The organism is Paenibacillus sp. Root52 (genome assembly GCF_001426865.1).
Taxonomy (GTDB): Bacteria; Bacillota; Bacilli; order Paenibacillales; family Paenibacillaceae; genus Paenibacillus.
Window position 1 is genome coordinate 1 of record NZ_LMFO01000005.1, and the last position, 57,671, is coordinate 57,671.

The window sequence follows — 57,671 nt, forward strand, 5'->3', positions numbered from 1 at the left end:
AATATAAATAAAATTTTTCTATATTATTAAATTATTTACATAATAACTTAACCGCATTATTTTGAGATTTTGATGTGCTATTTTCTAGAGACAAGGAATTGATGATTACTGAAGGGTACTATGAAACACGATGTTATTAAAAACCGATTTTGCATGGATTCGTTCGTGTGAAAATCGGTTTTTTTGCGTAGTATTATCCCCCGTAAGTAGACACTAAAAACTTCAAGTTATCATGAAAATTCAAATGGCACTCTGAGGGGACATATTTTTATAGCGGGAAAAAGAACGAACATTTCAGGTGTATACCGAAGAAGTCTAATATAACGTAGTTAGATCATATTTAATGGAACATTTCAGAACGTTTTGGCATAAGAGATGAGTGCAGTAATGGTAATAATGTTGAGCAAGGTTGAGATGAGTACCGTTTGAGCAGCGAAGTCAGGCTCATTGTCATACTCCTCGGCTAGAATCGACGCATTCACCCCAGTCGGCATACCAGAAGCAATGATAAGTGCCTGAGCGGCAATACCTTGCATACCTAATAGCAATACGATGGAGATGCCAATGGCAGGGCCAATCAACAACCGTAGAAATGTGCTAATATACACATCAAGGCGATATAAACGAATCGGGTATTTCACAATTTGAGCACCCAGTGTCAACAAAGCCACAGCGACCATACTTTGCTGCGCATAGGTTAGCGGCATAGATAAGAAGGTTGGTAGCGGCACATTCCACATATGAAGCAAGATGCCGAGCAATAGCGCGTAAGGCACAGGCATTTTTAAAAATCCAATAATCACTGCACGGTAATTCCCCTTAAGCTTGGCGCCTTGAATGGAGAGTACCCCATAAGTAAAGGTCAGCAAAGCCTGCAACGACATAACGAGCGCTTGAATGGATGAGGCAAGTGGATCGCCACGGAACACGAGCGCATTAATCGGTAATCCGTAATTGCCTGCATTGTCGAGCATGATACTGTTATTAAAAGCAGCCTTCATACCTTTGCTCATCCGAAGCGTACGTGCCGTAACAGAACCAATAATATAGAGAATAATGACATAGATCGCATAGAATAGCGTGACCGTACCGAGTAATTCACCCGACATATCGGAATGATACATGCTCATAAAGACAGCAGCCGGGGTAATACAATAGAAATTAATTTTGGCGAGGGTGTACAAGTCCAGCTTAAACACCTTTTGCATCCAAGACCCGACGGCAATTAAGAGAAAGACGGGCAGGACGACTTCAAGTATGATGTCTGCAATCATCTGTTCAACTTCCTTTTTCATGAAAATTTCAGCCTGTTTCGAAAAACCTTCAATCATTATAGCACTAAAAGGAGCGTGTACGTCCTATGATTCCAGATCATTTAGAACCAGGTTTATCCATTCTGTTTATCGGATTTAATCCAAGTATCACGTCCGGCGAGACAGGTCATCATTATGCATACAAAGGCAATCGTTTCTGGCGCATTCTCGAACGTTCCGGGTTGACGCCGCGTTTATACCAAACTGAAGAGGACGGGGAGCTGCTGAAGTTAGGATATGGGTTTACAAATATTGTAGCGCGACCGACAAAAGGTATAGAGGATATTACAAGTGAAGAGTATGCCGAAGGACGGGAGATTTTAAAGCAAAAGTTAGAGCAATACCGCCCAGACATCGCTTGTTTTGTCGGCAAAGGGGTCTATACCCAATATAGCAAACGTACCAAAGTAGAGTGGGGATTCCAAGACGATCCAATTGTTCCGGAGATTCATGAATTTGTAGCTCCTTCGTCCAGTGGTCTGGTACGAATGTCGATGGATGAGATTGTGGGAATCTACACGCAGCTCAGTGATTTTATATCCGAGAAGAAGTAAATACACCTTATGCAGGATTCGCTTATCCGGCTTCTACCGGAACCATGCGAATTCTTTTTTTTGGATGAAGTGAGAAGTTTCGGGAAGTCACACCGTCTATATAGTACAGAACCATGCATGGAAGCTGTAGAGAAGGGGGATTACATGGCACAGCAGCTACAGGAGGAGGAACTCATTGAACGCATTATTGGGGGAGAGAAACAACTGTTTGCCGTCCTTGTGGATCGATATAAAAATAAAGTCTTCGGCATTATGCGTGGAATGGGTGCAAGTCATCAGGATGCACAAGATCTAGCTCAGGATACGTTTATTCGCATCTATCGATATTTGCCAACAAGGCGAGCGGGGAGTAGCTTCTCTTCGTGGGTGTACACCATCGCAGTGAATCGAATGCGGGATTTTCTACGGGAAAAGAAACCGGTGATGACGGCTGTAGACAACGGTCTAGAGCGCAGTCATGACAATACACCAGAACAACAAGTGCTGCACAAGGAGATGCAGCGTGAGATATACCGTCAAATGGACGAGCTACCTGAGGCATATCGGCTTGTCCTATTGTTGAAATATACAAATGAGCTGAGCTACGAAGAGATTGCAGAAATTACTGGCATGAGCCCAGGGCAAGTGCGTAATGCCCTCCACCGGGGCAAAAAATCACTTAAGAAAAAGCTGGAACGTAGAGGAGGGTTAGCGACATATGAAGCCTATTCCAAATGAGGAAGAACGGTTGCTGGAGCAGCATTTGTTCCGGGAAGAACCAGATGCTGATTTTACGCTGGAAGTGATGCAGAAGCTGGAAGATGTATCAATGGTGAGTGGAGAAGATGAGCTACAACCGACGAAAGCCAGCCAAAAGAAATGGTTCCGTCGAACCGGGATGGCTGCCGCTGTAATTCTTCTGCTTGGGGGAGCATGGTTCGCTTGGGAGCAGAACGTGATGCCTACAAAGCCAGGCGTGAGCGCAGTGAATCCGCCACTTCCGAATATCCCTGTTCCAGAAAGCTTGAGGTATTTCAATCTAACTGATGATTACAAACGTCTACAGCCACTAGGTCTATACGTTAATCCGCAGATTGAGATTGAGAATGAGGGCTACACGCTCAAGATCCATCATGTGCTGGTGGATCGTTCGCAGATTGTGATGACGATAGAACAAATAGCCCCGGACGGGACAAATGCGTATCTTATTTCTCCATACGATTATAAGGTTCATATTACCGATGAAAAGGGACGTCAAGCCGCCACTTTTGTAAAAGAAACAAACCTTTACCAATCCGGTTATCAGAGATGGGTATTTCAACTGAATGATGACATCCCCGATCAAGTGGTTGTACGAGGGGAACTGGAGAGTTTAATCGCAGAAAAAGCCTATCACGAGCCGGATGATTTATCTAAAAATACACTTGTCGACTGGAGCTTTCAATTTAATTTGGATATGACCAAGGCCAAAGCGTTATCTATCCAAACACCACTGAAGGACACGTATACAACGCCAGAAGGTTTACAGATCGGATTAACTCAAATGATTCGAACGCCAAATGGAATTCGTCTGGATCTCGATGTGAGCCTGAGTGATGAGTTGCAAGCCAAAGTCGAGGCAGGATGGGACGAGGAGCTGGAAATTTTGTATCATCTGGAGATTCCTGATACGAAGGAATATCGTATTTTTAACGGCAGTAGGTCAGGTGCGCGACAAGCTAAATTTCGATTGAAAGACCTCAGCCAGCTAAGTGGTACGGAGGGGCATATCCAATTATCCGAGGTGTGGGATCCTGCATATGTAACGCTGGATGCGAAGCATATTCGCTTTGTACTTGATGGATATACGATACCTGTGAAACAAGAGACATTAATGGAGATTGATTTGAATCATATTGATAGCAAACCAGTCAAGATTCAGAAGAGTAATGCTGAAATCAAAATCGATAGTTATAGTTTCATTCCTGCTCAGAATTCATCTAATTTGAATAAGAATGGGAGGCACGAAGCTTCATCACTACTCGTGCTTGAAGGGAGCGCTATCCTGAATTACGACGCAGAATATTACGAAGAAGAACACTGGATTCTTACTGATGCTGAAGGGGATATATATCCATTCGAGCCTTCCGGCAGTGAGATAAGAATGAATGAGAAGGGGCAGGCCGTTATGGACGAACTGAAAATTTCTGTCCAAGGTTTTGACCTAACCAAAGGAACAAAACTTACCATAAAGCGGATGATTAACAAACAAGACTTTGACGATGTTGATTGGACAGTGGATTTACCGTCTTACAGAAGTTTGCCTTGGCAGCAATGAGGTGGGATCTGTAGAACTCAATGTTCTCGTGTTCTGGAACATCTCAAATTCATGAGCAATTGGAATGAAATCTCTTGTTGGCGAAGCGGTCGACTGAAAGCTTTCTGAAAGAAAGCTGCATCGGAAGCATATGCTATCCCCGGATTTTACCTTTGGAATAGGAAATCAAAAAAATCTGGGGATAACAGCGAGCGGAAAGTTATTCTGTCATCGAAGTGCCAAGTGTAAACTATTCTTTAGTTCAATTTATATAGATTAGAGCTATCTCTATAAATACACCCAGGGGATGTCCCATAGTCAACAATATGACGAGGGACATCCCCTTTAGCGTTATTTTGATGTAATGAACCTGACACATGCTATTCGCTTCGTTTTTCCCGAATCTGATATCTAACGAATCACAAAGGCGTTATTTCATCGATTCAGTCGATATTTCAGGTTTTGACACCATCGTATGACGGAATAGCGTTACTGTGGTTCGTTAAATCTTGCATACGTACATGATCCGCTTATTAAGATGCGGTAGGTTCGTTAGCGTATGGAGCGAAGAGGAATTCCTTTTTGAGCAACCCTTCTTCATGTCTATCTTAGTCTATCCATCCACATTTAGCGTGAGATTCCATGCGTTTAGCCTACGAACAATCACTACACTAACTTCAGATGATCTCCAATCAGCACTTTCTGACCTGTGCGGGCACTTTCGAGAGAAGCAAGCACCATTGCCATACTGTACTGATTATCGCTACAGTGCGTTTCGGGAAGACGGCCAGTCTCTAGCGCAGAGAACATATCTTCTAGACAGCCATGATGCCCGGTTTTCTCCATCACAGGCCGTGTTCCTTCGATTCGTTCATGGGGCTGCAAGAACGAAAGTTTGCCATCAGCCTCCCGCTGTTCCGCCGCAACGACCTCCGCATAGATTGCGTCATGACCATCCCAGATGGCAGTGCCTTTCTCCCCGGTAACACGCCACGACGCTTCCCATGAAGTAGGTGAACCTTCAGCGCACCAAGAACCGCGATAGTTGAATATCGAACCGTCAGACATTTCAAATATACAGATTGCCATCGCATTGCCCGTATACCAAGAGCCTGGAGGATTGAATTCATGACAATAAACGGATACGGGGTTCGCCCCCATAATTAATCTCGCTTGATCGAAGGTATGTATGGACATATCCAGTAACAGCGGACTATCCATTACGTCACGAAATCCACCGAAGTGAGGCCCAAGGAAAAAATCAGCCCCGGCAAATCCAACTTTACCAATATGCCCATCCTCTATCAGTTGCCGATAGGCACGAATACGTGGATCGAAGCGGCGATTCTGCATGACAGCTTGAATACGACCCGTGCTTCGTGAAGTTTGCACGATGTCCTCGCATTCAGCGAATGATTCAGCCAGTGGTTTCTCGCCAAACACATGGCAGCCCTCTTGTAGCGCAGCCATAGATATACCGTAGTGGCTAGCTGGAATCGTTACATCGAATACAATGGTTGCATCGGTCGCCCGGATGGCATCACGAATATCGGTGAACGTTGGACAGGTGAGACCATGTCTAGCCGCAAGTGCTGCTGCCACAGGCTCGTATAGATCGACAAGCCCTACAATCTCTGTGTTCGGTCTAGCCAGTGCGTAATCCACCCAAGTGTTGGACATGGCACCACAGCCGGCGATAACGACCCGATGTTGTTGAGTCACCTTATCATCTCCTCTTGCTTCTCATGTGCTTCATTGATGTTTGATCTGTGTATCGGCTATCTTCTCAGACACGTCAGACACGATACTCCTGCTGCCTAGACTGGATTCGGTACAAAATCCCCGCCACGACATTGCTTCAGATAACGAAGGGCATGCACCTGTCCTGTCATCTCTAATTCGTCCTTGTAGACCGGATCATGCCAGCCTTCAATATCAATCGTGCCTTGGTATCCATGCTGCCGCAGAATCGTGATAATATCCGACCAATTGCTATCCCCGAAGCCTGGTGTACGATGCCATACAAATTCATGCGGTCCATGCACGCCATGCTCCTTCACAATATCCCAAGCGATGGTGGCGTCTTTACCATGGACATGGAACACTTTAGGTGCCCACTTGCGCAGTTGAGGAATCGGATCAATCAAGCTGACCATCTGGTGGCATGGTTCCCATTCTAGTCCGATATTGTCCTCTGGCACAGCATCGAACATCATCTCCCATGCGGTTGGATTGTGGGCAATATTCCAGTCACCTGTCTGCCAGTTTCCACCCATATCACAGTTCTCAAATGCGATGCGCACACCGCGATCCGTTGCTCGGCGTGTTAGTTCTCCAAATACCTCTTTGAATTTTGGAATCGATTGATCGATAGGTTGATCGGTCAACCGTCCTGTGAATCCAGAGACGATATCTGCGCCGAACAGATGGGCATGATCGATAGCTCGCTCCCAGCTTGCCAGGGTATCCGCGTTATTGCCAGCTCCGGTAAGTGGATTACCGAACACGCTAAGCGCAGAAATGACAACATTATGTTCGTCTACAATCTCGCGAACACGTTTGGCTGTTTCCGTTAGATCCAAGTCTCCTGTCGTCTGCCAGAAGGTCAGATTGAATGATTCGAAACCGTGCTGCATAATCTGTGGGATGACGCGAACGGCGTCTCCTCCACCGACCAGTGTACCTATACGTAATGGATTATTCATCGTTGTAATTCACTCCAATATTGGCTTATAGTAACTTCAATGACACACTCATTATAGCCGGGCATCTGCCAGATAGCTCTATACAATCTTGTGCAATAATAGTCCGATCTTGTGGGGAAGGAGCCATTGGCGATGTTAGATCTGAAAGCGCTTCACGAAAATACCCGGATTGATCATAAATCACACCCATTTCAATTGTTTGAGAATCGTTTCAAGCAGATGAAAGCTGGCGAATGTATTTTATATTTGCATTGGCATGAGCACTTTGAACTCATTATGATGCGCAGGGGCAGTGTCCTTTTTCATATCGATAGTAAACCTTACGCTGCGGAAGCAGGCGAGCTCATTGTCATTCCAGGTGGGGCGCTGCATGTTGGATATGCCGCTCAAGAAGGGGATGTGGAATACGACTCGGTCGTGGTGAATCCAGGCTTATTTCATGATTTTATGCATGATCCAGTTCATATCCAGTACGTTGCTCCCTATCTAGAGGGGAGAGTGAGGTTCCCGGTAAAACCTGCTGACCAAGACGATGTCTGTCTCACGTATTATGCATTGATGCATGAAGCGATTGAAGAGATGTCCTTGCGGCCTCCGGCTTATCAGCTTGTGGTGAAATCTAAATTGCATGCCCTATTCACGATGCTTGCCCGTACATTTCTGCCACAGCAACGATCAGAGCGGAGCACGAAGTCCTATTTTCCCAATCGAGAACGATTCAAGCAACTGATTGAGCAGGTTGAGGCGACCCCTATATCCAAAATCTCAGTGACCGAAGCGGCGAGCCAAGTTGGGCTGAATGCATATCATTTCTGTAAAATGTTCAAAAAACTAACCGGTCGTACATTCGTGGAATATGTGAATGGATGCAGAATGACAGAAGCAGAACGACTGCTGCGTGAGAGCAGTCTAACGATTACGGAGATTGCCGCTAGAGTGGGATGCGAGAATGCCAATTATTTTACTAAACTATATAAAAAACATAAGGGAATGACTCCCTCACAGGGGAGGGTGGAGAAAGAAAGCTAAGAGTCACGGAGTTGATAAATTGATAAAGAATGAATTGATTAAGAATCAAGAATTCGCTAGGGATTGAGGACTCTAACAGATGGAGAAATCAGAGCAAAATCAGAAAAAAACGGACGCTCGCACAAAACTGCGAGTGTCCGGTGGATTCCTATAATAAGACTACTTCATAAACCGGGAGAATAGCCGGTTGGCTTTTCTGGAGAGGTCGTCCAGCTTAATGTTGGCCTGATCCAGTTGGTTGTACCCCCATTTGATCGTTTGCAGCATGCGTGGAGACAGTGGTGTCCCCTTAATCCGTGGATAGATATTGTGATACGCCCAGACAAGGTGTTCCCAGCGATGATCGTTACCGTCTTGAATGTATTCAGATACGTCCAGAACCTTACCGCGTCCTTCTTGGAGTAACACATTTTTTAAGTGAATGTCCCGCGGGTTGAGTCCGCGACTACGAACCGCCTCGCGAGCTGCGTCCACATCAAGCATTACTTGCTCGGGAACGGGTATACCTTTCTCCAGACATTCCAACAGTGTGTCCCCAGGCTCGTAGCTAATAACGAGAATATTCCTGCCGCTGCCATAATAGGTGGGGAAATAAGGTAAACCTTTGAGCTGCTCGTATACTTCTTTTTCGTTTTGTAACTTGTCCAGGGCATGATCCGAGTACATTTTGAAGGCGTATTGTGGCAAGCCGTCATACGTAAATACGGCGGCATCTGTACCTGTGCCGATGCAGTGCAAGCCTTCCACTTGGCCAATGATGTCTACCAGCTCATTCCGGTCGCTTCCGATGACTTGGATCTGTTGTAACGCTTCTTCTGCCTGGAACCAATCCGGTCGATTCATGGGTGGTGCCTCCTTTAAGGATATGCCTCTAATCCTCTTTCAAATGAATACATCTCATCTTGTGCTCAGCATGATGATATTATATAAACGATACGGATATCATCGGAAACGGTTGCGGGTATAAGAAAAAAACAGCAAGGCATCACTCACTAAAACAGAAAAGATGTAACGAGTGCGGCAGTAGATGAAAAGTTGTAAAATTGAAATACTAGCGAGTTACGTTAAGGTTTCGTCATGCTCACAATTTTAGCTCTGCTGCGGCACGAGTAGCATGAAATGAGCTCGAACCTATATCTTACGAACGTGAGACACGCTATTTCGCAGATATGGCACTTACCCGGTATTTAGCGAACTCAGGACACCTTATTGTAGTTATAAGGAGTAAATCAGAGCACATAATTAACCTTTTTCGTGAAATAAGGTTGCTGAAGTTCGTTACAATTTCAACATTGCTCAAATATAGGTGATAAGCTCGCCTGAGTTCGTTAGGACGTGTCTGAAAACTCGCTGAAGAGTAAGTTGGAGATGATTTATAGTTGTAGTAATGAAACGCTGGCGGGTTCACATGAATGATTTGTCATAGTCGCAATATTAGCTCTGTTACTGCACTAGATAGAGACAACTAGAACAGCTTTGATCTATAACTAGCTTTGAATGAAGCATCCCAGGGTATATCTAAGGGTATTATGAAATGATTTCATTTATCGTATCTATTCCCAAGTCTGCGCATAATCAAAAGCGGATGTTTTGAAAAAAATCATTAAGGGATCTTGTACAGATCGACACAACCTACACAACCTACACATTGTACACAGATCCTGTTATATAGAAAGGCAGATTAACTTATGGCACAATACCCTCAGTGGTCTTACTCGCAGTCGCGGGCAAGCATGTTCGATGAGTGCCTGCGCAAATATTATTATCATTATTACGGAGCGCATAACGGCTGGAAAACGGAAACAGCGGATGAGATGCAGGTGCGGTTATACCGCTTGAAGCAGTTAAGCAATCTATACTTGGTGTTTGGTGACCTAGCCCACCGGATGTGTGAGTCTGCTGTACGCAGTAGAGAGGAAGGTAAGGATAAGCCGCGCGAGCACTTCTTGGAACAGATGATGCGCAAATTGCTCAATCAAGCCTATGTGGAATCCATGGATCAAGATCAGTGGCGACAAGATCCGAAGAATCGTGTGATGTTATCTGAAATGTATTACGGTGACGATACGTTGGACGACCGAATTGCTACGATTAAGGAACGCGTCTCTGCTTGTGTGAGTAATCTCTATCAGACACTGACGTGGGAGGACTTATCACGTGCTAGCACAAAGATTCTGGAAATAGAAAAATGGGATACCATGTTGCTGCACGACACCCGTGTATATGTGAAGATGGACTTGTTGTACCGCCGTCGTAATGGCAACATTGTCATTGTTGATTGGAAGACAGGCAAAGAGGACGATTTCTCCGATCAGCTGATGTTGTACGCATCCTATGTCAAGGAGCATTACCAAGTTCCGTTAGAGCAGATTGAGCTAAGAGTGGAGTACCTTTTGACAGGGACACACAAACAGTATACGGCAACGGAAGAGGATATAGCGAAAGTGGAAGAGAACGTTGGTCGTTATATTGAAGAGATGCGATCTTGTGTCGCGGATGAATACTATAATCGTCCGAAGGACGTCTCTTATTTCACACCGATGCCTTCGCGTCGTGCCTGCCGGGATTGCAACTTCCGAGAGGTATGCAGTGAGCGTGCTGTCTGAGTCAGGGGAGTAGTTCCGGGACATGCATGGACGGTATATTGCAAAATAAAACTAGAAGCGCCAGTCTGGATACTACGGCCCAGACTGGCGCTTCTATTACGTTCCACAAGCTTAAGGAGAGAGCCTGTAGAACGATAATGTTCAAGATCATCGGACTGCCACGGGTTCTCCGTGAGCTGTCATATCTTACTGGACAGTGGCTGCATTCTCCAGCGCCTGTCCTGCAGGGACATAGGCATGCCCGAGATCCCGGGCAACAGCCTCATACGTGATATGTCCATTCAGCGCGTTAACCGCGCTGCGAATGGACGAGCTACCGCGAATCGCTGCGGCTGCACCATGGCTCGCGAGTTGCAGTGCATAAGGCATGGTGGCGTTAGTGAGCGCCACTGTTGATGTACGCGGCACTGCACCAGGCATGTTAGCGACCGCGTAATGCACGACTCCATGCTTCACATAGGTGGGTTCATCATGGGTTGTAATATGATCAATGGTCTCGACAATTCCACCCTGATCAATTGCTACATCCACAATGACCGAGCCAGGTGACATGGTCGTAACCATCTGCTCACTGACCAAGGTAGGAGCTTTGGCACCAGGGATCAACACGGCACAGATGAGCAGATCGGCTGATGCTACCGCTGCTGCGATGTTGGATGGGCTCGACACCAGCGTATGGATCTGGTTGCCAAAGATATCATCTAACTGGCGCAGCCGATTCAGATTCAAATCAAGGATGGTAACGTCAGCTCCGAGTCCAATGGCAATTTTGGCTGCATTGGTTCCAACCGTTCCTCCGCCAATAATGACAACTTTGCCGCGACTAACACCAGGTACACCGGATAGCAGAATGCCTTTGCCACCCTCGGTTTTCTCTAGAAGCTGGGCTCCGATCTGGGCTGACATACGCCCAGCCACTTCACTCATCGGTGTAAGCAGGGGAAGTGATCCGTTTACTTCCAGCGTTTCATATGCGATAGCGGTCACCTGACGTTCTATTAGAGCTTTGGCGAGAGTGGGCTCTGCCGCAAGATGAAGGTAGGTGAAGAGGATGAGACCAGGTCTGAAGTAGTCGTATTCACTTGGAAGAGGCTCCTTCACCTTCATGATCATATCGGATTCGGCCCAGATCAACGTGGCCTGCTCTTTAATTTCTCCACCTGCCACTACATATTCTTGGTCTGTGAAGCCACTGCCGAGTCCAGCGCCTTGTTCAATCATCACCTGGTGGCCGGCTCTGACGAAATCAGCGGTTCCAGCAGGGGTTATTGCAACTCGGTTTTCATTGTTTTTGATTTCTTTGGGAATTCCGATTCTCATCACCATGCACCTCGTCCATTTATTGGTTGTTAGCTTATACTACAAGTTTATGACTTGGGTCGTCGTTTTGCACCTTGCTTAATGTCTATGTTTTTCAAGAAAACATCAACATATTGTCGAGAAAGTCTATTCAGGACATTTGTCTTTCGATTATAATGTAAGAAAAAATGACATATAGGAGAGCCGATATTGAGAAATGATCGTGTGTTTACGATAAAGGATATGTTGGATCGTCCTGTTTTTGACAGAGCAAGGCTTGCAGCAGGTAAAGAGGGATTGTCTCGGCAGGTTGGATGGGTTCATGTGCTGGAGATTACCAATGTCTCTCCATTTGTTAGCCCTCATGATCTTATTTTATCCACTGGACTATGGCTTCAATCGGCAGAAGGTCGTGAGGAATACCTGTTGCAATTGATTCGGAGTGAGGCAGCAGGGCTATGCGTGGAGTTAGGCACAAGTATCTACAGCATTCCTGAACAATTAATTGAACTGGCTGACCGGCATCAATTTCCGTTGATTGTATTTGAACAGCCGGTCCGTTTTGTCGAGATTACACAAGACATTCATTCACTACTCATTAATCACCAACACCAGTTACTCAAAAGTTTGGAGTCATACTCTCGCAAGCTTCAGCAGCTAACACTTCAAAGTACGGATATGTCCGCAGTCATGAATCTATTGCACAACTATGCGGCCAAACCGGTGGTATACATTTCCTCAATGGAGCCTGGGAGCTTCGTTCCCGATCTGCCACCTGAGTCTGAACAGGCCATCTATACGTGGTATGAGCAGGAGGTGGAGCATCTGGATCTGAATGATTCTGATACAGAGCTATGGTTCCATCTGAACGAGGAGAATGTGCTGCTCTGCCATCCGGTTGTCTGTTTTGGTCAGGTGTTCTCTGCAGTGGGGATGCTTGTCCATCCAACAGCACCTGTGGAATATCTCAAGCTGCTGCTGGATTACACAGCCAAAGCCGCAGCAACGCTCACCTTACGATCCCAGTTCTTAGAGGAAAAGATGGTGCGGAACCAAAATGAGCTGATCCAGGATCTGATGAACGGCAATATTCATCAAGAGGAGCAGGCGCAGACTCGAATGGGGTTACGTTTGCTGGTAAAGGGACAGTATTGGTTCGCAGGAGGGGTCATGGAGATTGAGCATCAATGGAAGGGAACAGGTCGGGAACGAATGGAAGCTAACCATCAGGACATTCTTGTACTGCTCCGCTCCTTGCTCAAAAAGAACAATTTAACGAGTTTAATTATGCTGAAGAATAATCAGGTATACTTGTGTTGTGCGAAGGAAGAGACTAACCTGTCCACGCGTGACCAGTTACTTCGAGCACTTGAAGGCATTGTTGGGGATGTTACACGATTTGCGAGTCGCAATCTGAAGCAAGTCGCAATTCGTGTCGGTTTTGGCAAGTTAAGAAGTCGCTTGACTGAAATGCATGATAGTCTTCAAGAAGCATATCAAGTCATTGAAGTTTCACGAACTGTAGATCAGATGGAACATGTTCATTTCTACGAACGTATGGGTATATATCAAATGTTAAAAGCTTTGCCTCAATCCTTCCTGCAACCATTCGTCAATGATCATCTAGGTGTGCTAATCGAACATGATCGGGCATATCATCTCCGGCTGGTCGTAACACTGGATGCTTATCTTCGTAGTTTTGGCTCCAAGCGGGATGCTGCTGCCCGATTATTTATTCATCGGCAGACATTGTATAACAGGTTGGAGAAGTTAGAGGAGTTGCTCGGTTCGGACTTCATGGATCAAGGGAGAAGAATCTGTCTGGAGATGGCGCTTCTCGCCCATGCGATGATTGAGGATGAACAGCTTCACCATCGCTAGAACCTAAGAAGCATAGCGTAGAGATTGTTCATTCCGTTGGTTCCAAGCGATGGTTTAGCATTTTTTGCTGATGCGGTATGTGTGTTGCATTTCTGTAGTCAGAAAGGGCTTATTAAGTATCATACGACGTCCGCGTTTTAATTTCGGTTGATTGGTGATAGAAGCAAGTGATAGGAAGGGGGGCGCCACTGAACGATAGGGGGATGAAGCGCGTTTGGCTTCCGAAGCCTCCGTCTTGGAGGAAAGAGTCCTCATTTGGCGCATCCACTCATTTAATCGCTCTGGATTGATTCCGATTTGCCCGCTCAGATTACAGATATCGAGGTTTTTTCTCACACAAATCCGCCTTTCCGAGAATTTCGAGAAGTATAGATGATGAAAGGGAAGCATGATAATCGAAATCAGTTGATCAGTGGAATGCATTCATCAATACGTTGTTAAACGTTTACATGTCCGTAATGAAGTCTTTTCTATAATTTGGCTTTTATCGAGATTTTATCATTTTATACTTGATTATGCGTCTCAATATAGTCTCAATTTGATTGAAAAAAAAAGTAAATTGAAAGTACTAGTACTAGTACGGAGGACATAGATGGGAAACAGTGGTGAATCACGATATGATAGTTATTTTGGTCAGGGCAAACGATTTGTTGGACGAATTCGAGAACTGAATATGTTGAATCATTGGTTTGCCGATTCGGTAGCGCCGCTCACTATTTTTTCGGTAACGGGAATGGGGGGCATAGGCAAATCCTCCTTACTCTCGGAAATGATGGCTGTATCGCGTAATCGTGGGGCAACTGCAATCTGGATGGATGGTAGATTCTGCGGCTCGACCCCTTCGGTTTTCCTGGATTATCTATCTTCTGCGGTAGGGCTGGAGACGATGGAGCGTGGAGGAGATTGTCCGCCATTAAGTCGTCTGCGCACTGCATCTGCTCGGAATCGATACGTTATTGCGGTGGATAACTATGAGGAACTGGTTTTGCTGGAAAGTTGGTTTCTTGAGGTATTTGTTAATAAAATACCAGCTAACGGTGTGCTTATTATATTGGCATCCAGACCAGAGCCTGCTTCAACTTGGCGAACACATCCCCGTCTACAACAATGTCTAATTCAGATGCCGCTGCAGCATTTCACAGATGAAGAGGTAACGAATTATATTGCGGGTGTGGGTACGTTGAATCGCCATATGGCAGGCAAGATCGCTCGTATGACGGATGGTCATCCGCTGGGTCTTGCACTGGCTGTGGAAGCGGCTGATCAGCATTGTAATATACGTCTGAGAGAATGGGCTGAATTATCACATATGGTCAGTGCCCGTCTGTTGCATGAACTGACATTGCCCAGCCTGCAACCGATGGTAGAGGTGTTAACCCTACTAGAGACCGCGAATCAAGAATTGTTATCCTCTGTACTGCAAACAGAAGTGACGCTACAGGAATACCAGGTTCTGAAACGGATGTCGTTTATTCGTTCTGACCCGAGCGGTGTGGTCTTACATGATCTAGCACGACTACATTTGCTGCGGGATTTTCGTCAACGAGAACCGCAACGAGTGCAAGCTATGCGTGTTCGGATTGCAGGTATCCTGAGACCGTTGCATGAAAAAGCGAAGCCACATGAGCGCAATCAGATCACGAGAAAAATGCTGTTATTATGCCAAGAGTCCATGATACAACACCGAAAATACGCAGATGTTTCTGCTGACTCCCTGTTCTCGCCAATGGAGGCGATGAGGATGGAGGACATGCCGGCACTCCAGCAGCTGCTTTGGCAATGGTGCCAATATAGCGTAGAACCGTGGCAGGCACCGCTATATCGCGATTTTCTGGACGAATTGGCACGTCGATACCCAGAAGGCATTGTGGTTATGCGGGATAAGAGCGGTGAACCGATTGCGATGTTCATTACTGTTTTTTTGCACCGAGAGAGCAGTGAGATTCTACTCAAATATTTTCCCGATGAAATGCAGGAGTGTTTTACGTTTGATGAAATGAAGTGTGACCCGGATCAGGCGGATACACATTATGCGGTTTTGGTCGCGGCTAGAGATGATGTACCCGGATATAAGCGTGAAGAGCTTGTTGGTTATATGGCACTGGATCGGTTGTCGTTACTGGGGGATGGGGCTAGAGTGATGCTGGTGGCCACCAATCCGAATCTTAAGCTTTTCCTGCAAAGTATTGGTTTTCAGATGCGAAAAACCCGTACTCGTGTATGTGACTTGTATGACGAGCAGGCTGACGTGATGGAATTGGATCTGCGCAAAGAGAAATTCGGGGATTGGGTCATGTCTCTGCTGAACACAGAGACTTTAGCTAATGGCACCTCCCATTCAACGGCGGTTAAGGAACGGGTGTCATGGACGGAAACGGATGTCCGCAAAATGCTGTCGCTATTACATTCTCCTGGAGAATTGCAGCCTTACGCGGAGCGAATGAATGCTATGGAGAATGGCATCCAATTTCAGATATATGTGTTAGATCTGCTTGAGGGAAGAACGCATGGTATCTGTCAGCAGGATCAGATGCTACTGTATGCGGCCTATTGGACACATGCTGGCAATCCAACTGCCGCTGCACAGGTATGTTCCATGAGTCGTGCGACCTTTTATCGTCATCTACGAGCTGCCCTGAAGCGGTTAGCGCGGGTGTTATAAGTCAGGATACCCGTTAGGGATGAATTGATGAGTAGTTGCAAAAATGAATCGATGGATAGTTGAAGAAATGAATGCATGAAAAAAGTAGATGAATAAATACAAAAGACACGCAGTGGAGGTTAGTAAACCGTTACTGCGTGTTTGGTGTGAGCACTTATTAATTTCTATGGAACTTACAACGGTTCAGGATCGAATAGTGCCATTCGTACCGCAGCAGAGCCCTCAGACTTAAGTCCTCAAACAAGTACCCCTCAGCCCTTCGTGCCCTTAGCCAGATCTGGAAATGAATTATAGACCAAGCCGCTTCATCCGGTTGTATAACGTTGCTCTTGAGATGCCGAGCTGACGAGCAAGGGTGCGTTTGTTTCCTCCCACGTCTTGTAGATATTGGAGTAATAGCTCTGATTCAAATGCATCAAGCCGATCCTGATAAGAAGAGGATGAAGGTTCGCTGGACATCCCTAACGGCTCCGAATTAGTTTCATCAGTAGCATCAGTAGAATGTAGCCCGCTGACTTGTGTCTCTGAGTGAACAACATCTGAACTTGCATACGAATGAAGAGATAGTGCCTGCTGATTGTTGGTTTGTTCTTGGTTCATGGATACAAGTAGCGATTCGGGTAGATATTCTGCCTTTACCTCACCATCCGTGGTGAGAATGGTAATTCGTTCGATGACATTCCTTAGTTCCCTTACATTACCCGGCCAGTCATATTCGAATAACAGCTTGAATACGGCTGGAGGTACGAGTTCAATATGCCGGCTATATAACAAAGAGAACTCCTGCAGAAAGGTCTGTGTTAATTCATAAATATCTTCCTTCCGTAGACGTAACGGAGGAATGATGAGATTAATGACATTCAGCCGGTAGTAGAGATCCTCTCTAAACTGACCACGTGCAATCATATCCATTAAATTCTGATTGGTTGCTGCAACGATTCGGCAATTCGCCTGTTTTATACGTGTTCCACCTACGGCAAAGTAGCTTTTCTCCTGCAATACACGGAGTAGCTTAACTTGTAGCTCCAGCGGCATCTCGCCGATCTCGTCTAGAAATAATGTTCCGCCTTCCGCAAGCTCAATTTTGCCCTTCTTGCCCTTCGGATCAGCTCCGGAGAAGGCTCCCTTCTCATAGCCGAACAATTCACTTTCGAACAAAGAAGCAGGAATGGCACCGCAGTTTATGGCGACAAAAGGTGCAGTTTGTGGTTCGCGTAGATCATGAATGGCTTTGGCAAATAGCTCTTTACCTGTGCCGCTCTCTCCGAGAATGAGCACTGTTGCTGAAGTGGTGCTGATTTTGCGGATTGTTTCCAGGCATTGTTTGATGACTGGGCTGCTGCCTTTGATTTTGGCAAAGGGATCTACGTCCGGACGCAGCCTGGCGACAGCTTTTTCTAGATGTTGAACTTTGGAGGTCATGTGCAGCAATTCCTGGTGAAGTCGGATTTCAGTTGTTATGTCCACTTCGGCTGCGACTGCTCCAACAATTCGGCCATCCAGATACACTGGACGTGCATTGATTAAAGCGAATAGATCAGGTCTTGGTTGATGCTGTTTGCGATATACGATTTCGCCAGTGTAGAGTGTTTTGAGTGATTGAAGTCGGTCGAGTGGGAAAAAATCTGCAGCGGGTTGGCCGATGATATCCTCTCTACGAATAGAGAATACATGCTCCGCATCGGATGTCCAGTAGGCTACTTTTGCCTCCTCATTAATTAAAGTAAGTGCAGTACCTGCCGTTTCCAGTGTGGTTTCGAAGTAGGCTTCCAGAAGGCGATGGGCGTGATACATCTCTTGCAGTAGATCGGATGAGGCAATATAACCGAGTATGTGCTCTGCTTCGTCTTGAATTAATACATATGGACTGGCATAGAAGAGAGGCAGGCAGATTGCCAGATCCGTCGATGATAAGACTGTTGGTACAGGTATTCGTTTATGGGACGGAGTCTTATCGGTTTCGGACGTTTGGGGTATCCATGAATATCCTGACGTATCGCGAACAAAGACAGGTCCCTGAGAAGTTTCACGGTGAGTTGGTTGTGAAGCTATTCGATGAGTGTACTCCATAATGGTCTCGCCCTGAATGATGAGGTCAGTGCGTAATAAGGACATCAGATTGGGAAGTAAATGTTTCAATGCGATCACCTCAATTAGAACATTGCGTTATTTAAAAGGAAGTATGTGTAGTCCTTCTATAACAAATGGTTAGGACACCCATAATGTTAAACATATTATAGCTTTCCAAATGATGTATGTATATATTTTTTGACATCAAATGGTTAGGTATGGAGGTGTTGCGTCGCAGAGTATATCAAACAGATAAAGTATGCGTTTACAAAACGATATGTATTGTGCAAATGCTGATATGACGTTGTTCTGGCGATATAACAAGTGATATGTAAGTTATATAATGTGACATCGTAATGTTTTAATTTTTAGATAAATTACGGAGGTGTTTAGGATAATTTGCAAGAGATTATCGGCAGGTGTCTAACTATTTATACACTTCAATTTGGGGATGTTAAATTTTTAGACATTGTTGGTGGATGTGAAATAAGATAGTTAAGAGAAGCATGGTGAACATGAGGAAAGGCGAAGGAACACAAAGGAATGCGAAGAAACATGCCAACCTTGAGCGATGCAGGTTGGCATGAGATGAAAGTAAACACATATTATCTGAACATATTTTTGACAACCATCCAGAGGTTAGCCGGTTTTTCCGCCAGTCGGCGAGTATAGTAGGGGTACCACATCGTGCCATAGGGAACGTAACAGCGAATCCGATATCCCTCTTGCGCCAATCGCTCTTGCTCACTCATGCGTAAGCCGTACAACATCTGAAATTCAAACGCATCTGGCGAAATCCCTCGATCTTTCGCGTATTGCTTCGTCCATGAGATGATGTGGTCATCATGTGATGCAACTGCGGTATAGACACCTTGGTCGAGATGATGCCGAATCATCAATTTGAACTGATCAATGACTTCCGAGGTATTTTGATAGGCCACCGCAGCAGGTTCTTTATAAGCGCCTTTGACCAGCCGAAGCCGAATCCCTTCCCGAATCATATCCCGTGTGTCTTCTACTGTTCGATGCAAATACGCCTGTAGCACCGTACCTGTGTTCACCAGTCCTTCACCATGCAGACGGCGAACGATATCCAGCGTCGCTTGGGTAAACGGACTGTCTTCCATATCGATTCTCACAAAAAGATCATGTGATTTCGCCTGCGCAGCAACTGCGCGAATATTCTGATAACCTTCTTCGGGGTCAAGGGCAAGCCCCATCTGTGTAGGTTTGAGTGATACGTTCGAATCCGCTTGCTGACGAGCAATGCCGTCGACAAGTCGTAGATATTCATCCCGATACAATGCTGCTTCGCTCAAACGAGTAATCCCTTCTCCAAGATGATCCAGGGTCGCCATGATGCCTTTATTGTTGAGTATACGGATCTCTTCAAGGGCTTCCTCTAATGTATTACCGGCAATAAACTTCCCAGCGAGCCTTTTCCCATATTTAATAGATAAATTCTCTACAGCTTTGTTGCCTGCAACAGTTAACAGCGTTTTGCGGTACATCTCCGTTCCAATACTCATCCTGCATCCTCCTTATGAATCATGCTCCTGTTACCAACATATCCAGCAAGAATCATGCCAATCTACAGCGTGGATCTATGCATCACCAATGAATTATGGAAAGCATCTAACTTCACCAAAAAAGTTACAAAAATATTCCTGCCTTAACCGGAGTTGGCACGGATCTTGCTACATATATTGGATGAGACCCAGCCAGCGAATCTATATCACATCCTGAAGGAGGAATTATTTATGAATATCCCTTTTGTGAACGAACCCTTTACGTCTTTTGCTAACCCGGCCAACCAAGAGGCTTTTGAGAATGCGCTTCGTCAGGTGGAATCGGAGTTAGGACAACAATATTCTATGATCATAGGCGGGCAAAAGGTAACCAGCTCTCGCACATTAACCTCCGTGAATCCTGCAAATAAAGAGCAGATCATTGGCACGATATATCAAGCCGATCAGGAGCTGGCAGAGCAAGCGATCCAGACTGCGGCAGAGACATTCCGTTCATGGAAGCATACAGATCCGAATGAACGCGCACGATTGTTGTACAAAGCGGCAGCGATCATGCGTCGCCGGAAGCATGAATTCTCTGCTTGGCTTGTATATGAGTCAGGCAAGACATGGCCAGAAGCAGATGCAGATACAGCGGAAGCGATTGATTTTATGGAATTTTATGCGCGTGATATGCAGCGGCTGAGTCAGCCTCAGCCACTGACGCGAATTGCTGGAGAAGATAATGAGTTAACCTATATTCCGCTTGGCGTAGGGATTGTCATTCCACCATGGAATTTCCCACTCGCCATTATGGCAGGCATGACATCAGCAGCACTCGTTGCGGGCAACACCGTTGTATTGAAGCCAGCTAGCACGACGCCAGTAATAGCTGCGAAGTTCATGGAGTTGCTGGCTGAGACGGGATTGCCAGACGGAGTGGTCAATTATTTGCCAGGACCAGGTAGTGAGGTCGGTGATTATCTGGTGGATCATGCGTTGACTCGATTCATTAGCTTCACAGGTTCAAGGGATGTTGGACTACGGATCAATGAGCGTGCAGCTCGCACGGCACCAGGTCAGAAGTGGATTAAACGGGTTATTGCCGAGATGGGCGGCAAAGACTCCATTGTAGTGGATAACGACAGCGATCTGGAGCTTGCAGCAGAATCGATTACCGCATCTGCGTTTGGTTTCTCAGGTCAGAAGTGCTCTGCGTGTTCCCGTGCCATTATTCATAAGGATGTATATGATGAAGTATTGCAAAAAGTGATTGAGCGCACGAAGCAGTTGACGATGGGAAGTCCGCTTGAAGTCGGTAGCCAGGTTGGCCCTGTTATTGATGACAAGGCGTATGCCAAAATTAATGAATATATTGAAATAGGTAAAAGCGAAGGAAGATTGGTGCTGGGCGGAGGAACAGGCAGTGCAGAAGGTTACTTTATCGAACCGACCATTATTGCGGATGTTGATCCACAGGCTCGGATTGCGCAGGAAGAGATTTTTGGCCCCGTGCTTGCTTTTATTAAGGCAGAGGACTTCCAAGATGCTCTGGAGATTGCCAACAATACAGATTATGGCCTGACCGGTGCGGTGATCTCACGGAATCGTGAGCATTTGCAGCAGGCTAGACAGGAGTTTTTTGCAGGTAATTTGTATTTTAACCGGAAATGTACTGGCGCGTTGGTGGGCACTCATCCTTTTGGTGGATTTAATATGTCGGGTACGGATTCCAAAGCAGGGGGAAGAGATTACCTATTGCTATTTACCCAAGCGAAGCTGGTATCGGAGAAATATTAAATACGTAAATTTGGTCTTCAGACGCTAACTGGATTAGGGATCGCCTTAAAGCTCAATTAAGAGCACACGCCTTAGATTGTTGTGTTATGATGTGCTCAAAATATGTACTCAATATGTACTCAATATGTACTCAATGTGTGTTCAACATGTATGTGTTCGTGCTTCGATATAAGTTCTCACACTGCCACTAAGGAGGGAGACGGATGCTCGGAATGCAGTTGGTGCAGGAGCAGCGTGTACGACTGTCCATCACACCAGAGATGAAACAATCCATTCATGTATTAACGTTGTCCAGCCAGGATTTGGCTCGTTATCTTCAGGATGCAGCATCAGACAATCCCGTTCTAGAGATTGAAGAAACCACAGCACGAGTAGCTCGCCTCCCTGCGCGGCTGAATCGAGGTGGGGGAAGCTCTTCATATGATCCGTTACTACAGGTCAGAGGAGCTGAACCTACGCTTGAACAGTTGTTGGCGTCACAGATTCGTGTACTCGCACTGTCTGCGCGGCGGAGAGCAATTGCATTATATTTGGCTGGTTGTGTCAATGACGAGGGTTATCTCACGGTTGATCTGACTGAGGTGACTTCGCTACTCGGTATATCCATGGATACGGCGATGGCAGGACTGGATGTGCTGCAATCGCTCGATCCGGCGGGTGTTGGTGCCCGTAGTTTATGCGAGTGCTTGCTTCTGCAGATAAAGCGTGATCCATCTGCTGCTCCTTATGCGGAACAGATGGTGGAGGCAGGACTGGAAGCCTTAGTTCCCTTCCATCCAGGCCGAGCAGGTACAAGGTTAGCAATCACTTCTCAACAAGCGCAGAAGGCTTATGATTATATTTCGAGTTTGAACCCTAAGCCTTGCCGCTCCATCGGCTCCAAGGTATATCCGCACTATATCATTCCGGATGTGGCTGTAGCTGTTCGAAACGGAGTGACTTGTATTCGGCTGTGCTCAGCAGGTATCCCGCGAGTATCTATTAACGAAGAGTACGCTCATTGGTTCAGAGATCCTTCTACGGATGAGTCTTGGCTGGCACGTACAGCAGAAGCAAGAGCGATTATTCGTAGTGTATATTTGCGGCGAGGGACATTAATACGCGTGGTGGCAGCGGTACTGGAGGAGCAGGAACGCTTTATGTCTGAGGGGCTGTCTGGATTAAAGTCACTGAGCATGACAGCCATTGCTGACAAGATTGGCATGCATGAGTCAACAGTAAGTCGCGCCGTCCACGGGAAGTATGTTCAAACGCCGCATGGCGTATTTGAGTTTAAGGCTTTCTTCACTTCAGGCATTGCAACAACACAGGGAGAACAGATGTCGGCATCGGCAGTAAAGTTGAGGTTAAAAGCATTGATTGCCACGGAACGTGCAGAACGCCCGTTCTCTGACAGTGCCTTAGCTACATTGCTGCAAAAGGAAGGCATCATCCTCTCGCGTAGAACGGTCGCGAAGTACAGGGAAGAGCTCCAGATCTTATCCTCGCTTGAGCGCAAGCGATGGGGATAAATAAGCAACGGAATTACTATAGTGGTTCGGTATCGAACCGCACAATAACAATAGACAGCCCCCATTAACCGAGTACATACCGGTCTACGGGGGCTGTTAATTTTTATATTTTGTTGTGTTCTGTCCAGATGGCGAATCGTTTGGACGATTTTAACAAAAAACGGACTATTGCTCCATATTAAGTAGGAAACGCTCACCAGCAATACCTGGTGTTGTCATCTGCTCTGGATGCAAAATTTCCTCAAGCTCTTCTGGGGTCAATAGACCTCGCTCCAGAATGATTTCTTGCAGAGAAGCACCTGTCTTCAATGCTTCTTTTACAATTGAGGCTGCCACATCATAACCGAGGTGTGGGTTGAGAGCTGTGATGACACTGAAGCTCTGTTTCATAATGATTTCACAGCGTTCCCGGTTTGCTTCCATCTCTTCGACAGCATAACGGGTAAATACGTCGATACCATTATTCATGATTTTCAATGATTGTAACAAGTTAAAGGCAATGACAGGCCCCATGACATTCAGTTCGAATTGACCTGCTTCGCAAGCCATGCAGATGGTATGGTCATTCCCCATCACCTGGAAGGATACCTGGTTAATGACTTCCGCCATGACAGGATTCACTTTACCCGGCATAATGGATGAGCCTGGTTGGCGCGGTGGCAGACGCAGTTCGTTGAAGCCTGCACGCGGACCAGAAGCCATCATACGAATGTCGTTACAAATTTTGGAGAGATTGACTGCACATACTTTAAGCGCAGCGGACAGTTCCATGTAAGCATCTGTATTCTGAGTTGCATCTACGAGATCTTCTGCCGTTTGCAGCTTCAATCCCGTAATATCAGCCAGATGCTCTGTAACTTTAACGATGTATTCGGGCTTGGCATTCAGACCTGTACCTACAGCCGTAGCACCCAGGTTGATGGTCAATAGACGACGATTAGCAAAATCGAGACGTTCCATGTCACGACCAAGCACCCGAGCATACGCACCGAATTCTTGTCCAAGTCGAATCGGCACCGCATCCTGAAGGTGGGTACGTCCTACTTTGACAACATCGTCGAATTCCTGCTCCTTCTTACGGAAGGCATCCTGAAGCCGTTGCATTGTCTTCAGCAAGGTTTCCGACAGATGATATGCTGCGATGCGAAGGGCTGTAGGAATGACATCATTCGTTGATTGGGACATATTGACATGATTGTTGGGATTACAGTGGAAGTAGTCTCCTTTGTTCTGCAACAGCAGCTCCAGTCCACGATTGGCAAGAATTTCGTTCATATTCATATTCATGGAGGTGCCTGCACCACCTTGAATGGAGTCTACAATAAAATGATCAATATGATGACCCTTCATCATTTCTTCAGCAGCCATGACGATCACATCGCCAATTTTGCGTGGCAGCATTTTTAATTCCATATTCGTGACTGCCGCCGCTTTTTTAACAGCAGCCAGAGCCGTAATTAGTTCGCGATGAACGGGAACGCCGGTAATGGGGAAGTTTTCTACTGCCCGTACCGTCTGTATTCCGTAGTACGCATAGTCAGGAATTTCTTTTTCACCGATAAAGTCTTTCTCAGTCCTTGTGGACATTTCGTTCGCCTCCAGTGGCATCCAAAAATAGGTCAACTCTGGCATAGCCAAAGCGCACTCAGTATATCATTTAAGCAAAATGGATGCCAAGCTAAATCATTTGACCCTAAATTCCGATAAATAATTTAAATTAAAAATATTACCCGACGTTGAAGCCAACATGAGATGATTTAAGGTTATAACATGCGATAGGGACGGATGTACCTGTTTTGTGCACGAGTTGAAGGGGAGTCATTCATCTTATAAATTATGCACTATAAGGATGGAAAGGTATTCATAATAGCGTTTTCAGTGATGAATGTCACATGTATTTTGGGTAACGATTGGTAAAATAGGAAAAAAGGACTACGAGGTGCGAATATGAAATGGACTTTAGGCGCAAAGACGGTCGCAGGTCTGGTATTGATTTCAATTATTACATATGGAACTAGCGGCTTTTTTATATTTTTTTTACAGGATTGGTTCTCATTTAATATTCCAAGCTGGTTATACATATCAATCGTTCTTGTGATGGGGGTATGCTGGAACGGCATCCTCGGTTATTTTGCATCACGGTGGCTGACACGTCCGATTGTACGTCTGGCCAAAGCAGCGCAGCAAGTTTCATCTGGAGACTTAACTACAGAAATTCCACAACGGCGTGCCGCTGATGAGCTTACAGTTCTGTACGATGCTTTTCGGGCGATGGTTACGAATCTACGTGGCATTGTGAACGATATTGCGGATAGTACACGGACAACATCCCAGAATGCCCAGTCCCTAAGTGAAGCCATTACACAGGCTGCTGAGCAAATAGAGATGATGTCGGATGCGGTAGATCATATTGCTGTCGGCGTAGAGGAGCAAAAAGTAACATCTCAGCAATCATTAGTGACTGCCGACGAGATGCTTGGCGATTTTCAACGTATGCAGAATCAGTCCATGGGCATGGCTGAAATGTCCGGTCAGATGGAACGTTCGGTAGAGCATACGAAGGAGACTTTCTCTTCCCTGATGAAAGGGATGGACGAGCTGGCTGTATCGCATAACCGTTCTCGTGACATTATGTTTCTGCTTGAAAAGGAAGCTTCGGATATTGAGGCAATTACGCAATCCGTTAAGAATATCGCAGAAGAAACTGGGCTGCTTGCTCTTAATGCATCCATTGAGGCTGCACGGGCAGGGGAAGAAGGCGCTGGATTCGCTGTCGTTGCACAGCAGATTCGTAAACTCGCAGACGAGAGTAAAGATTCCGTACATCGGATTAATGAATTAATTAGCCGAGTCCAGCAGCGGATCAGAGACACTGCTCAATTGATTCACGAACAGCATGGACTTGTGGTGAATGAATCTCAGCGGACGATTAATGTAGATCAGACGTTGCAGGAATTAACGGGATCTGTGGAAGTGTTCATGAGAGGTGCGCATGATATCGGCCTCAAAATCGCGGATCAGACGGGACGCGTAGAATTGACACATGGTCATGTGAAGCAAATCCAAGGTAAAGCAGGTTCATTCTCGGATGAAGCCAAACGGATTATGAGCGCTGCACATGAAGAAACGGCGATTATGGAGGAAATCTCCTCTTCTGCTGAAGAGCTGAGACAGTTAACTGATCGTTTGATGGACAAGACCAAAGCATTCCGGATGCAGCCTTGAGCTGTGTCTGGAGTGCTTTTTTACTTTATTTGCTAAAAGAAACGCTAGAATTTTGCTTATTTTGGTTAAACCCGAACGTTCTTTCGTAAAATGAAAAGTTTGTAAAGATATTTTTATTAAACATTAACAAAAACGCAACGCTTGGGCGATAAATGACGGTATAATAGTCATATTCCATGAAAAAAGAAGGAGCCCAGTATATTGAAAACGACTTGGACAGGTATCCTGCTGATGATTATTTTGGCGGTAGCTACAATTAGTACAACTTCCGCTGCCAAAACAACCAATGTACAACAAAAACAGCTTAACATAGATGAGCAATCCAGCCAGACCGAAGCGGTTGTGGCTTCTGATATCGAAACAACAAAAGAACATTCACTCCACCTGGAGGCATCTGCGCCAAGCAACAAGGAATATGTGTCGGTAGCTCCAGAAAATGATGCCATTCGATTATACCCAATGCAAGTAGAGGGTTCTGGATATATATATAAAGGCTTAGTGCTTGAAGCAAACGGTAAAACTCGCGAGTTCAGTGATTGGACAGCAGAGGGTGGAAGCAACAAACCGGAAATACATGAGATTGATCTGAACGGTGATGGGCAAAAAGAGATTGTCGTTATGTTTACGCAAGGTCATGGAACGGGAATTTATTTAGGTCAGGCATACATTATTCATCCTGAAACGTTCGAAGTCATGAAGATGCAATCGTTAGAAGATATTGTGAAGCAGCATGTGGAATCGAATATTAATGTTACGACAGGTCAGGTGGCAATTGACGTGTCCATTGATGGGGTTAAGGGTGATCCCATTCGGATAGAGGAAGACACAGAAGGGCTGCAATACTATGATCAACTTCTGTTTGGTGATGTCATTTATTATGGTTTGGAGAACGGGCAACTGGTTGTATCTGTATCGGGTGCCTACGGTTTTGCCGTGTACGGCGGTGAATTGAAGTTCGCTTATGGCTATGAGGATGGCGAATGGAAGGCCGTGAATGTGCACTATACGAATGAAGAATACGAAGATGGATATGAAGAGTCCTTTGATTAAGAGCTATTTAAAAGGTGATTATGAGGTTCAATAGAAGATTCTAAATGAATGAACTGTACGACATAAACAGTGGGGCTGAAAAAAATCCAGAGGGTACAGCCTCATTTTGTGCTGTCTAAAAACAAACCTCAACTGCATCTTGAGTTGGCTGTGCTCGGCGGTTCGCAGGAAGTCAGAATCATAGACCATAATAATACAACGCTCAAATCGCTCAAAGTTGCACCGGGGGATGGATTAATAAGAAAATGAACCATTATGCAAATAAAAACGATTATCGTGCCTCCCACACCACATGATAGTATTGGTGTGGGGAGACAGACGATAATCGTTTCTTCAACATGGTTACGTCATCAGATTAACGAATAACGGTATCAAGTGGTTTGAGTTGTGCTTCAATCTCTTTGCGGCGACCCTCCAAGAATGGTGGCAGGGCTAGAGATTCACCGAGAAACTCAAGTTCTTCGTCCGTATCGAAGCCGGGGCCGTCAGTGGCAAGTTCAAACAGGATGCCATTGGCTTCTCGGAAATACAGGGAACGGAAGTAGAAGCGGTCTACAAAACCTGAGTTCGGGAATTTGAAGTTGCTTACACGGTCTACCCATTGCTTCAGTTCTTCCTCGTTGTCTACACGGAAGGCAACATGGTGAACGCTTCCGCGACCAGGACGTTCAATTGGTAAGTCGTTTCGTTCTTCGACATGCACCTCAGTACCGCTTCCGCCGTCACCGGATTCAAAGACCAGAATGTCGGGCTGGCCTGTGACCAGAGCAGGGTATGAACCTTTTGAGCGGAAGCCAAGCAGATCCGTAAGAACAGGGGTTGTCAGCGACGCATCTTGAACCGTCAGGTGGATTGGACCAAGACCAATAATACCGTATTCAGCAGGTACAGGGCTTCGATCCCACGGTTTTCCTCCAGGGACACCTGAATTGTGTTCATCTGAGACTAGAATCAAACGCTGGTTCTCGAAGTCCGTAAAGGAAAGGGTCAACCGACCACCCCGCTCCGTAATTTCGCCGTGAGGTACTTCATACTCATCAAAACGTTGTAGCCAGTACGTAAGGGCTGCATCGCTCGGAACACGCAGGGATGTTGCTGAGATGCTGTTCACGCCTTCGCGTGTCTCACCAGCCATTGGAATCTCGAAGAAGGTAAGCTCTGTGCCAGGGTTACCTTTCTCATCGCCATAGAAGAGGTGATATACAGATACGTCGTCTTGATTGACCGTCTTTTTGATAAGGCGAAGACCCAAGACATTGGTATAGAATTGATAGTTATTAGAAGCGCGTGCAGTTAAAGCCGATACGTGGTGAAGTCCTTTGATTAACATATGAATTCCTCCTGAGTAGTGTAGATGTAATACAATGCTCTGTGTTATAGATGAGAGTTGTTGTTTTATTCATGAAAACTAATTTTAAGTTACTAACTTTTAGTTTGTTTTGTTCTTGGATTTATCTTAACATAAAGATAATAACAAAGCAACAGGTAAGTTAATCACTGTTATGAGGCTTGATGTCAGTCCTGACAAACTGGAAAAGAGACATGGACAATCGGATAGAACGATGGCAGAATGAAGAATATCCCAGGATGTCTTCGTCTATTCGGGAGTGAAAGGAGAGACGTATGGCATTTCCCTCATGGTTTGACCCGTTTGACGCTGAACCTTTTGTCTTTTTTTCCAAACCACATCTGTGGGCCATGGCATGTATTGCCGTTGGACTCTTACTAACATATCTGTTTCGAAACGAATTGAGAGCAACGTCGGATCGCACAAGGCGGAACATACGTATCTATCTGGCTCTGTTCATGTTCGGCTGTGAGATTGTGCTGCAGGCCTGGTACATCTATGGAGGTGTATGGAGCCTACGAACCTCGTTGCCTCTTGAACTGTGTAGTCTTTCATTGCTGCTATCCGGGGTTGTATTGTTAACTCGTAGTCGCTTGTTGCATAGTTCGCTGCTCTTTGCTGGCATTGCGGGAGCCCTTATGGCGATTGTGACACCGAACTTGGGATATGCCTATCCGCATTTTCGTTTTATTCAATTTTTTACTGCACATGCCTGTATTATTCTTGCTCTACTCTATATGACTTGGGTGGAACAGCTTCGTCCAACCTGGCGATCTGTTGTGGCTTCCATGGTATTCGTTAATGTGGCAGCATTCGTTGTATATATTATGGATGTAATCCTTGATGCGAATTATATGTTTCTTCGACACAAGCCTGATACTGCCTCAGTGCTTGATCTATTAGGGCCTTATCCTGTCTATATTTTAGGAGAAGAGATTCTTGCTATGGTGATGTTCTCACTGATGTATGGTTTATTCTTTGCCATTCCAGCGCGAGTAAGAAGCCGGATGAAGAGAGATAGAGGTACGACGTTCTGAGAAGCATCATGGTATATGTATAGTATAATCCCGTAGCATCCTGTCACAGGCGCTAGCGGGATTATTAAATTTGGGATTAGAAATCCGTATTAGCCGCGTAACAGGGATTCTGCACCATCGACATAGATGCGTGTACCCGTTACATGGGAAGACTCATCCGAAGCGAGGAAGAGCACCACGTTGGCTACCTGCTTAGAAGAACCGGCCTCATCCTTCAACGGATGCTCATGCCCTTCAGGGAACTCGACAGGAATCTGAACTTCCTTGAGGTCATCGGATGGATAGGTATTATCGTCAATATTGGTATCGATTGCGCCCGGACAGACGGCATTTACGCGGATTTTATATTGTGCAAGTTCGAGTGCGGCCATCTTCGTAAACGCAGTTTGTCCTGCTTTACTGGAAGCGTATGCAGAAAATCCGATATTGGAGAACACACGATTACCATTGATTGAACTTGTGATGATCATACTGCCGCCACGTTCCTTCATGTGGGGGATCGCATATTTAATCGTTGCAAAGGTACCACGCATATTGATCTCCATGGTCTGATCCCAGTCTTCGATTTCCATCGTTTCGATGGGCGCCATCGAACCATTGATACCTGCATTAGCAAAGACGATATCCAGTTGGCCAGCGCTTTCTGCAACCTGATTGATTGCCTGCTGTACCTGGTCTGGCTTGGATATATCACATTCGATAACGTGTGCCTCTCCACCGACATTTTCAATGGAGTTTTTTGTTTCTTCCGCATTCTCAGGTGTCCGATCCAGTAAATACACTTTAGCGCCGTGCTCGGCAAACCGGATGGCAGTCGCTTGACCTATACCTGATCCACCTCCTGTAACAATAGCTACTTTACCTTCTAAACGTTGTTCAGTCATCCTGATCCCTCCGTTTATAATAGATATGCATAGTAAATATCTTCTCTATTTCTACATACCCGACCCATAGCTGGTGAATCAGAAGGGGAGAAGGACTCGGTAACTTATACCGTTGAAGGGAAGAAGAACATGCGATAAGTAGTCCTCGAAATTGAAAAAGACCCAGAACCGCTGTGCGATTCTAGGCCTGTACCGACATAAAAACAACTTATTTATGCTTCTTCCAGTCGAGAGAGCTGTTGTTTAACAAATATTCAAAATCATTATCACGGCGCTTCTGCTCTGCCTTGCGTGCTTCGTCTGCCTTGACGCGCTCTTGCTCTTTCCGCTCAGCTTCTGCGGCTTTGGCTTCATCCGCATGAGCCTTTAATTTCTCGAGCACATCACTGCTTAGCAGATCCTTCAAGGTCGTTGGTTTATCCTGAGCTGCCTTGGGAGCAGGTGTGTGTTTTTTCGATTTTGCCATCATAAAATCTCCTTTCGTGCGGTGAATCAGGTTCCCTATATCAATCAGTAGTCATAGTATATCAGGTTACTAAGCCCCAATCCATGAATATGCGGAAGAAAAGCAGGAAATGAGTACTCTTGTGACGAATGAAAATGGGTATCAATTCATATGATAATACCGATACTGCGACTATCCCCCTAATGAAAGGAGTCGTTGTTCGTGGAAATGAATCGGAGTTTATTGAAAGGGCTTGCATGGGGCATTGCCTTTAGCTGCCCACTGTGGATTGCCATCATCGGTTGGTTGCGATTGTTAGGTGGGCTTCTTTGAATGAAGCAGCGCAAGAGATGAGTGCCTTTTATAATACTATTTATGCAAGCGCTACCAATAGTTAAAGCTCTGCCTTGCGATTTCGCATAGGGCAGAGCTTTTGTTTGTGTATGGCTGAACACTTCCGAAGGAAAAAACTCGTAAGCATCCACTTATTTCGGCTGAATTCCATATTCGACGCTGAGATGACGCCCTATTCGATGGAATTAAGGCATCTTCACCGGTTCTGGATACTCCAGCCCGTGGGTGTCCACCGTTACTTTTTTCATCACTTGGTTGGAAAGAGGTTTGTCATCCTCATCTCGTTCCTGAGCTGCAATCGCGTCAACAACTTCCATACCTTCTGTCACTTTACCGAACGAAGCGTAGGCGTTATCCAGATGCTCAGCATCTGCCAACATAATGAAAAATTGTGATCCCGCTGAATCCAATGCGTTGCTCCGTGCCATAGAGATCACTCCACGTGTGTGCAACAGGGTGTTTTTATGACCATTAGAATTGAATTCACCTTTGATGCTATAACCTGGGCCACCTGTACCGTTACCGTCTGGGTCGCCACCTTGGATCATGAAGCCTGGAATAACGCGGTGAAAGATCGTACCGTCATAGAATCCTTTGTTCGCGAGTGAAATAAAGTTATTCACCGTATTTGGAGCAACGTCCGGGTATAGCTCAATAACAATTTTTTGCCCGTCTTCCATCTCAATGGTAGCGACAGGATTAGGGCCTTCAGGCTCTACCGGAGCTGGCGTCGCACTATTGGAAGGGCGACCGCAACCACTGATAACAATGAGCAGTAACGCCATGATCAGCGATGCAGCTATTGATTTTTTTCGACGATTAATCATGAACAAGTTCCCCCTTGGTTCTTTTGCTATCGTAGTATTCATCCACTGATTACGATAAGATAATCCATCAACTATCATACCTGTTTTATATCCTTTATAGCAATCTATGACACCGTTTATACCTTATAGGGATGGTCTTCAATAAAGTATGAGTGTAAAATAAGGAAAATGCTTCCTCAGGCGGGGACGTACGGGTCTGTTCCGTTCGCTCCAATACACGGCAGTCCCGACGTCATTGATGGAAAGGACGTGCGGGGAATATGAACTTCTCGTGGAAGCGTAATCTGGCGATTTTGTGGATCGGTGTATTTTTTTGCAGTACAGCATACTCTATATCTATTCCGTTTCTCCCACTGTTTCTGAGTAACGATCTCGGTGTTCAGAATCACTTGGAGTTCTGGGCAGGTCTTGCATTCGGCATTACCTTTCTGGCAAGTGCGCTGGTGTCTCCGTTCTGGGGATCGCTAGCGGACAAATACGGACGTAAGCCCATGCTGATTCGGTCAGGATACAGCCTTGCGGTATTGTATTTGATTAATTATTTTGTGCAAGATCCATATTCTCTAATTGTGGTGCGTTTGTTCCAAGGGTTGCTGGCTGGCTTCGTTCCGGCGGCAATTGCTCTCGTAGGTACCAATACACCTGAAGAAAAGACAGGCTATGCCCTTGGAGTAATGTCCACGGCAGGCGCTACAGGTGGAATTATTGGACCTTTAATCGGTGGAATCGTCAGTCATTACTATGGTAATCGAAGTGCTTTCTTATTTTCAGCAATTGTTGTACTGGTCTCGGCAGTAATCGCAACATTCTGGGTAAGGGAAGAGAATTTTAATCGGAATAAACCACGCTCCCATGTGATGGATGATATTCGAGAAGCCAGAGCGAATCGTGTGTTTATTACAGTGCTTGGCATGATGGGCATATGTACTTTCTCGGTTATGATCCTAGAGCCTTTGCTGACGGTATACGTTATGGAGATGGGCATACAGCCAGATCGAGCCTCGTTAAGCTCAGGAATTATTTTCTCTGCGGTCGGTGTGGCTACAGTGATCATGGCACCTCGATGGGGCAAAATCGGTTCACGAATTGGATTCGGTAAAGTGTTAATCATCGGATTGGTTGGCGGTGCTGTGGGTAATTTGTTGCAATTCTTCACCACAGGTTACATCGGATTTGGCATACTTCGGTTTGTCTATGGACTGTTCTTCGCAGCAGTCTTCCCAGCGATCAATGCCATGATTGTACAAGTAACGGATTCGAGCTTTCGTGGCAGAGCGTTCAGCCTCAATCAATCTGCTGCTCAGATTGGCACAATGGCAGGGCCGATTATTGGCGGTATTCTCGGTGGCTGGCTACCGATCCGGTGGATCTTCATCATTAATGGTATCGCGTTGCTAGCGACCGCCATCGTTGCTAAGTGGTCTGGTCTGGAGCATAAGCTACCTGGTGCGAGCCAATCTCCAACGAAGGGCAAAACGTGATGATGTTGTAAAAAGAAGAATGAATGATGACAAGGGGGGACTGCAAGTGGGATGTAGTTCCGCCTTGTTTGTCTTTGTCACCGATTGAGAAGGTGTTCATTCATCTTCGCTACGTCAAGAAACCTCTTCCAATGAAAGAAGAGGTTTCAACTACAATTCGGCATTTTTATAAACATTAGCTATCAATTAGAAGCATCCTTCGAATCTGGTTCTTCCTTAGGAATGGCATGCTCCACTGCATCACGCTGATCTTCATCCTCAAGTGCATCTGGGAATGAGTCTTCCGTGAACAGCCCGAAGTCTGGATCAATATCTCGTTCTGTAACCAGATTATCCGCTTCTGGTTTAGGTCGAGTGTGCTCGTCCTTCATGAGTCTCAGCCTCCTTCAGTTCAGAATCTCAGTTGTGCAAATCATGGATTGCAATTAGCGCCTAGGAAGGATATCGTCCTGAGGTTTTGCATTCGCGCCAAAGCCGTTCAACAAGTCTGTGCCGTGAAGTGCATCCGGATCGGGTGCAGCAGGGTCAACAGGGCTATCTGGCTGAACAAGGTCAGCATCTGGAACAGATTCCAGCGAAGGTTCTGCTGTTCTGGATTCCAATTCTTGCTCTCCTTCAGCTGTTGCCGCTACTGGGTACACTTCAGGTTCTTCTTCCATTTCGATCCGCCTGCCCGAAACTTCATCAAATGTATCCATGTCTCCTACAGGAACCTCGGTTTCTGGCGGAATATCGCGTGACCTTTGATAACGGTCGAAGTAACGGTCGCTTTCTCCATTGCTAATTGGTTTATCTGACATGAGTAGCAACTCCCTTCAGTCCTATTTATTAAGGTGGAACGTGATCTGTGATCGTATGTGTGAAGTCATCTTACTTCGTAGTTACCCAAAGGGATGGTATTGTAATCTTACTCTCCCACCAATATTGTCCCCTCAGACTCTCCAAGTATGAATGGGTCAATTAAAATTTAGGAAATACATATTTGACCAAGAAGTACAGGAAACCGAAGAAAATTAGAACATATGCTGCATATTTAATAAATGTGGCTGCAACCATACTAGAGTCTGATTTTTGTTGAATATCTTTGTGCTCAACCTCAACCGTTTTGTGGGGCTCGTTCATTCGAATCATCTCCTCGTGGATGTTTGGTTTTACTTTGAGGAACCATTACACCAGGAAGGGCGGATTGAATCGTAAGTACCGTTTTTACAGCATTACATGATTTGGCTATGGTATGATGGAGCATGAACACATAGGAGGGATAACCCTTGGAATGGTACACACTTGGTCATATGATTACACGAATTCGCATTGGACAAAAGGCTTCTACTCCGGGATTTTCCCGTACTGTGATTCGCCGTCCAGATGGTTTGTTCTGGGTTGGCGGAATATGGGCTGGACAGGTTGTGCAGCTAAGGGATTTTTTGTTCTCAGACATTTGGACCATATATGAGGATGAGGATACGGAACAGTGGTTGGCATTTCGCGACTCGTATGAACGCAAAGAGCAAGAGATGATTGTGAACCAGTTTGAAGATCTGCGGGAATGAAGCATCGTTCTCATTCGATTTCTTAACAGTTAATTGGAAAAAAATATAAACTTAAACTAAAATGTGATTTTTCATTTAAATTTAGAAGGTGACACGTGAAACTTTGGCGAAAATAGATGGTAGAGTTAACGGGGTCAAAGAAGCGGAGAAAATAAGAACTTTGAGGTGCTGTGAATGAAAAATGTGCCCAAAGCTATCGTCGTCTTATGGATTGGTTTATTGATACTCCTGTACTGGCCGCTGGAGGTTCGTGCTGCGGTTATACAAGAGAACGACAAGCCTGTTCCGATTATGACGTGGGAAGTCAAGTGGGGGAATGCACACGATCGGGGATTTATAAGTGAAGCGAAGCATTATGATGAAGTGTGGGAACGGCAAGGGATAGATAAATTAGAGAATAATATGATGAACCCGCCCTCCGGATCACTTTGGACTCGCTTGACCATTCCTGAGATACAAGAGGATAATGATGCAATTCGGTTCGAAAATATCAAAGGTCAACATATTGTGATTTATTTGGAAGACCAGAAGGTATACGAGAACTATCATTATAATTACGATAACAATGCAGTACTATTGCCATTGACGATGGAGAACTCTAACCAGAAGCTGTATGTATGGGCAGAGAATACGGATGGTCTAATGGGGATATACGGGACGGTTGAGGTAGGGTCTTACAGTGTCCTACAGGGAGAGTTTATGCGCAACGGCTTATTGGATGTGATATTGGGAGCAACATTCCTATTCACAGCTCTTGCGATGTTAAGCTGCACCTTCTTTCTCGGGAAATTTTATACCGGATTATGGATTTCATTAATCATTGTCATAAGTTCCATTGGCACGATGATTATTACGTACTCGCCATTTCTGTACACTTTCTACCAAGTACATGGAAATTTGTATTCTGTCCTATTTGATCTATCTATGTTAACAGGCATGCCTGCTTTATGTTATTTCTTCGAACAGGTTATTGGAAGTGGGCCTTATCGGATCTTCACCAAGCTACGCAAGTTTCAACTTATGTACTCTATGGTAGCTATTCTAGCATTAATTTTATATTTTGTTTCTAGTGGTGAGTGGGATCTGTTCTATGTCCTGTTGGTTCAAAAAGGGAACGGCATTATTCTCGTCATTTTATTAACTTTATTAATGATTGGTACAGTCACTAAGGCACTTCAGCGAGATTGGGAAGGTATATTGCTCGCTGCGGGTTATGGGACATTTGCGTTGGTGAGCATTGCAGAATTGGTATTCTATTATCAACGTAATGGGATGTATCATCTGTTGTGGTGGAAGTGGGCCGTCGTTATATTCATCGTATCGCTTATTGCCATTCTCGGTAATCGATTCGCAGAGAAACATACAAAGGTCATCGAATATTCCAAGGAATTGGAGCTGTTCAATAACGAGTTGCAACGGTCGGAGAAGATGGAGATTATTAGTGAACTTGCTGCTTCGGTGGCTCACGAGGTCCGTAATCCACTACAGGTTACGAGAGGTTTTCTGCAACTCATGACTGAACAGGAGGATAGTAAAAACAAAGGGTATGTACGGATTGCGTTGGAAGAACTTGATCGAGCATCCGGGATCATAACGGACTTCCTTACATTTGCCAAACCGGAGTTTGATCATATTATCTCTCTCAACATTGCGGATGAATTCAATCATATTGAAGGCATTCTCGTGCCGATGGCTAATCTAGAGGGGGGTAAGATCACAACAGATATTCCTCCAGATTTATGGATCAGAGGTAATTCGTCTAAATTCAAACAAGCCTTTATTAATATTATTAAAAATAGCATTGAGGCTCTACAAGGAAGCGGTCAGATCGATATTTGGGCATATGCTCAAGATGGTACCGTCAAGGTACACGTGCGGGATAATGGAGAAGGAATGGACGAAGAGGCGCTAGTTCGTCTTGGAGAGCCCTATTTTTCGAATAAAATCAAAGGCACAGGACTTGGCATGATGGTGACATTCAGGATTGTAGAAGCCATGCATGGTGAGATCACCTTTACAAGTACCAAAGGTGTAGGAACAGAAGCCGTTGTAACTTTTGCTGAGTTCGTCGAGTGACGAATCGGCAGAAGGATACAGCGGTTTTTTGCTGTGGCTGATTAGTCTGTCATGTAATCATTTATCGAATGATGCAAAATCTTGGAATAAAAAAGCAAGGATTAGGTTCACACTAGAGAAAACGAACCTCGACATAGGAAAGGCGGTACAGAAATGAAACTCAGATGGAAAACATGGTTGGCTAGTGGGATCATTGCCACATTCGTAGTAGCCTCCAATGGATATGCAGTATCTGCACACTCGTTCTCCGAACCGAACAGCACGCCAAAGGAAAATTCATCCTCCACGTCCGCTCCAAATAAACTACCTTGCATTCAAGTAGGACATGGGCTGTTTATGATTGGCGAGACGGCAGATCTACTGGGGATTGGCCTTCGGGATTTGAAGGAACAGATGGAGCTTGGCAAAACGTTGTCTCAGATCGCAAAGGAAAGAAAAGGTCTTAGCGAGGAACAATTGCTGCAGAAGTTAAAGCCTTCTCTTACGAAGCGCTTAGATCAAGCAACAGCTGATGGTTGTTTAACGAAAGAACAAGCTGCAGCTGCCAAGGCAAGTATGGATGAGAAGCTGAAGAAGGTTATCAACACGCCACTGAGAGAGTTGCGACGGGAATTTGCAGGTCATGGCAGAAAACATCCTGCTATGAATCAGAAGACGATTGCGAAGTTTATTGGCATTACTCCGGCTCAGCTTGAAGAGCAGCTGAGACAGGGAAAGTCATTAGCCCAAATTGCCGAAGCTCACGGCATTAGTGAATCACAACTGATCAACAAGATGAAAGAGGAATTAACAGGTGATCTGAAGCGATTGGTTCATCGAAAGGGAGGGGCACATGCTGCTCCCCATGAGCATGCTCCAGGACATCCGGCTGTTACTGAATCAGAATGAGAATGAGCTCAAGAAACAGGTCAGGGCATCCATATCTATACGATGGATGCCCTGACCGATTTGTAAGCAAACATTTTAAAGCAAAAGTTCCTTGGAAATGAGTCAATGAAAAAACATCAACATCAATGGTAAATTAATGAACATCAGGTTCAGCTAACGCTTGTTGCTTAGTTGATAGCGATGTACTGTAACCGGCTTTATGCCTCGGTAGTGATTCATCAGTGCTGTGTACCGGTGAATTCGAACGTTTCCTCCTTTGCAGCCCAACGGTAAACCGGGAGCCAGGCAACTTCGATAGTCCCCAGCTTATCGCAAGTGAGATCGATACAGTTACCAAGAAGGAAAGTAGTGTAACAGGTAAGTGCCAGCCTGTTAATAGCAACGGTCTAGTCACATAAGCAATGCAATAGATAATTAAGGCGTGTACCAAGTATCCGCCGAACGAATAACGGCCAATCCACGTAAATAGTTGCTGGAAGCGAGTATTTTTGCTGCGAAGTAAAACAAGGAATCCATATAACATCAGCATCTGCGCCATTATAATGATGAACGTTGTTGGCTTCAGATAGGTGGAAATATTCAGATTCACAATATCCCCAGAGCCCTTAAGCACATCGTAACCTAGCCAGATATACATACCGATGAAGAGGCATATCAACCAAGGTAACGCCCGAACCATCCAATGCCTCCAATGTTCTATGCCCCAAGCACATACAGCTCCAAGTAAGAAATAGAACCAATACATTGCCCAGGAGTAGGAGCGGTACTCCAGCAATGTTGACCAAGGTGGAGAGAGAGCTGCTGTCCAGCCAGCCATGTCATAATAAGACCACTTCATCAGCATTGTATATAATGCTGCCGCAATGAGAACAAGTGCGATAACCGACTGTGTTCCCGTCAATTTGGTCATCTTCCCTAGTTTCCTCTGTACGAACTGCGCTGCTCGAAGGAATAACGGGAACAGTACGTAGAACTGGAATACCATAAGGACAAACCAGAGGTGATACCCCGTCTGAGGAAGGAACAACTCACGGATCAAGCTTCGAACATCAAACGTACCTGATTGCCAGAACTCAGGTGTGAAAATGCGTACCGCCAGCCAGTAGATTAGAGTCCACAGCACAAAAGGCACATAAATGTCCCCAAACCGTTTACGGATAAAACGAGGGTAGTCAGGCTTCTTATGACTATGATGATAAAATAACAGCACGCCGGCTAGAAATACAAATGTAGGTGTACCGAAACGAGTCAGGTGGTAAATCATCGTTAACATAATGGAATCCGGCTGTGCAATATCTGCGCGATAGATATATTCTGCTATACTGTGTTGCATAACGATGGCAAGAAACGCCATACCTCGTAGCTGTGTCCATTCTTCAATACGCGGTTTGCTCACATGTCACCGCCTCCTTGCAAATAAACATTCACCTCTAAGGGTACCGTTCTAACATTAAGAGGGCATTAAATGGCGAGAATTGGATAAAAAAAAGGTGGCGAATCGCCACCTTAACGGAATGTGTATGTGTATGCTAATTTAGATCTTTGTTTTGATCTGGATTCGCTGCGTCATCCTCTGGAGTTTCTGCATCTTGTGCGAATAAATCTTGAATATAGGCTTGGAGCCTAGCTTCGTTCACACCAAGAACCTGAGCGGAGCCTACAAGCTCATTCGTCAGTAACTTATTTGGTGGAATCTGTTGCTTGTCAATCTCATTCGCATTAATGTCGAAGCCGAGTGCTGCCAGTTTGAGCATCTGGGTTGGACTGAGATCTGTCTCGATATAAGGAGCAACGGCTTCCAGAATGTCTGGAATCTTGAAGAGCGATGTGGTGCTCTGCATCTTCTTAGCAAGCTCTGTTATGAAGATTCGCTGACGCTCCGTTCGAGTGAAGTCGGAGGTGGCGTCATGTCTGAAACGGACATATTGGAGAGCTGTTTTTCCATCCATATGCTGTAGCCCTTTTTTCAAATCGATATCATACATATGCTTGTCTGCTTTGCTGGTGTAGTACATGTCTTTCTCCACGTCGATATCTAGACCGCCGACCGCGTCTACAAGGGCTATGAAGCCAGTGAAATCAGTGTAAACGTAATGCTGAATCGGAATACCAAGCAAGTTGCTGACAGTTTCCTTCGTCAGTTGGGCACCGCCATATGAGAAGGCTGCATTCAATCTGCTTTTGCCGTGTCCGGGAATGCTCACGTACGTGTCCCGCAGTACAGAGAAGAGATGAGCCTTTTTCGTGACAGGATCGATCGAAGCGATCATAACCGAGTCGGAACGCCCCGCGTCATCTCCTCTGGAGTCTCCTCCAAGCAACAAAATGTTAACGCGCTCTTTGCCGTCCCATTTGGGAATCGTGGCAGTTGGTGTTTCATTCGTTTCTGTCTCGGATGAGGGTTCGGATGAAGAGCCGGCTGCTGTCGAGATACTATTGGCAAAATGAACGATTGAATATCCGTAGTATACAATGACGCCTGTAACAATGAGCGCCAAGGTCAGGGCTGTCCCCCATAACCATTTTTTGTGCATAATCTTCACCTTTCTTAGACATTTGTATCAGCATTTTGCATCCTTTAAAGCGAATGGCTTCAAAATGCAGGATATAGATTATCAGGATCATCCTGATCTAGGCCCTGCTGATTCGGAAGTCACTCTTGGGATTGAATCAAACTGCTCTCGTATATGTAACCCAAATCATTTTAACAAAAAGTAAGGCAAATGTCCTGTTTGATTTCGAAAGTTCGGTTGATTCGTGGTTTGTTTGACAAATAGTTAGTGTATATTTAATATGTAAAAAATAATCTAGGTTTGTGTGATGGGGGTATTAAGCTTCGAATATGAATCAATCTATTTTTAACTGGATTAATCAGTTCGCGGATCGAATTCCGCTGCTTGACTGGTTTATGATTACCTCGGCTGAGTATGCCGTATGGGTCATGATTGCTCTGCTTGTCCTGGTATGGTTTGTTGGAGATGCTCAGAAGCAGCGAATCGTGTTCTATGCGTGCGTGTCTTCTATAGTGGCACTTGTGTTAGCAAAATGGGGCATTTCACCTGTCGTAGGCCATCCTAGGCCGTTTATGGAAGGTGTTGTGAACCAGCTGGTTCCACATGTGCCTGATCCGTCTTTTCCAAGTAAGCATGCATCCTTTGTCTTTGCGCTTGCTGCAGCATCGTTTTTCATTGCACGGCGCTTCGGATATTGGATGTTATTACTCGCTGTGCTAACAGGTGTATCACGCGTCTATGTGGGGGTTCATTACCCAGGAGATATTGTAGGTGGATTCATTCTGGGAAGTTTGGTCAGCGTCATTTTGATTGTTACACGTCAATACACGAAGTCCGTTCCTGACTTTTTCATTCAGATTCATCAAAGAATTTTTCGCTAATTCATCAGTTTGAGAAATTTGCCTCACTTATAGTAAAAGCCAATATAGAAAAAGGGAAAATAAAAAGAGCCTCATTTTTATGGTGTTGCCAGGAAAATGAGGCTTTTTGTGCTGTGAATTTCCGAACATATTCTGAGCTTTTACTAAAGTGATTGTAAATTTTCATTGTTAAATGAAATTTATGAAAGATGGATGGGATATATCTACAATTTACGACGGAGTTTGTCGATATAGTATTGATATGTACGATGCTAAGGAGTGGGAACTATGAAGAACACGTGGGGAAACGTGGCGGGGAAATTTAGGTTAACGATTCGCATGAAGTTATTACTTGGTTTTGCAATCGTGGTCGCATTGCTTGCCTTTGTAAGCATCTATTCGGCAACACAGATTAAGGACATGTCGAATAAGGCTAATGCAATTGATCAGACATGGATGCCTAGTGTTACGCTGTTGGGACAAATGAATGGTGATGTATCCGATGTAGAGCGTCTTGCTTTGGCGGTTATCGTGGAAACGAGCCAAGAGGAGATTACCAAGCTCAATGAATCTTTGCAGTTTCTCTTAACCAAGATTGAGGATGAGCGTAAACAGCTCGTTGGACTGATTGCCAGCAATGAAGAAGCCATGAAGCTATACAATGAGAGCTTTAGTCCAAACTACGATGCCTATGTGGAAAAGATGCCTGCATTCATTGAGTTCGGCAAAAGTAACAATTATGGTGAGGCGAGTAGACTTCATAGTGAATCCTATCCTCTATGGTATACAGCGAATGATACGATTGCTAAATTGATTGAACTTGGCAACAATGGATCAGATGAGGCTACGAATTCATCGGTTGAATCAGCCGAAAGAGCTTTTGTCATTATTATTGCACTGAGTATCACAGCGATTGTGCTCGCATTAATTATTGCAATCTTTATCTCCATTATCATCTCCAGACCAATTCAAAAAATGAATGAAGCAGCAATGCTTATTGCAAATGGAGACCTGACAGGAGAGACAATTCTCCTTAAGAACAAGGATGAGCTGGGAACCCTTGCAGAATCCTTCAACGTTATGACAGGTAATTTGCGTAATATGATCCAATCTGTATCTATGACTTCGCAACAAGTTGCAGCTTCATCGGAAGAATTGCTGGCTAGTGCGGAGCAAAATACAAGTGCATCCAAGCAAATCTCAGAAACGGTTGAAGAGCTGGCGGTAGGTACATCCGATCAAGTAAATATCGTTAAGCGTTCATCCCAAGCGATGAGTGAGATGGCTCTAGGCTCAGAACAAATTGCAGAGCTTGCTCAAAGTGTATCGGTATCAGCGGTAGATGCAGCTAATCAGTCTTCCGAAGGAAATATGATCATCAAACAGGCTGTAGAACAAATGGGATCTGTACGTAATTCCATTGCTTCCTTATCGTCATTAGTTACGGGATTGGGAGAACGTTCTACAGAGATCGGTAATATCACAGAGGTTATCAACAACATTGCTCGTCAAACGAACCTGCTTGCATTGAATGCTGCGATTGAAGCAGCTCGTGCAGGTGAGCATGGTAAAGGTTTCGCTGTCGTTGCTGGTGAAGTGCGTAAGCTGGCAGAGGAATCCTCGATCTCTGCACAGCGAATTACGGATCTGGTGCAATTGATTCAAAATGATACAGGCCATGCGGTACAAGCTGTGAAAGTGAACAGCAGCGAAACCGAAGCTGGAATCGAGATGGTAACTGCAGCAGGCCAAGCCTTCGAACAGATCTCAGATGCCGTGAACAAGGTAGCGGGTGAAATTCAAGAAGTATCAGCAGGCTCGGAAGAGATGTCAGCGAGTACGAATGAAGTTGTGGGATATGTAGATCAGATCTCCAATATTGCTGAGGAAGCTGCCGGGGGAGCGCATAACGTATCTGCTGCAACGGAGGAACAGTTAGCTTCCATGGAAGAGATTGCATCATCAGCGAGTTCATTGTCCCAAATGGCAGAGGAACTGCAAGAACAGATCAATAAATTCAAGGTATAGTCTATACCAACATCTCGCTGCTTATTGGAAGGAGCAGTGCAATGATGTAGCGGGCTTACTGGAATGCTAGTATGTATAGAAGTCGTTGTCTGGCGGGATGTATTCCGTTAGGTGACGGCTTCTTTGGTATTGGAACATATCAAAGCTGAATATGTCACAACAATGTTATTTCAGAAGTCACCAATGCTTATATTGCAAGTTAGACAAAAGACTATAATGGAAATTAATGGTGGAATTAACAGGGAGTCACACCATAGAGAGGAGCGGGTTGGAATCGTTTTATACAAGGTAATATGTAACAGAATTGATGAAGAGGAGATGAATGATTGGACATGAAACGAAGCTGGTGGAGGCGAATCGCAATCATTGCGTTGTCGGCAGGACTACTGGCAGGGAGTTTACCGGTGGGTACAGGATGGATAGGTAAGGCGGATGCGGCCGCTGGCACTCACAATTATGCAGAAGCTCTGCAGAAAGCGATCTATTTCTATGAAACTCAACGATCAGGTAAACTACCGACGGATAACCGAGTGGAATGGCGGGGAGATTCAGGGCTACGTGACGGAGCCGATGTTGGCGTTGATCTTACAGGTGGATGGCACGACGCTGGCGATCATGTGAAATTCGGTTTGCCGATGGCTTATTCAGCTACGATGCTGGCTTGGTCTGTAGTCGAATATAGCGACGGTTACGAGAATGCGGGACAGCTGGAAGAGATTAAGGAGAATATTAAGTGGGCGACAGACTACTTTATGAAAGCGCATACGAAACCGAACGAACTATGGGGACAAGTTGGATCAGGACACGTGGATCATGCTTGGTGGGGGCCTGCAGAAGTGATGCAGATGAACCGTCCATCGTTCAAGATCGATGCTTCTTGCCCAGGTAGTGATCTTGCGGGAGAGACGGCAGCAGCGCTCGCAGCAGCTTCCATTGTATTTGCAGACGATGAACCGGAGTATTCGGCGAAGTTGCTCCGACATGCTAAGGAGCTATACAGCTTCGCAGATACGTATCGTGGTAAATACTCGGATTGTATTACGGATGCGCAGTCCTTCTATAATTCATGGTCGGGGTATTACGATGAGCTGGCTTGGGGCGGAGCATGGCTTTATTTAGCTACTAATGATAGCGCTTACTTGTCCAAAGCAATTGCTGCTACCGATCAATGGTCGTCGGGTGGTCCTTCCAATTGGCCTTACACCTGGACACAGGGTTGGGATAACAAAAACTATGGAGCACAGATTCTGCTAGCCCGCATTACTTCCAGCCTGAATATGCCAGAGGCGACAAGGTTTATTCAGTCAACGGAGCGTAATCTGGATTATTGGTCGGTCGGTACCAATGGGCACAGAGTGACGTATACGCCAGGAGGCCTTGCTTGGTTGGATCAGTGGGGCTCGCTCCGCTATGTATCGAGTGCGTCATTTATTGCATTTGTATATTCAGATTGGGTCAGTGATCCTGTGAAAAAAGCAAGATATCAGGACTTCGCAGTTTCGCAAATGAACTACATCTTAGGGGATAACCCACGCCAGGGCAGTTATGTGGTTGGTTATGGGCAGAATGCTCCGGAGCATCCACATCATCGTACAGCTCACGGTTCATGGGTCAATAGTGAAAGTACCCCATCGAGTCACCGTCATATTTTGTATGGCGCCTTGGTCGGAGGGCCGAATGCATCAGATCAATACACGGATGATATTGGGGACTATGTTAGCAACGAGGTTGCAACCGACTATAATGCGGGATTCACGGGAGCGCTCGCGAAGATGAATCTATTGTTTGGTCAAGGGCATCAGCCTCTTGCCAACTTTCCTGCCCCTGAAGTAAAGGGAGATGAATTTTTCGTCGAAGCAGCCATTAAGGCTTCCGGTTCAAACTACACGGAGATTAGAGCAATGCTGAACAATCGCTCAGCCTGGCCTGCACGGATGGGGGATCAACTCTCATTTAAATACTTCCTTGATCTAAGTGAGGTCTATGCGGCAGGACGTACAGTCTCGGATGTCAATGTCACTGCATCTTATGCGGAAGGTGCAACGATCTCGCAACCTGTAGTCGTGGATGCAAGCCAACATATTTATGCAATTACCGCCGACTTCAGTGGAACCAAAATCTATCCTGGTGGAGAGGGGCACTATCGCAAAGAAATACAGTTTCGCATTACCGGCCCTCAAGGGGCTTGGAATCCGAATAACGACCACTCATTTCAGAATCTAGGTACTGGTAATGTGGCGAAAAGTACCAATCTACCCGTCTATGATGCTGGGGTACGCGTATATGGTCAGGAGCCAGGGATCGCTCCTGTAACGGTTCCAATCGCACCTGCTAACGTGCAGGCCGCAGCAGGAAGCACGCAAGTAGCGCTCAACTGGACGGCAGTACCAGGCGCCACATCCTACTCGGTGAAGCGTTCTGAGACAGCAGGTGGAACGTACACCCCTGTAGCCACTGGAATCAACGGGCTAACACATACAGATACCGGCTTAACGAACGGAACAACCTATTACTATGTCGTTACTGCGGTGAACTCTGCAGGAGAGTCAGGGAATTCTGTTCAAGTTTCGGCAACACCTCAGGCTACTACAGTCGTACCTGGTACGTTGACGTTAACTGGAACAGCGGGTAACGCTCAAACGATCTTATCTTGGACATCATCAACAGGAGCTGCAAGTTACAAGGTACAGCGTGCGCTTGCAGGAGGAGCCTACACGGATGTAGCAACAGGTTTAACTACACTTACCTATACCGATGAAGCGACAGTGAATGGGACGACATACAGCTACCGCATTATGGCTGTTAACGCAGCGGGGCAGACGTTGTCCAATGTTGTGACGCTGACACCAAGTGCGCCGCCAGCAACGACGGGCACATTGGAAGTTCAGTATCGAACCACAGGATCTGGCGTGTCCAGTAATGCAGTGACGCCACAATTCAATGTGAAGAACACGGGAACTCAGGCGGTTGATCTGAGTACAGTGGAGCTACGTTACTATTTTACGAAGGATGGTTCAGTCGATCTGAGCTTCTGGTGTGACTATGCACAGGTGGGCGCTGCCAATATTGAAGGCCGGTTCGTAACGGTGAATCCGGCGAAGGGTACGGCAGATACCTATCTGGAGATTAGTTTTAAATCCGGTGCAGGCAGTCTAGCTCCTGGGGCGGAGACAGGTGTCATTCAGGCACGCTTCTCTAAGACAAACTGGAGCAATTTTGATCAGAGCAATGACTATTCTTATGATGCAACGAAGACGGCTTTTACTGCCTGGAGTCAAGTGACTGGATATCAGGGCAGCACACAAGTGTGGGGAATTGAACCATAATGGCCCGTGGAGGCACCGAATATTCCAAACGTAGTGGATCTTAATAATTCTACTCATTTAGGAGGTAAGTACATGCTGAAATCAGCGACGAAGAAAAGTTTGACGGCCATGCTGGCAGGTACAATGATGTTGACCGGATATACCGGATTATGGGCGGGGCCAGGTCAGGCACATGCTGCGGATTCAGCGATTGAGCTTCAGGCAGAGAGTATAAATGAACAGCGGTTTCTGCAATTGTATGATCAATTGAAAGATCCAGCTAATGGATATTTTTCACCAGAGGGGATTCCCTATCATTCGATTGAAACGTTGCTGAGCGAAGCACCTGACTACGGACATATGACAACTTCGGAGGCCTACAGCTACTGGTTATGGCTAGAGACCATGTATGGTCACTACACAGGTGATTGGTCGAAACTCGAAGCAGCTTGGGACAACATGGAGAAATACATTATTCCAGTCAATGAAGGCGATGGCAAGGAAGAGCAGCCTACGATGAGTTATTATAATCCGAATAGCCCAGCAACGTACGCTGCGGAAAAACCGTTCCCGGATCAGTACCCTTCAGCGATTAATGGACAATATGCGGCAGGCAAAGATCCACTCGATGCCGAACTTAAGGCTTCGTATGGCAATAACCAGACCTATCTGATGCACTGGCTGCTTGATGTAGATAACTGGTACGGATATGGGAATTTGCTGAATCCATCACACACGGCTGCTTATGTGAATACGTTCCAGCGTGGTGAACAAGAGTCCGTATGGGAAGCGATCCCCCATCCATCGCAAGATAATAAAACGTTCGGCAAAGCCAATGAAGGCTTCATGAGTCTGTTCACGAAAGAAAATCAGGCACCTGCAGCCCAGTGGCGCTATACCAACGCAACAGATGCTGATGCGCGTGCGGTACAAGTGCTGTACTGGGCCAAGGAAATGGGTTATACCAATACGAAGTATCTGGATAAAGCGAAGAAGATGGGGGACTATCTGCGGTATGGTATGCATGATAAGTACTTCCAGAAGATCGGTAGTGCGAAGAACGGGACACCGACTCCGGGTACAGGTAAGGATTCCAACATGTATTTGATGGCATGGTACACCTCATGGGGCGGTGGCTTAGGGCAAGGGGGAGAGTGGGCATGGCGCATTGGAGCGAGTCATACGCACCAGGCTTATCAAAATCCGGTTGCGGCCTATGCGCTGTCCGATCCAGCTGGTGGTTTGATTCCAAAATCGACGACAGCGAAGGACGACTGGAATGCATCCTTGAAGCGTCAATTGGAGTTCTACACGTGGCTGCAATCGCATGAAGGTGCGATTGGCGGAGGGGCAACTAACAGTCTGGATGGCTCCTACAAAGCTTATCCGGCAGGAGTAAGTACTTTTTACGATATGGCATATCAGGAAGCACCAGTATATCGTGACCCAGATTCCAACACATGGTTTGGATTCCAGGCTTGGTCGCTCGAACGCGTGGCAGAGATGTACTATATTCTTGCTGAGAGTGGCGATTTGAGCTCCGAGAACTTCCAAATGGCCAAAAAAGTCATTACCAAATGGATTGATTGGACGAAGGACTATGTATTTGTAGATGAACGCCCGGTAACGGATGCTCAAGGTTATTACCTGAATGCAACCGGTCAGCGTGTACTTGGTGGAACCAATGTGCAAGTAGCGACAACGCCTGCGCCAGGGGAATTCTGGATTCCAGGCGGTCAGGAATGGCAGGGTCAACCTGATCAATGGAATGGATTCAGCTCCTTTACAGAGAATCCGAATTTCCATGTCGTCACGAAAGATCCAGCACAGGATACAGGTGTATTGGGCAGTTATATTAAAGCTCTTACCTTCTTCGCAGCAGGTACTCAGGCAGAGGAAGGTGTGTTAAGTGCTGATGGGCAAGAAGCCAAGGATCTGGCTGAGAAGCTTCTGGACACAGCATGGGACTATAATGACGGCGTGGGAATTGTAACGGAAGAAGTGCGTAAGGACTATTTCCGCTTCTTTGCAAAAGAAATCTACATTCCTGCAAACTGGGCGGGAACGTTTGGTCAAGGGAACGCCATTCCAGGAACGGCTGGTATTCCTTCTGATCCAGCGAAAGGCGGAAACGGTGTATACATCGGGTACTCCGATCTTCGTCCGGCCATCAAGCAAGATCCAGCATGGGCTTACTTGGATAACTTGTACAAAACGTCGTACAATCCAACAACGAAAACATGGGAAAAAGGAGCCCCAACCTTTACGTATCACCGTTTCTGGTCACAGGTTGACATGGCTACCGCATACGGCGAATATGATCGTCTGCTTGGAGATGAAGAAACTCCAGTAGTTGAAGTGCCCGCAGCACCTGCTGGTGTAACAGCCACAGGGGCTAGTGAACAAGTCGTACTGAAATGGAACACAGCTCCAGGTGCAGCTTCATACACAGTGAAGCGTGCTGAAGTAGACGGTGGGCCATACACTTCGGTCTCAACAGGAGTCACAGGCACAACCTTTACAGACGCTGGCTTGACTAATGGCACGACCTATTATTACACCGTCACAGCGGTCAATGCCGTAGGTGAATCCACGCCATCTTCACAGGTATCTGCAACGCCGCAAGCGGGCGCAGTCGTACCAGATGTACTGACGCTTACAGGCACGGCAGGCAATGCCCAGACCGTATTAACATGGAGCGCATCCACAGGGGCGGACAGTTATAACGTACAGCGTTCTGTTAATGGAGCACCGTACACGGACGTGGCAACCCATGTAACCGAGTTGACATATACGGACAGCGCGGTAGTCAACGGCACTACGTACAGCTACCGGATTGCGGCTGTGAATGCCAGCGGACAGACATTGTCGAACGTGGTAGCATTGACGCCTACAGCGCCTCCTGCTACAACGGGCAGTATAGAGGTGCAATATCGTAATGGGAGTTCGGCAGCCTCCGGCAATGCCATTACGCCACAGTTTAACGTGAAGAACACAGGTACAACCGAAGTGGATCTCAGCAAGGTAAAGCTACGGTATTACTTCACGAAGGACAGCGCAGCAGATCTGAGCTTCTGGTGTGACTATGCTCAGATTGGTAGCAGTAATGTGGAGGCACGTTTTGTCGCGGTAGACCCAGCGACAGGAACGGCAGACACGTATCTGGAGATTGGATTCAAAGCTGGAGCAGGAAGCTTGGCAGCGGGTGCGGAGACAGGGGTCATCCAAGGTCGTTTCTCCAAGACCAACTGGAGCAATTTTGATCAGACGAATGATTATTCATTTGATGCAACGCAGACTGCCTTTGGCTCTTGGAACAAAGTAACTGCTTATCAAGATGGTGTGAAGGTATGGGGAATCGAGCCTTAATTGAGGCGAGCCCATCCATTATGAATGAGTAAGTGAAGCCGGGGAGCAATCCCCGGTTTTTACGTTTTTACGTTCATGGATACCCAGATCGATATTAAATTAAACATATTTATGTATAATTGTGGGTATTTATAGCTTTTATTGGTGTAGTAATGTTTTCCACTTATGGAATGTGATGAATCAGAAGTGGTTCTTAAGAACTATTAAGTGGATGGGCTAAAGTATACACGTACTTATGGAGATAAAGTGTGTGACACCAAATGGTTACAATAATTTAACCTTTGTATAAACCTTCGTATTGAAGCGATTTTTTCCGTGTATGGCATGTGTATCCCTGATTCTTATTGCTCAAATCGCATGAATCGAATACAGGACTTTGGTCTGATGATCGTTATGGAAAGCCCGTTTACAATGGGGCAAGCCCGGGAGAACCAAGCCGAGGTTAAAATTCTGTAACATCAGGGGGAACACGACATCATGAACTGGAAAAGTAAAATGATTACTGCAACACTAACAGCAACGATGCTGATGGGAAGTCTGACGACAGGAGCACTTACAGCACCGGTATCAGCGGCTGCGGTTCAAAATTCGAAATTAGAGGTTATCTGGGGCGTTAATATGCGTACTTCAGCATCTTCAAGTGCAAGTGTAGTTCGCATGGTACCGAAAGGTGAGCAAATCACTGTACTTGGGCAGTCTGGATCGAGCTGGTACAAAGTACAGGATGCTAACAAACGCACAGGTTACATATCTTCTTCTTCCAAATATACAAAAGCTGTGAGCGGAAGTGCGAACACGTCGACTTCTGGCAGCAACTCATCGAATACCAACCAAGCGGCAGTCGATAAGGTAATCGCTGCAGGCATGAAGTATTGGGGTACTCCGTATGAGTTCGGAGCAAGCCGTAATAGTACGGCTACCTTTGATTGCTCCAGCTTCATTCGCCAGGCTTTTATTGATGCACTTGGAATCAAGCTGCCAGCCGACTCTCGCCAGCAAGGCGATTATGTTAAAGGCAAGGGCGCTGTTCAGACCAATTGGAAAAATCTAAAACGCGGCGATCTGATGTATTTCATGTCTTATAAAGGGACTAAGTCGTCCTCGTATGCTGGCGTGAACAAGTCCACAGCAAGAATTACGCATACCGGTATTTATCTGGGTGACGGTAAAGTATTGCATACGTATTCCAACGCCGGTGGCGGTGTAACAATCAGTGATATCGCAGGTAAGCATTGGGAATATCGCTTCTTGTTCGGTGGAAGTGCGCTGTAGGAAAGCTTCTTTCACTCAGCTAGATGTATCTATGCATCCTTGTGGAATACCTAAACGAACTTTTTGATCTAAGTGTACGTCGGTACATTTGGTTAAGTGAGTGGCTAAAAAGGTCTATTCCAATGCTGGGCTGCCTCAGACATCCATCGTAATCAAAAGCTTACTTTTTGAATAACATCTTTCTACAAGTGAGACTAACAAATAACCTGTCATCTACGCTACAAAGGGTAGATGGTAGGTTATTTGTTGTGATTTATATCCTAATTCAGTCCTGATAGTATAGGCGGAACAGGATATCTTGGTTATAGTTTCCGAACCCTTCGCCATATAAGGTCATACCCCCGACATGCTGCGCATCTTCTTCAACGGATAAACGCAATGTCCACTGATTACGCTCCACCGGAATGTCCGAGAGCTTCACATCAGACAAACGCTGTCCATCGATAAATGTCCCCTCATTCGTAATCCGCAGCACTTTTAACATGCCGTATTGATTGACACTCTCGCTCCACCATTCCGGGGTGAACACACCGCGTCCGTTGCCGGAATCACCGGGACTTGTCCATTCTCCGAGCCTGATCCCATTCAGCGTAAACGTAATATCAGAAGGCCAGTTTGGATTAACAGACGGCGCTTCTGAACCGATCTCCAGAGACAGCTCAATCGCATTAATCTGTTGCCCGGACAGAATGTAATTTGGAATTTTATATTCCACAAATCCTCGCCCCATCCAGAGAATTAAAGCATGCATCCGCTCTGGATCCAAAAAGTAACGTGGGTCATCATACTGACCGATCACATGAGTAGAGGTAGCTAATCCACAGGTTGGATATACGTCAAAATGAGTGTAGTGTCCCACCGGAATCGCAACCTCATGAACTTTATTGGATGATCCGGTGTCCTGAGGCATCGAGATTCCAATCCAGTCCACCGCTAAACTGTTCATTTTGTGGGTACCGCCGTCTTTGCGGACCATCTTCGATTGAATAATGCCTACGTCCTGAAGCTTCCGAACGTGCATAGTTACAATGGCACTGCTTAGACCAAGCGAAGCAGCGATATCTTTGACGTTCATGGGGGTATCCGCGACGAGACGGATAATTTGCAGACGAACTTCACTGGCAAGCGCCTCATAGAGGGGCAGCCATTCTGTATCGGTATTTGCTTTGATCACATGTGTTCCTCCAAGCCATAAATTATAGAATTAAGTTAAACATAAATCCAAGTGAAAGAGTAACATTTTTCGAAATTCGGGTTGAAATTATTGTTATAATCGATTTTAATATAAATATAAACGTTTATCCATACATTTTGAATTAATTTTAATATTAATCTTAAGGAGTGTTAACCTCAATGGAAAAAGCGAAAATGACAGTAGACAAAGATTTTAAAATTGGTGAAGTTGATAAGCGCTTGTACGGATCTTTTATTGAACACTTGGGACGCGCTGTATATGGTGGGATTTACGAGCCGGGACATCCTTCAGCGAATGAGCAAGGTTTCCGTGCAGATGTGCTGGAGATGGTGAAAGAGCTGCAGGTGCCGATTGTACGTTATCCAGGGGGTAATTTTGTATCCGGTTACAATTGGGAAGATTCCGTTGGGCCAGTGTCTGAGCGCAAGCGTAGATTGGAATTGGCATGGAGAACGATCGAGACGAATGAATTTGGCTTCAACGAATTCGTAGACTGGACGAAGCAGGCGAATTCCGAAGTGATGATGGCGGTCAATCTGGGAACAAGAGGAGCAGATGCTGCCCGTAATATCGTAGAGTACAGCAACCATCCGGAAGGTTCGTATTATAGCGATCTTCGGATCAAGCATGGTTACAAAGAGCCGCATGCGATCAAAACGTGGTGTCTAGGTAACGAGATGGACGGCCCTTGGCAGATTGGTCACAAAACGGCTGAGGAATACGGACGTGCTGCTGTAGAGGCGGCCAAAGTGATGAAGTGGACGGATCCAACGATTGAGTTGGTGGCTTGCGGAAGTTCTAGCTTGAACATGCAAACGTTCCCGGATTGGGAAGCAACGGTGCTGGATCATACGTATGATCACGTCGAATACCTTTCCCTTCACCAATATTATGGCAATCAGGAGAAGGATACGCCGACATTCCTTGCACGCTCGCTTGAAATGGATCGTTTCATCGACACAGTGAAGGCAACTTGTGATTATATCAAAGCGAAGAAACGCAGTAAGAAGACGATGTATCTCTCCTTTGACGAGTGGAATGTATGGTATCACTCCCATGAAAATGATTCAAAAATGGATCCATGGCAGATTGCTCCGCCGCAACTGGAGGATATTTATAACCATGAGGATGCACTTCTCGTAGGTTGTATGCTCATCAGCATGCTCAAACATGCGGATCGAGTCAAAATGGCATGTTTGGCACAGCTCGTTAACGTTATCGCGCCAATTATGACAGATACAGGCGGTGGTTCATGGAGACAGACCATCTTCTATCCATTCATGCATGCTTCCGTATACGGACGTGGAACAGCGTTGGTGCCGTTGATTCAATCTCCGAAATATGACACAAAACAAATTACGGATGTTCCTTATCTGGAAGGGATTGCGGTTCATAACGAAGAGCGCGGAGAAGTGACCGTATTTGCAGTGAACCGTCATCTGGAAGAATCTTTGCCGCTTGAAGTGGACTTGCGCAGCTTCGGAAAGTGCAGCTTGATCGAGCATATCGTGCTTGAGAATGATGATCTCAAAGCGACCAATACAGCGGCACAGCCGAACCGTGTTGTTCCGCACAACCGCGGGGGAGCAGAGGTATCGGATACGTTGATTACAGCAAGTCTTGCCAAAGCGTCTTGGAACGTTATCCGATTAAAAGTTCAGTAAGAGCGTAGGCTCAATTGATGTAGAGTTCTCCAGTAAGACTAGAGACAAATTGATTGAGAGTTCTGTAGGAACACAGACTGAAACTGCAATGAAGAACACAGAATAAACTGATTGAAAATGAGTAAGGCCAAAGGTAACACTGATGAGAAATCAGTAAGCGCGCACAGACATAAGCTGGACTGGGCACGATCATTCTTGTGTTTAACTTAAGTTAAATGCCCGACCGAGAGGGAAGTAAAGAGGGACGTCAACGAGTTAATGTCTTCCTTGAATCCAAAAAGCTGGATGCGAGTTATTTATCGCACCCAGCTTTTTTCATGTTATATACAACAATTAGGTTAGGTCAGGCTATCGAATGCTGGGAAGATAAGGTGGGATAATCCGCAAGGTTGCATGTAGGTAACATGTAGGTATCAAGGAAACAAGGTAGTACGCAAAGAAACGGTGTCCGTTGAAAATGGGGTACACAGTCCAGTGCTAACGTTCTAACGAACCTAGGCAACGTTATTGTGCCCATTAGCACCAAAGTAGAATTTTAAACGAATCTGAGACACGCTATTCTGGCAAAAAAGGTGGATAAATTCCACGAAAAGTGTGCTTAGAGCAGGAATAACGTGCGTAGGATTCGTTAGAATTTTAGATTAGCTCACAACCGCCCAATAGCGTGTCCTGAGTTCGTTACCTCAAACCTCAAACCTCAAACCTCAAAACTCTCACCGTCAAGCGGGATGAGTACCTGACCATCCAACTGCTCGGATGCCAGATGGTTGGCGAGATCAGCGCGGGATACTACGCAATGGTTAATGGCATCCATATGCACTGCGATTACATGAGCAGCAGGTGCATGTTGTTTCACAGCAACAACGTCATGCTCGTCCATCGTAATGGGATCCCCCTCATTGAAGCGTGCACCCCCAGCATTCACAACAATAACGTCTGGAGTATACTGATGAATTGCCTCAGCAGGCTCCTCGCACCAGATCGTATCACCGGCAATATACGTGACGGGTTCACCGTCTGCTTCCAGAACGAAGCCGGATACGTTGCCCATACGTTTACCAATCTCACCCGTACCATGGTGACCAGAGGTGCGAGCGAATCGTACCGAATGATGCTCATGTTTATCTTCCACAGCCGTTACGTCGGTGAACCCCGCATTGGTAAACACATGCTCATCTCCAGGCTGGCATAACAGCGGGATATCTTTGCGGAGATGCTTCGCGGCAGCTTCATCCCAATGATCTGGATGGGTGTGAGTGACAATCAACAGATCAGGGTTGAGGTAATCTGTTTCGGTTTCTGGCAGGCTCACTCTCGGGTTGCGCAACTCATTTGGGGTGTTCGGAAATCCAGGCATGGATTCAGCATCCATCAACATCGGATCAACTAGAATGTTCAGACCTCCATATTCCAGCCACAGCGTAGCATTGCGGATCAATTGAAATTTCATTATATTTGCACTCCTTCGGGTTGTTGAATAGTATTATCCTATATGTTATACAACCCGATTAACGTCGTACATAACATGATGAACGGAAATAGATCGAACTCATTTCAAGTTGAAAGGATTGTAACAGCCGGATGAATGAAACGATAGATGACACAGATCTGCGTATTTTACAGATTCTTATTCAGGACGCCAAGCGTTCTCACAAAGAAATCGGAGAAGACGTTCACCTGACTGGACAGGCCGTAGGTGCAAGAGTGCGCAAGTTGCAGGATCTGGGCGTGATAGAAGGGTATACAGTAAAATGGAACCCAGAACGTCTTGGCCTCGGGCTTCAGGCATTTGTTACCGTATTCATGAATTCGGGTGATCGGCACGCTGCTTTTCGGACGTTTATTGCTTCGCGTGAAGATATCGTTGAAGTGCATCGTATTAGCGGAGAAGGCTGTTACCTGATGCGGGTTCGCACCGGAACGACAGAACAACTGAACCAATTACTTGAGGAACTTTTACACTATGGAAACTATAAGATGAGCTTGTCCATTCGTGTGGAGAAATGAAGCTGTGGTGACTATCCTTGTTGTGAAGCAGAGCACCGCGTCCAGTCAGCTGTACGCGGTGAGCAGGTCATAACGATGACGTATATCCATCCTCCCGTGGATGCTTATTACGCAATGTTTGCTGAAGCAGGTTGATTGCTTCATCTCGTTCCTTTTTGCTAAGCAAATGATCCGTTGCAATGTGGTGCCGTGTGCCGTCATTTAGGAATAGGACAATCATTGGTGAAGACGACAAGATCCACTTGCTAAAGTGATACGAGGACAATTCAATTTTGCGAATTTGTTCCCAACGGATATTACGTTTACCGCACAGGATGGCTTCATCATTCCAAGACAGTAACACAGGCGGCTGCTTGACGAATCGAGCTCCAAACATCAGGCATAACGGGCCGATGAACCATATGCCCAGAACGGCTGCGATCGAGTAATATAATGTTTCCAGTTTGCCAGATAGCCCATCATATATAAACCATAACAGTAGAATGCACAGGATTATAAACAGCAGACACAGTGTTCCCTTCCAGAGAGCTGTGAATCGTCGGTATCGAATGTGCTGTATATTCGAAGTTAGTACTGTTGATTCTGATTCCATGTTCAATTCATCCTCCTTTATGACCATCATATAACGAAATATGCCGCTCTGCGAGGCAGGCGGCATATTTCATATTCGTTTATCCCGAGGCGGCGTTATTCTCTCCAGCTTCTCGAGCATGTTTATACAAGTCAGCATATACGCCTTTGGCGGCGATAAGTTCTTGATGTGATCCTTCCTCGACAATCTCGCCATTCTCCATGACGAGAATCCGGTCAGCATGCATGACAGTGGAGAGTCGGTGTGCAATGACAATCGTTGTTCGTCCTTGAGATACAGTTTCCAGGGCTTGCTGTACCAGTTGCTCGGTATGGGAGTCTAGATTAGCCGTTGCTTCATCCAAGATGAGCACGCGAGGCTCGAATACCACAATCCTTGCAAACGATATGAGCTGTCGCTGTCCAGCTGACAATCCGCTGCCTCGTTCAGATAGACGTGTATCGTATCCATCAGGCAAACGCTCAATCATCGCTGCTGCTCCGACAAAA

44 protein-coding genes (1 of these 44 running past the window's edge) are annotated in these 57,671 nt (G+C 45.8%); 23 read left to right on the plus strand and 21 right to left on the minus strand.

All coding sequences use genetic code 11. From position 1 onward, the window contains the following. Window positions 1-353 precede the first annotated feature (353 nt). Window positions 354-1,274, minus strand: a complete 921-nt coding sequence (locus ASD24_RS07565) for an AEC family transporter (protein ID WP_056694398.1) — start codon at window positions 1,272-1,274, stop codon at window positions 354-356. 86 nt (window positions 1,275-1,360) lie between these two features. Between ASD24_RS07565 and ASD24_RS07570 the strand changes: the two genes are divergently transcribed. The 3 genes from ASD24_RS07570 to ASD24_RS07580 all read left to right on the plus strand — a co-directional run bounded on the left by ASD24_RS07570 (window position 1,361) and on the right by ASD24_RS07580 (window position 4,163). Then, on the plus strand, window positions 1,361-1,867 hold the full coding sequence (locus tag ASD24_RS07570) for a mismatch-specific DNA-glycosylase (RefSeq protein ID WP_056693933.1): 507 nt from the start codon (window positions 1,361-1,363) through the stop codon (window positions 1,865-1,867). Window positions 1,868-2,011: 144 nt separating this feature from the next. Then, on the plus strand, window positions 2,012-2,584 hold the full coding sequence (locus ASD24_RS07575; protein ID WP_056693936.1) for an RNA polymerase sigma factor: 573 nt from the start codon (window positions 2,012-2,014) through the stop codon (window positions 2,582-2,584). Continuing rightward, complete coding sequence (locus tag ASD24_RS07580; protein WP_056693939.1) at window positions 2,565-4,163, plus strand: DUF4179 domain-containing protein; 1,599 nt, start codon at window positions 2,565-2,567, stop codon at window positions 4,161-4,163. The genes ASD24_RS07575 and ASD24_RS07580 overlap by 20 nt, the downstream gene beginning before the upstream one ends. A 645-nt stretch (window positions 4,164-4,808) precedes the next feature. Here ASD24_RS07580 and ASD24_RS07585 read toward each other — a convergent pair. Both ASD24_RS07585 and ASD24_RS07590 read right to left on the minus strand, forming a co-directional pair. Continuing rightward, window positions 4,809-5,864, minus strand: a complete 1,056-nt coding sequence (locus ASD24_RS07585) for a Gfo/Idh/MocA family protein (RefSeq protein ID WP_056693942.1) — start codon at window positions 5,862-5,864, stop codon at window positions 4,809-4,811. 95 nt (window positions 5,865-5,959) lie between these two features. Further along, a complete protein-coding gene (locus tag ASD24_RS07590; RefSeq protein WP_056693944.1) occupies window positions 5,960-6,847 on the minus strand; it encodes a sugar phosphate isomerase/epimerase family protein in 888 nt (295 codons plus the stop codon). Between the two features lie 132 nt (window positions 6,848-6,979). On the opposite strand from ASD24_RS07590, the gene ASD24_RS07595 reads away from it, so the two are divergent. Beyond that, complete coding sequence (locus ASD24_RS07595) at window positions 6,980-7,876, plus strand: helix-turn-helix transcriptional regulator (protein ID WP_056693947.1); 897 nt, start codon at window positions 6,980-6,982, stop codon at window positions 7,874-7,876. A gap of 159 nt (window positions 7,877-8,035) precedes the next feature. Here the strand turns inward: ASD24_RS07595 and ASD24_RS07600 are convergent, their stop codons facing one another. After that, window positions 8,036-8,719 carry a hypothetical protein gene (locus ASD24_RS07600; protein ID WP_056693948.1) on the minus strand — a complete coding sequence of 228 codons (684 nt, stop codon included), beginning with the start codon at window positions 8,717-8,719 and terminating at the stop codon, window positions 8,036-8,038. Between the two features lie 845 nt (window positions 8,720-9,564). On the opposite strand from ASD24_RS07600, the gene ASD24_RS07605 reads away from it, so the two are divergent. Beyond that, window positions 9,565-10,482, plus strand: coding sequence for a PD-(D/E)XK nuclease family protein (locus ASD24_RS07605; RefSeq protein WP_056693952.1), 918 nt, complete (start codon window positions 9,565-9,567; stop codon window positions 10,480-10,482). A gap of 186 nt (window positions 10,483-10,668) precedes the next feature. On the opposite strand, the gene ald is transcribed toward ASD24_RS07605, so the two are convergent. Further along, window positions 10,669-11,802 (minus strand): alanine dehydrogenase, encoded by a 1,134-nt coding sequence (gene ald / locus ASD24_RS07610; protein ID WP_056693955.1) that lies wholly within the window; start codon window positions 11,800-11,802, stop codon window positions 10,669-10,671. Window positions 11,803-11,991: 189 nt separating this feature from the next. Between ald and ASD24_RS07615 the strand changes: the two genes are divergently transcribed. Next, window positions 11,992-13,662, plus strand: coding sequence for a PucR family transcriptional regulator (locus ASD24_RS07615; RefSeq protein WP_056693957.1), 1,671 nt, complete (start codon window positions 11,992-11,994; stop codon window positions 13,660-13,662). 592 nt (window positions 13,663-14,254) lie between these two features. Beyond that, on the plus strand, window positions 14,255-16,324 hold the full coding sequence (locus ASD24_RS07620) for an nSTAND1 domain-containing NTPase (RefSeq protein WP_056693960.1): 2,070 nt from the start codon (window positions 14,255-14,257) through the stop codon (window positions 16,322-16,324). Between the two features lie 288 nt (window positions 16,325-16,612). On the opposite strand, the gene ASD24_RS07625 is transcribed toward ASD24_RS07620, so the two are convergent. Together ASD24_RS07625 and ASD24_RS07630 are read right to left on the minus strand one after the other, a co-directional pair. After that, window positions 16,613-18,463, minus strand: a complete 1,851-nt coding sequence (locus ASD24_RS07625) for a sigma-54 interaction domain-containing protein (RefSeq protein ID WP_056693963.1) — start codon at window positions 18,461-18,463, stop codon at window positions 16,613-16,615. 536 nt (window positions 18,464-18,999) lie between these two features. Further along, window positions 19,000-19,923: a proline dehydrogenase family protein gene (locus ASD24_RS07630; RefSeq protein WP_056693967.1), complete on the minus strand. Its 924-nt coding sequence runs from the start codon at window positions 19,921-19,923 to the stop codon at window positions 19,000-19,002. 231 nt (window positions 19,924-20,154) lie between these two features. Between ASD24_RS07630 and pruA the strand changes: the two genes are divergently transcribed. Together pruA and rpoN are read left to right on the plus strand one after the other, a co-directional pair. Continuing rightward, complete coding sequence (pruA, locus tag ASD24_RS07635; protein ID WP_056693970.1) at window positions 20,155-21,702, plus strand: L-glutamate gamma-semialdehyde dehydrogenase; 1,548 nt, start codon at window positions 20,155-20,157, stop codon at window positions 21,700-21,702. A 203-nt stretch (window positions 21,703-21,905) separates the two neighbouring features. Beyond that, window positions 21,906-23,213 (plus strand): RNA polymerase factor sigma-54, encoded by a 1,308-nt coding sequence (gene rpoN / locus ASD24_RS07640; protein WP_056693973.1) that lies wholly within the window; start codon window positions 21,906-21,908, stop codon window positions 23,211-23,213. Window positions 23,214-23,378: 165 nt separating this feature from the next. Here the strand turns inward: rpoN and ASD24_RS07645 are convergent, their stop codons facing one another. After that, a complete protein-coding gene (locus ASD24_RS07645) occupies window positions 23,379-24,800 on the minus strand; it encodes an aspartate ammonia-lyase (RefSeq protein ID WP_235540455.1) in 1,422 nt (473 codons plus the stop codon). Window positions 24,801-25,160: 360 nt separating this feature from the next. Here ASD24_RS07645 and ASD24_RS07650 point away from each other — a divergent pair, with 360 nt between their 5' ends. Together ASD24_RS07650 and ASD24_RS07655 are read left to right on the plus strand one after the other, a co-directional pair. After that, entirely contained in the window at window positions 25,161-26,438 is a 1,278-nt protein-coding gene (locus ASD24_RS07650) for a methyl-accepting chemotaxis protein (RefSeq protein WP_056693976.1), read from the plus strand. A 201-nt stretch (window positions 26,439-26,639) separates the two neighbouring features. Then, window positions 26,640-27,488, plus strand: coding sequence for a hypothetical protein (locus ASD24_RS07655; RefSeq protein WP_056693978.1), 849 nt, complete (start codon window positions 26,640-26,642; stop codon window positions 27,486-27,488). A gap of 355 nt (window positions 27,489-27,843) precedes the next feature. On the opposite strand, the gene ASD24_RS07660 is transcribed toward ASD24_RS07655, so the two are convergent. Further along, window positions 27,844-28,818 carry a ring-cleaving dioxygenase gene (locus ASD24_RS07660; RefSeq protein ID WP_056693981.1) on the minus strand — a complete coding sequence of 325 codons (975 nt, stop codon included), beginning with the start codon at window positions 28,816-28,818 and terminating at the stop codon, window positions 27,844-27,846. 293 nt (window positions 28,819-29,111) lie between these two features. Between ASD24_RS07660 and ASD24_RS07665 the strand changes: the two genes are divergently transcribed. Then, a complete protein-coding gene (locus tag ASD24_RS07665) occupies window positions 29,112-29,873 on the plus strand; it encodes a YwaF family protein (protein ID WP_056693984.1) in 762 nt (253 codons plus the stop codon). Between the two features lie 89 nt (window positions 29,874-29,962). Here the strand turns inward: ASD24_RS07665 and ASD24_RS07670 are convergent, their stop codons facing one another. The 3 genes from ASD24_RS07670 to ASD24_RS07680 form a co-directional block, all read right to left on the minus strand. Continuing rightward, window positions 29,963-30,757, minus strand: a complete 795-nt coding sequence (locus ASD24_RS07670) for an SDR family oxidoreductase (protein WP_056693987.1) — start codon at window positions 30,755-30,757, stop codon at window positions 29,963-29,965. Window positions 30,758-30,965: 208 nt separating this feature from the next. Then, on the minus strand, window positions 30,966-31,223 hold the full coding sequence (locus ASD24_RS07675) for a YqkE family protein (protein WP_056693990.1): 258 nt from the start codon (window positions 31,221-31,223) through the stop codon (window positions 30,966-30,968). Between the two features lie 518 nt (window positions 31,224-31,741). Further along, window positions 31,742-32,383, minus strand: a complete 642-nt coding sequence (locus ASD24_RS07680; protein ID WP_056693993.1) for a peptidylprolyl isomerase — start codon at window positions 32,381-32,383, stop codon at window positions 31,742-31,744. A gap of 260 nt (window positions 32,384-32,643) precedes the next feature. Here ASD24_RS07680 and ASD24_RS07685 point away from each other — a divergent pair, with 260 nt between their 5' ends. Next, complete coding sequence (locus ASD24_RS07685; protein ID WP_056693996.1) at window positions 32,644-33,864, plus strand: MFS transporter; 1,221 nt, start codon at window positions 32,644-32,646, stop codon at window positions 33,862-33,864. Between the two features lie 182 nt (window positions 33,865-34,046). Here the strand turns inward: ASD24_RS07685 and ASD24_RS07690 are convergent, their stop codons facing one another. From ASD24_RS07690 to ASD24_RS30705, 3 genes are all read right to left on the minus strand, one after another. Next, a complete protein-coding gene (locus tag ASD24_RS07690) occupies window positions 34,047-34,235 on the minus strand; it encodes a hypothetical protein (RefSeq protein ID WP_056693998.1) in 189 nt (62 codons plus the stop codon). A 54-nt stretch (window positions 34,236-34,289) separates the two neighbouring features. Continuing rightward, on the minus strand, window positions 34,290-34,664 hold the full coding sequence (locus tag ASD24_RS07695; RefSeq protein WP_056694001.1) for a hypothetical protein: 375 nt from the start codon (window positions 34,662-34,664) through the stop codon (window positions 34,290-34,292). A 160-nt stretch (window positions 34,665-34,824) separates the two neighbouring features. Continuing rightward, complete coding sequence (locus ASD24_RS30705) at window positions 34,825-34,986, minus strand: hypothetical protein (protein WP_186323339.1); 162 nt, start codon at window positions 34,984-34,986, stop codon at window positions 34,825-34,827. Between the two features lie 146 nt (window positions 34,987-35,132). On the opposite strand from ASD24_RS30705, the gene ASD24_RS07700 reads away from it, so the two are divergent. From ASD24_RS07700 to ASD24_RS07710, 3 genes are all read left to right on the plus strand, one after another. After that, a complete protein-coding gene (locus tag ASD24_RS07700; RefSeq protein WP_056694006.1) occupies window positions 35,133-35,414 on the plus strand; it encodes a hypothetical protein in 282 nt (93 codons plus the stop codon). A gap of 174 nt (window positions 35,415-35,588) precedes the next feature. Beyond that, window positions 35,589-37,490: a sensor histidine kinase gene (locus tag ASD24_RS07705; RefSeq protein WP_056694008.1), complete on the plus strand. Its 1,902-nt coding sequence runs from the start codon at window positions 35,589-35,591 to the stop codon at window positions 37,488-37,490. Between the two features lie 153 nt (window positions 37,491-37,643). Next, window positions 37,644-38,378 carry a hypothetical protein gene (locus ASD24_RS07710; RefSeq protein WP_056694009.1) on the plus strand — a complete coding sequence of 245 codons (735 nt, stop codon included), beginning with the start codon at window positions 37,644-37,646 and terminating at the stop codon, window positions 38,376-38,378. Window positions 38,379-38,511: 133 nt separating this feature from the next. On the opposite strand, the gene ASD24_RS07715 is transcribed toward ASD24_RS07710, so the two are convergent. Beyond that, on the minus strand, window positions 38,512-39,774 hold the full coding sequence (locus ASD24_RS07715; protein ID WP_056694011.1) for an acyltransferase: 1,263 nt from the start codon (window positions 39,772-39,774) through the stop codon (window positions 38,512-38,514). A 133-nt stretch (window positions 39,775-39,907) separates the two neighbouring features. Continuing rightward, complete coding sequence (locus tag ASD24_RS07720; protein ID WP_056694015.1) at window positions 39,908-40,912, minus strand: LCP family protein; 1,005 nt, start codon at window positions 40,910-40,912, stop codon at window positions 39,908-39,910. Window positions 40,913-41,220: 308 nt separating this feature from the next. Here ASD24_RS07720 and ASD24_RS07725 point away from each other — a divergent pair, with 308 nt between their 5' ends. The 5 genes from ASD24_RS07725 to ASD24_RS07750 all read left to right on the plus strand — a co-directional run bounded on the left by ASD24_RS07725 (window position 41,221) and on the right by ASD24_RS07750 (window position 51,725). Beyond that, entirely contained in the window at window positions 41,221-41,772 is a 552-nt protein-coding gene (locus ASD24_RS07725) for an undecaprenyl-diphosphatase (RefSeq protein ID WP_056694017.1), read from the plus strand. A gap of 267 nt (window positions 41,773-42,039) precedes the next feature. Next, complete coding sequence (locus ASD24_RS07730; RefSeq protein WP_056694021.1) at window positions 42,040-43,779, plus strand: methyl-accepting chemotaxis protein; 1,740 nt, start codon at window positions 42,040-42,042, stop codon at window positions 43,777-43,779. 332 nt (window positions 43,780-44,111) lie between these two features. Further along, window positions 44,112-47,105, plus strand: a complete 2,994-nt coding sequence (locus tag ASD24_RS07740; RefSeq protein ID WP_056694402.1) for a glycoside hydrolase family 9 protein — start codon at window positions 44,112-44,114, stop codon at window positions 47,103-47,105. Window positions 47,106-47,177: 72 nt separating this feature from the next. Further along, window positions 47,178-50,453, plus strand: coding sequence for a glycoside hydrolase family 48 protein (locus ASD24_RS07745; RefSeq protein ID WP_056694027.1), 3,276 nt, complete (start codon window positions 47,178-47,180; stop codon window positions 50,451-50,453). 477 nt (window positions 50,454-50,930) lie between these two features. Further along, complete coding sequence (locus ASD24_RS07750) at window positions 50,931-51,725, plus strand: C40 family peptidase (RefSeq protein WP_056694030.1); 795 nt, start codon at window positions 50,931-50,933, stop codon at window positions 51,723-51,725. A gap of 265 nt (window positions 51,726-51,990) precedes the next feature. On the opposite strand, the gene ASD24_RS07755 is transcribed toward ASD24_RS07750, so the two are convergent. Continuing rightward, entirely contained in the window at window positions 51,991-52,899 is a 909-nt protein-coding gene (locus ASD24_RS07755) for an ArsR/SmtB family transcription factor (RefSeq protein WP_082560324.1), read from the minus strand. Between the two features lie 179 nt (window positions 52,900-53,078). Between ASD24_RS07755 and arfA the strand changes: the two genes are divergently transcribed. Continuing rightward, window positions 53,079-54,584 carry an arabinosylfuranosidase ArfA gene (gene arfA / locus ASD24_RS07760; RefSeq protein WP_056694033.1) on the plus strand — a complete coding sequence of 502 codons (1,506 nt, stop codon included), beginning with the start codon at window positions 53,079-53,081 and terminating at the stop codon, window positions 54,582-54,584. A 697-nt stretch (window positions 54,585-55,281) separates the two neighbouring features. On the opposite strand, the gene ASD24_RS07765 is transcribed toward arfA, so the two are convergent. Next, complete coding sequence (locus ASD24_RS07765; RefSeq protein WP_056694036.1) at window positions 55,282-56,034, minus strand: MBL fold metallo-hydrolase; 753 nt, start codon at window positions 56,032-56,034, stop codon at window positions 55,282-55,284. Between the two features lie 131 nt (window positions 56,035-56,165). On the opposite strand from ASD24_RS07765, the gene ASD24_RS07770 reads away from it, so the two are divergent. Then, the gene (locus ASD24_RS07770) at window positions 56,166-56,591 is read left to right on the plus strand and encodes an Lrp/AsnC family transcriptional regulator (RefSeq protein ID WP_056694038.1); all 426 of its coding nucleotides are present in this window, start codon (window positions 56,166-56,168) and stop codon (window positions 56,589-56,591) included. A gap of 67 nt (window positions 56,592-56,658) precedes the next feature. On the opposite strand, the gene ASD24_RS07775 is transcribed toward ASD24_RS07770, so the two are convergent. Further along, window positions 56,659-57,183: a hypothetical protein gene (locus tag ASD24_RS07775; RefSeq protein ID WP_056694041.1), complete on the minus strand. Its 525-nt coding sequence runs from the start codon at window positions 57,181-57,183 to the stop codon at window positions 56,659-56,661. 79 nt (window positions 57,184-57,262) lie between these two features. After that, window positions 57,263-57,671: the 3' end of an ABC transporter ATP-binding protein gene (locus tag ASD24_RS07780; protein ID WP_235540461.1), read on the minus strand. Its footprint extends 1,337 nt past the window's final position; the window shows 409 of its 1,746 coding nt (coding positions 1,338-1,746); its start codon lies beyond the right edge, outside the window — the gene reads right to left on this strand; it ends in the stop codon at window positions 57,263-57,265.

Coding starts and splice junctions, on each gene's coding strand:
- ASD24_RS07565 (WP_056694398.1), bottom strand. CDS start 1,274: ATGATTGCAGACATCATACTTGAAGTCGTCCTGCCCGTCTTTCTCTTA.
- ASD24_RS07570 (WP_056693933.1), top strand. CDS start 1,361: ATGATTCCAGATCATTTAGAACCAGGTTTATCCATTCTGTTTATCGGA.
- ASD24_RS07575 (WP_056693936.1), top strand. CDS start 2,012: ATGGCACAGCAGCTACAGGAGGAGGAACTCATTGAACGCATTATTGGG.
- ASD24_RS07580 (WP_056693939.1), top strand. CDS start 2,565: ATGAAGCCTATTCCAAATGAGGAAGAACGGTTGCTGGAGCAGCATTTG.
- ASD24_RS07590 (WP_056693944.1), bottom strand. CDS start 6,847: ATGAATAATCCATTACGTATAGGTACACTGGTCGGTGGAGGAGACGCC.
- ASD24_RS07595 (WP_056693947.1), top strand. CDS start 6,980: ATGTTAGATCTGAAAGCGCTTCACGAAAATACCCGGATTGATCATAAA.
- ASD24_RS07600 (WP_056693948.1), bottom strand. CDS start 8,719: ATGAATCGACCGGATTGGTTCCAGGCAGAAGAAGCGTTACAACAGATC.
- ASD24_RS07605 (WP_056693952.1), top strand. CDS start 9,565: ATGGCACAATACCCTCAGTGGTCTTACTCGCAGTCGCGGGCAAGCATG.
- ald (WP_056693955.1), bottom strand. CDS start 11,802: ATGAGAATCGGAATTCCCAAAGAAATCAAAAACAATGAAAACCGAGTT.
- ASD24_RS07620 (WP_056693960.1), top strand. CDS start 14,255: ATGGGAAACAGTGGTGAATCACGATATGATAGTTATTTTGGTCAGGGC.
- ASD24_RS07630 (WP_056693967.1), bottom strand. CDS start 19,923: ATGAGTATTGGAACGGAGATGTACCGCAAAACGCTGTTAACTGTTGCA.
- pruA (WP_056693970.1), top strand. CDS start 20,155: ATGAATATCCCTTTTGTGAACGAACCCTTTACGTCTTTTGCTAACCCG.
- rpoN (WP_056693973.1), top strand. CDS start 21,906: ATGCTCGGAATGCAGTTGGTGCAGGAGCAGCGTGTACGACTGTCCATC.
- ASD24_RS07645 (WP_235540455.1), bottom strand. CDS start 24,800: ATGTCCACAAGGACTGAGAAAGACTTTATCGGTGAAAAAGAAATTCCT.
- ASD24_RS07650 (WP_056693976.1), top strand. CDS start 25,161: ATGAAATGGACTTTAGGCGCAAAGACGGTCGCAGGTCTGGTATTGATT.
- ASD24_RS07660 (WP_056693981.1), bottom strand. CDS start 28,818: ATGTTAATCAAAGGACTTCACCACGTATCGGCTTTAACTGCACGCGCT.
- ASD24_RS07665 (WP_056693984.1), top strand. CDS start 29,112: ATGGCATTTCCCTCATGGTTTGACCCGTTTGACGCTGAACCTTTTGTC.
- ASD24_RS07670 (WP_056693987.1), bottom strand. CDS start 30,757: ATGACTGAACAACGTTTAGAAGGTAAAGTAGCTATTGTTACAGGAGGT.
- ASD24_RS07675 (WP_056693990.1), bottom strand. CDS start 31,223: ATGGCAAAATCGAAAAAACACACACCTGCTCCCAAGGCAGCTCAGGAT.
- ASD24_RS07680 (WP_056693993.1), bottom strand. CDS start 32,383: ATGATTAATCGTCGAAAAAAATCAATAGCTGCATCGCTGATCATGGCG.
- ASD24_RS07685 (WP_056693996.1), top strand. CDS start 32,644: ATGAACTTCTCGTGGAAGCGTAATCTGGCGATTTTGTGGATCGGTGTA.
- ASD24_RS07690 (WP_056693998.1), bottom strand. CDS start 34,235: ATGAAGGACGAGCACACTCGACCTAAACCAGAAGCGGATAATCTGGTT.
- ASD24_RS07695 (WP_056694001.1), bottom strand. CDS start 34,664: ATGTCAGATAAACCAATTAGCAATGGAGAAAGCGACCGTTACTTCGAC.
- ASD24_RS30705 (WP_186323339.1), bottom strand. CDS start 34,986: ATGAACGAGCCCCACAAAACGGTTGAGGTTGAGCACAAAGATATTCAA.
- ASD24_RS07705 (WP_056694008.1), top strand. CDS start 35,589: ATGAAAAATGTGCCCAAAGCTATCGTCGTCTTATGGATTGGTTTATTG.
- ASD24_RS07710 (WP_056694009.1), top strand. CDS start 37,644: ATGAAACTCAGATGGAAAACATGGTTGGCTAGTGGGATCATTGCCACA.
- ASD24_RS07720 (WP_056694015.1), bottom strand. CDS start 40,912: ATGCACAAAAAATGGTTATGGGGGACAGCCCTGACCTTGGCGCTCATT.
- ASD24_RS07725 (WP_056694017.1), top strand. CDS start 41,221: ATGAATCAATCTATTTTTAACTGGATTAATCAGTTCGCGGATCGAATT.
- ASD24_RS07730 (WP_056694021.1), top strand. CDS start 42,040: ATGAAGAACACGTGGGGAAACGTGGCGGGGAAATTTAGGTTAACGATT.
- ASD24_RS07740 (WP_056694402.1), top strand. CDS start 44,112: ATGAAACGAAGCTGGTGGAGGCGAATCGCAATCATTGCGTTGTCGGCA.
- ASD24_RS07745 (WP_056694027.1), top strand. CDS start 47,178: ATGCTGAAATCAGCGACGAAGAAAAGTTTGACGGCCATGCTGGCAGGT.
- ASD24_RS07750 (WP_056694030.1), top strand. CDS start 50,931: ATGAACTGGAAAAGTAAAATGATTACTGCAACACTAACAGCAACGATG.
- arfA (WP_056694033.1), top strand. CDS start 53,079: ATGGAAAAAGCGAAAATGACAGTAGACAAAGATTTTAAAATTGGTGAA.
- ASD24_RS07765 (WP_056694036.1), bottom strand. CDS start 56,034: ATGAAATTTCAATTGATCCGCAATGCTACGCTGTGGCTGGAATATGGA.
- ASD24_RS07770 (WP_056694038.1), top strand. CDS start 56,166: ATGAATGAAACGATAGATGACACAGATCTGCGTATTTTACAGATTCTT.
- ASD24_RS07775 (WP_056694041.1), bottom strand. CDS start 57,183: ATGGAATCAGAATCAACAGTACTAACTTCGAATATACAGCACATTCGA.